This window comes from Streptomyces lanatus (assembly GCF_014655715.1).
Taxonomy (GTDB): Bacteria; Actinomycetota; Actinomycetes; order Streptomycetales; family Streptomycetaceae; genus Streptomyces; species Streptomyces lanatus.
Genome location: NZ_BNBM01000027.1, coordinates 1 through 57,671 on the forward strand (window position 1 = coordinate 1; position 57,671 = coordinate 57,671).

Below are 57,671 nucleotides of genomic sequence, written 5' to 3' on the forward strand. Positions count from 1 at the left end.
CAGAAGACCGCGATCACACGCCCTGACCTGCCCGAACACAGCCTTGTGCAACACCCTTTAAGGGCTGTCCCGCAATCGGCCTTTGGTTTCGGTTGGGCAGCTGGTGTCTCAGGCGCCGTGGGACCCCGGCGCGCCGTATCGGGCGAGCATGGTCAGCACCGCTTGGTCGACCGCGTTGGTGATGGCGGAGTCGTCGGGCTCCCAGCGTGCGAGCAGCATCCGGGGCCAGAACACGTAGTTGGAGATCATCCCGAGGAATTGGGTCGCTGCCATCTCCGCATCGTCAAGCCGGGCTGTACCGGCGGCGTTCTCCGCCGCCAGGTAGCGGCGGACCGATTCGAAGTAGGGCATCTTGCCGAGCTTGAACTGGGTCTCGCCGAGCTCCGGGAAGCGCGGTATCTCGGCGATGACGATGCGGAACAGGGCAGCCATGCCGGGCTGGGTGAGAAGCGCCACGTATCGGCGTCCGATGGCCTTGAGCCCTGCGCGGAGGTCCCCCGGCTCGGGGAGGGGGGCCTCCTCCTCGTCGACCTTCCAGTATTCGGTGACGATCGCCTCGAACAGTGCCGCCTTGGTGGTGAACTGCTTGAACAGTGTCGCCCTCGACACTCCGGCCGCCTCGGCGATACGGGCCAGCGAGGTGCCGTCGTAGCCGGAGTCGAGGAACAGCTTGGTGGCTGCCTCGATGATGGACGTCCGCTTCTGCGCTGCCACGCGCCGGTGGTATTCCGAAGGCTGTGCCGTCATGCCCTCAGTATGCCTCTCGCTACGAGGTGAGTCACTTGACTCGCCTCCTGTCCAGCTCTTAGCTTGAGAGAGGAGGTGAGTCACTCGGCTCACCATTAATGCAAGCCTGGGAAGGATGCACCATGGGACGCTTTGAGGGCCAGACCGTCATCGTCACGGGCGGCAGTGGGGGCATGGGCAGCAGTCATGTGCAGGGCTACCACGCCGAGGGGGCGAACATCGTCATTGCCGGCCGCGACGACGACGCCGGCCGCGATCTCGCTGCTCAGCTCGGTCCTCGGGCTCTGTCCGTTCACCTGGATGTCGCCAGCGAGGACGACTGGGCGGCGGTGGTGCGAGATGTCGAAGCCCACTTCGGGCCGATCGCCATCCTGGTGAACAACGCGGGCGTCCAGAACCCGGCGGCCCTTATCGAGCACACCGAACTCCGCACCTGGGAGCACACCTTCAGCGTCAACGTCACCGGCCAGTTCCTCGGCATCAAGGCCGTGGCTCCGTCGATGCGCAGGGGCGGTGGCGGAACCATCGTCAACATCGCCTCGACCATGGCCCACCTCGGCACGGCCTTCTACGCCCCCTACACCGCCAGCAAGTGGGCCGTGCGCGGGCTGACCAAGACGGCCGCGCTGGAACTGGGGCGGGACAACATCCGGGTCAACTCCATCCACCCCGGCGTCGTCTCCACACCGCTGATCAACGAACCCACCGTCGCAGGCCAGCCGGCCATCGCCGACTTCTACTCGCCCGATCCCTTCGCCATCCCCCGCCTCGCCGAACCCTCCGACATCACCCGCCTGTTGCTCTTCATCACCTCCCAGGACGCATCTTTCGCTACGGGCTCGGAATTCGTCCTGGACGGGGGCCTGCTGCTCGGCCCCGCACTCCAACCCGAAGCCGACATCGCAGCTTGAGTCGGCATTGCGGTACGGAGCGCGCAGTCGCGGGTGCCCATCTTGTTCAAGGCGAAGCGATCTTGCCTTGCGATGATGATGCGCTGTGGCAGTTGTGATCACGGCATCCGGGCCGTCCTGGATAGCTCCATTCACTGGGCTGAGCCTGCGCTGCTTCGGCAGGTTGGTGGCCGCGTTGCGACGGGAGGGCAGCGGATGTGGTGCGGCGGGGCCGTCCGTGGAGTCTGCCGCTGGAGGACCGCGTGCTGCTCGTGACAGCGTTCTGGCGCACAAACTTGACGATGCGCCGGCTTGCCCCACTCTTCGGCATCTCGAAGTCCGCGGCCGACCGCATCATTGACCACCTCGGCCCCCGGCTCGCGCTCCAGCCCCGTCGGCGGTTCCGCAAGGACACCGTGCTCATGGTGGACGGCACCCTGGTGCCCACTGGCGACCATTCGATCGCCGAACAGTCCTAGAACTACCGCTACTCGATCGCCCATCAGGTCGTGATCGACGCCGTCACCCGCTTGGTCGTCGTGGTCGGCCGACCGCTGCCCGGCAATCGCCATGATTCACGCGTCCGGGAGGAATCCGGGGCCAGGGCCGGCGTGGGCACCACCACGCTCGCCGATGGCGGCTACCGGGGCACCGGACTGGTGACCCCCCACCGGCGAGCGGCCGGGCAAGCTGAACTCCCGGCCTGGAAAGAAGAAACACAACCGGTACCACGAACAGGTTCGCGCCCGCTTCGAGCACACCTTCGCCCGCATGAAGACCCGGAAGATCCTGCGCGACTGCCGCCTCAAGGCGAAGGCATCCACCACGCCATGCTCGGCATCGCCCGCCTGCACAACCTCACCTCCGCCAGATGGACGTTCCCGACGAGCAATCCGAGCAGACATGGCCCATCAAAGATCATTAACGGGACATCCCTGAGTTAGGTGTGCCTGAAGTGCCTGATCCGGCTTGTCCGGTGCCCGCTCCGTTGTGATCAGTCGGCGAACCGGAAGAGGTTGAAGCGGTACGCCTCCATGTCGCGGCGGCGTAGTAGTGAGGCGGCGCGCAGCATCAGGCGATAGGCCGGGTTGAGCCGGCGGGCCACGGGGGCGGGGAGGCGGGCGAAGCTGCAGGAGTCGGTCAGGTGAACGCCCGGGCGCCAGCGCTCCAGGGCCGTCGGGTCGTCGCAGCGCCAGCGCATCCGGGCCGCCACCTTGCCCAGGACGTCGTGACTGTCCTGGCTGTCCACCATTCGCCCGGCGGCGGTCTCCAGGGCGAGCAGCGCGCCTGGCAGCCGCTCGGCGATCAGGTCGAACACCGAGTGGACCTGCTGCTCCTCCAGGTAGATGAGCACGGCCTCCGCGGCCAGGAAGTACGGCCCGGGGCTCTTGCGCACCTCGTCGGTCCAGGCAGGGTCGGTGACCGAGAGGGCGAGCATGCGCCTGCGGTCGGTGTCCTGGAAGAACGTGCGCCGCAGTTCGATGACGTCGGGGAGGTCCAGGTCGATCCAGTGCACCGTGCCGTTGTCGAGCCGTTCGAACCGGGTGTTGAGGCCGGTGCCGATCTCCACGACCGTGCCCTTGGGGTGCCGCTGGAGGAAGTCTGCGACCCAGGCGTCGAACAGCAGGGTCCGCAGGTTCGCGCCGAGGAGGCTCTTGGCACCGTCGAACCGGGTGAAGTCGTAGTCGATCGCGTCGACCATCTCCACCGCACGCGGGTCGCTGAGCATGCCGTGCCGCTTGCTGGTCTCCACCGCACGGGCGTACAGCGGGATGAGCAACGTCTCCTGGATGTCGCCGAGTTCGGGTGGCCGCCTGGGCTCGGTCACGGGATGCACCTCCTGGGCTATGCCTTGAGCTTCTTCGTCTTCTCCACGGCGGCGGCGAGGCGTTCGACGACTGGGGCCCAACCCGCGTAGCTGAAGCGCTCTTCCATCGACCAGGGAGTGGTCTGGCCGGCCTTGACCGCGGGCAGCTGGCGCCAGGTGGCCTTGTCGTTGAGCTGCTTCAGGGACATGGAGGCGGAGCGGTTGTCGACCATGATGAGGTCGGCGTGGTACTTGTCGGCGTTCTCCCAGCTGAGGAACTCCCAGAAGCCCCACTCGTCGGAATTCTTTCCCTCGACGAACTCCACTCCCAGGTCCTTGAAGTAGTTCAGGTCGCAGTAGGAGTCGGGGACGGCGACATAGAAGTTGTCCTTGTCGCCGGTGATGGCCATGACCTTCAGCCCGCCGTTGCCCTTCGCCGTCGTACGCAGCGTCTCGATGGCCTTCTCGAAGCGGGCCTTGGCGTCCGTGACCTTCTTCGCGCTCAGGTCCGCGCCGAGTGACTCGGCGAGTTCAGCGGTGCGCTTGAGCGGGTTGAGCAGGGAGGTGCGGGCGACGCTGATGCCGACCGTGGGAGCCAGGGCCTCGACCTTCTTCTTGCTCTCCTCAGGGACGAACCACAATTCCGGCGGCGGGAACATGTTGCTGACCAGCAGGTCCGGCTGGAGTGCTGCGTACTTCTCGACGTTGAACTGGCCCCATGCGGTGCCCAGGCTGGTCAGTTCGGACACGTTCATGTCGCCGGCCTGCGGATTGGGCTTGCCGTCCACCGGTTCGCTGGGGCCGAAGATTCCGGTGCAGTCGATACCGTAGTCGTACAGGGCTGCGGCGGTGCTGACGAACGCGACGATTCGCTCCGGCTTGTTTTCGGTCTTCGCTGCGCGGCCTCGGTCGTCCTTGAAAGACCATGGCCCGCCGCTCCTGGTCGTCTCGGCCTGCGAGCCGGTCGTGTCCTTGTCATCGCTGCCGCAGGCGGCGAGCAGCGGGCCGAGCGCGAGCGCGCCACCCGCGGTGAGGAAGCGTCGACGAGACGTTGCGGAGCTGCGGGAGTTCGTTGGGGACATGGGAGCTTCTTCCGTGCACAAGGCAGACACAGGCGGCGGACGAGTTCCGAACAGTTACCGGACAGGCATCGAAGGTGAGGGAAGGCTAACCTAACTGTTCGTGGGGTGGTAGTCCCTGCAGGGAGGACGCGGCGCGCCGTCGGGGCCATTCGGGATGTCCTCGTACTCGGTCTCAGGCCCGCTGTGGTCCCCGCGGAGGGGCGGATCGGTGGGTGGTGTGCTCCGCACTGGCGCGGTGGTGTCCGGCCGGTTGGACGAACGGGTCTGTGGAGCGTGGAACTGCATGCGCAGCATGCCTCAAAGGTGCATGACGCTGCGGCCGAGCTGGACGAGCAGGGCTGGGGAGCCCTTTTGATCCCCGGCTTGGCTGGCGGAGACATCATCGGCGACGCAGAGCGGCTGTTGAGAGCCACCAAGAACGCGGCTGTCGCCATCGGGGTACTCGGCATCTGGGGCTGCTCGGCCACGGAACTGGCTGCCGAGCATCCGCATGCCGGAAGCATGAAGGTCATCTCGAGCAGCTGACAAGACTGAGCGAACCGCCGGCACCGCGGATCGCTGGTGGGCCCGCATCATGGGCGTGAACCCTCTCGCCCCCGGCCTCCTGCTGGACCTCCCGCCGCTGATGGACGTAGACCCCAACTGCAAGCCGATGGGGGTGCGCCTGTGGCTGCCGGACGCCGACTCGGTGCAGTCCTGCATCGACAAAGCCGCCTTCCACCAGTCACTGACCAGGCACAGCATCCCCACCCCGCGCACGTGGCTCCCCGAGGAGATCGACCAGGTCCCCGACAACACGCCGCTCGTCGTCAAACCACGGCGCGGCCACGGCGCTCAGAATGTCCACTTCGTCGACCGACGAGACCACCCCCGCTTCCTCTCGGTATCGGCGGAACACCGATGAGACCAATCCCGCAGGCGCGGCAAGCACATGAGGCTGGGAATCTGCGGCAAACGTGCCACGGGACCAACGGGGAGCACGCCGGGGGCAGAACGGCCAGGGCCTCGCGGAGGGACAACCTCTTCAGGCGCAGGGATGATCCCCGGATCGCCTCGCTTCCCGAAGCCCGCGAGGGCTGTTCCCCGCGCTGGCGGAGATGGTCCCACCCTCGCGATCGACTTCCACCGCGCCTGGAACCTGCCCTGCGAGTACACCGACCTGGCCACCTGCCCGCTGCCGCCGACGGAGAACCGGCTGCCGGTCGCGATCGAGGCGGGCGAGAAGATCCCCCTGGAGCGCGCGGCAGCCGGCCGGGACCTTCCCGGGCGGATCCTCGCGCCCATGTACCTGCAGATCCGCGACGCACAGCCGCGATGGCGCGTTCCCGGCGCAGCCACGGCGAACTCGGCGGCATACGCCAATGAGCAGTCAGTCGGGGGAGTCCCACAGCACATGCAGGCTGGGCGGCTTGCGGAAGACCAGGCCGTACGGAGCGGTGGGCCGGTCGGGGTCCAGGCGCAGGGCGGGGAGGCGTTCGAGGAGTCGCTGGAGGGCGATGCGGGCCTCCAGGCGGGCGAGGTGCGCGGCGAGGCAGTAGTGCGGCCCCTGTGCGAAGGCCAGTTGGAGTCGCGCGTTCTCGCGGCGGACGTCGAATCGGTCGGGGTCGGGGAAGTCGGCCGGGTCGCGATTGGCTCCCGTGAGGGAGACGGTGACCAGGTCGCCCCGATGGATCGTGGCCGGGCCGAGCACCGTGTCCCGTGTGGCGTACCGGTCTACGACCGCCGCGCCGGGTTCGAGGCGCAGTGATTCCTCGATCGCACCGTCCAGGTGGTCGAAGTCGGCTCGGACCAAGGCAAGTTGGCGGGGATAGCTCAGGAGGTGCAGCAGCGCGTTCGTGATCATCGCCTCGGTGGTCTCGATGCCGCCGAACATCAGGACGGCCGCGTTCGAGGCCACTTCGGGCGGCGTCAGCCTGTCGGCGGCGGAGCCGAGGAGCGAGGACGCGCCCCGGGAGGTGATGGTGGTCTCCACGGCGGTCCGTAGCTGGGCGTAGGCCGCGGCGCCGGCGGGTCCCGCCGCCCGTCCGGCCGTGATGTCCGAGACGGACCGCACGATGTCGTCGTACCAGCGCAGCACCGTGTCCGTGGTGGTGCCGACCAGCCCGAGCGCCTCGGTGACGACGGCGACAGCGAGCGGTCCGGCGAAGGCGCGTCGCAGCTCGACGGCGCCCGCGGGTTCCAGTGCGGTGATGAGCCGGTCGGTCTCCCGCTCGATGAACGAGGCGAAGCCGCCGCGCACTTCGCGGGGGCGGAAGGGGGCGGCGAAGGCCTCACGGTGGCGGGTGTGCCGGTCGCCGTCGAGGGACAGCATGCTCGGCCCGACGACCTGTGCGGTGGAGAACCGGGGGTCGTCGACGGTGAAGGTCGCGGCGTCCCGCATCACGCTCAGCGCGAGGTCGCGACGGGTGACCAGCCAGCCGTCCAGCTCGGGCAGCCAGGACACCGGCTCGTGCGCGCGCAGCTGCGCGAGGCGTGGATGGGGGTCCCGGGCGAGTTCGGCGAGGGTGGTCGCGGCGCCGAGCGGGGAGCAGCCGGCCGTTCTCATCGCGCACCTCGGCCGTTCGCTGGGAAACCGTTCATGGTCAAGGCTAACAACCGTGCTGAGAGCCACAGAGAGCGAAGCACCTGCTGCAAGTCCCGGCTGAGAGGGGCCGGTTACACGACGTTAACGCCCGTGACTCGGACGTGAGACCGCTCCACCCCACCATCGCAATACCTGTCAGCCGATAGGTAATCCTCGTTCGGAGGTGCGGTGATGAACGGATCTGAGCTCACCCCTGCGTCACATCCCGTCGAAGGCGCCGCAATGTCCGGCGCCGCGTCCGTGGGCTATCAGCAGGAGTTGCGTCGCGGGATGGGCGGCTTCGCGTCGTTCGCGGCGGGCTTCTCCTTCGTGTCGATCCTCACCACCGTCTTCCAGCTCTTCGGACTCGGATTCGGCCTCGGCGGGGCGGCGTTCTTCTGGACCTGGCCGCTGGTCTTCGCGGGCCAGCTCCTGGTTGCCCTGTGCTTCGCCGAACTCGCCGCGCGCTGGCCGATCTCCGGGGCGATCTACCAGTGGTCGAGCCGGCTGGCGGGCACCACGGTCGGCTGGTTCACCGGCTGGATCATGATCATCGGGCAGATCCTCACCGTCGCGGCGGCCGCGATCGCCGCGCAGGTGGTGCTGCCCGGCATCTGGTCCGGCTTCCAGTTCGTCGGCGGACCGGGCGCGGACCCGTCGGTGGCCTCGTCGACCGGCGCGCAGAACGCGGTCCTCCTGGGCTGCGTCCTGCTGGTCGTCACGACCGTCGTGAACATCCTCGGCATCCGTCAGATGGCTGCCGCCACCAGCGTCGGCGTCATGATCGAGATCGTCGGCGTGATCGCACTGGTGCTGGTGCTGTTCTTCCTGCCCGAGCGGGGCCCGCAGGTGGTGGTCCACAACACCGGCTGGGCCGGGGAGGGCAGTTATCTCGGGGCGTTCCTCGCCTCCTCGCTGATGGCGGCGTACGTCATGGTCGGCTTCGACTCGGCGGGCGAGCTGGCGGAGGAGACGCACAGCCCACGCCGGACCACGCCCCGGACCATCCTGCGGGCGCTGGTCATCTCGGGCGTCGGCGGCGCGCTGCTGATCATCGCGGGGTTGCTCGCGGCGAGGAGCCTGACCGACGGCAATCTGGCGGCCGGCGGCCTTTCCTGGGTGCTCACCGACCGGCTCGGAGAGGTGCTGGGCCGGCTGCTGCTGTGCTGTGTCGCGGTCGCGGTGTTCGCCTGCACCCTCGCCGTGCAGACCTCCGGCGCACGCATGATTTACTCCATGGCGCGCGAGGGCGCCCTGCCCTTCCACCGGTACCTCGGGAAGGTCTCGTCCCGCACCGGTACGCCGATCATCACCTCGATCGTGGTGGGTGTGGGCGCCGCGATCGCGCTCCTGGTGAACGTCCGCCAATCGGCGATCTTCACCGCGCTCTCCAGTCTCTGCATCGCCATGCTCTACCTGGCCTACCTGGGCGTGACACTCCCGCTGCTGGTCGCCAGGATCCGGCGCCGGGGCACCGACCGGCTCCCGGACGGCGTCGACGAGACGGGCCGGCCGCTGTTCTCACTGGGCCGCTGGGGCACCGTCGTCAACACGCTCGCGGTGCTCTTCCAGATCGGCATGGCGGTCAACCTGCTGTGGCCGCGCGCGGAGATCTACGACCTCACCGAGGGCACCTGGTGGCTCCAGTGGAGCGCGCTGCTGTTCATCGGGCTCAGCCTCGCCATCGGCGCCGGTTACTTCCTCGCCCGCCGGCTGCACCTCCGGATCGAGCTGCGGCACGTCCCCCACACGCATGTCGAGCCGCCGGCCGAGGCAGTTCCGGAGCCCGCCTGACGGCTCGGCGACAGAACCCCGGCCAGCACGCATCACGGGACGCGCCTGACGGCGTACCGACGAAGGGACGACGGCACCCCCATGACGAAGACCGAAGGGCCGACGGCCGCCACGCCGCACGGCCGGCACCCCACCGCGAACCCCCTCCAGCCCACCGGCGTCAGAGACCTGCACCTGACCGACAGTGTCCGCAGCGCCCGCGACGACGCCCGCGCCCAGGGCGGCCAGGCCGGCGAGTGGATGCCGTATCTTCCGGCGTCCACCACCCCGCACTGCCCGCCGGGAGTGGACCCGGCCGACCTGGTGTGGGCGGAGACGGTGGCGCCCGGCGGCTACACCCACAAGGTCCTCGCCCGCGGCAGCCGGCTGCGCTTCGACGACCCGACCGGTGACGCCTGCGCCCATCTGCTGCTCTTCAACGCGCTGGAACCGGTCGAGCGGCTCAACGTCGCCGACACCCAGAAGATCCCCTGGCAGGCGTACCTGGGCGTGAACCACCCGTTGTTGTCCGGCGACGGCCGGGTCATGGCCGTCGTCCCCGGCGACTCCTCCGGCCGGCACGACGCCTTCTGCGGCACGACCACCGATGCCTGGAACGAACGCAAGTACGGGGACGCCCGCCCCGAGGGACCGTCGCCGTCCGGCCGGGGTCTCTTCGTCAAGGCGGCCGCCAAGCACGGTCTGAGCAGGCGTGATCTGCCGCCCGGGGTGTCCTTCTTCCAGGGGGTACGGGTCGAGGCGGACGGCGCGCTCACCTGGCGGGGCAGCGCGGGCCCGGGCACACATGTCGAACTCGTCGCGGAGATGCCGCTCCTGGTGCTGGTCGCCAACGTCGCGCATCCGCTGGACCCGCGCTCCGCCTACGTCGTCGGACCCCTGCGGGTGCACGCCTGGCGTGGTCTGGCGACCGGTCCCGGCGAGGAGCGGTTCAGCGCGACGCCCGAATTGCACCGGGCGTATCTCAACACCGTCGACTACTGCGAAGCCCGGGGGCTGTGACATGGCGACCAGTCGGACCGAGGAAACCGTGCCCACCGCGAAGGTCCTGAACAACTACCCCACCACGTCGGGCGGCACCGTCGCCACCGCCGTCCCGGTCGGTGCCGTGTATGCCGAGGGCTCCCCCTTGGACTGGGGGGCGAGCCTGGTCGACGGCGCCGTCGTCCTGGACGAGAGGGTGGCGCCCAACGCGCCCTGGTCGGCGGTGGTAGCGAAGGGGCACGTCCTGACGATCGTCGACGTCGGCGGCAACCAGTCCGCCGACTGCATCATCTACGACGCTCACGACCCGCAGGAGCGCTACAGCGTTCCCGACACGCTGGCCTGGCAGGGCAACGCCTATGTGCGCACCGGCACCGTCCTGCGCAGCAACGAGGGCCGACCGCTGATGACGGTCGTCGCCAACGAGATCGACCGTCAGGACACCATCGGCGGCGCCTGCGGCAAGGAGTCCAACACCCTGCGCTACGGCCACCATGTGATGTTCCATCACGGCTGCCGCGAGAACTTCCTCGCCGAGGCCGCCCGGCGCGGCCTGGGCGTGCGGGACCTCGTCTCCAACCTCAACTGGTTCATGAACGTGCCCGTCGAGGCGGACGGCTCGCTGGGCATCGTCGACGGCATGTCGGCGCCCGGCCGCCGGGTCGCGGTGCGCGCCGAGACGGACGTCCTGGTGCTGGTGTCCAACTGCCCGCAGATGAACAACCCGTGCAACGACTTCAACCCGACGCCGCTGCGGATGATCGTCGTGGATCCGGGCCGTCCCGCGGGCGCCGGCGAGGCGACCTCGCAGAGCACCCCGGAGGACGTCGCGTGACCCGCCCCACCACTGTCCTGGTCGCCAACCGCGGTGAGATAGCGCGTCGCGTCATCCGCACGGCGCGGCGGATGGGGCTGGCCACCGTCGCCGTCTTCTCCGACGCCGACCGGGCCGCGCCGCACGTCCGCGAGGCCGACCACGCGGTGCGCCTCGGTCCCGCGCCCGCCCGTGACTCGTATCTGCGCGCCGACGCGATCGTCGGGGCCGCGCTCGACCACGGTGCCGGCATCATCCACCCGGGCTACGGCTTCCTCTCCGAGAACGCCGCCTTCGCCCGCGCCGTCGAGGAGGCCGGCCTGTGTTTCGCGGGCCCGACCGTCGACCAGATCACCGCGTTCGGCGAGAAGCACACCGCCCGTGCCCTGGCCAAGGCGGCCGGGGTACCGCTGCTGGCCGGGACCGAACTCCTCGCGAGCGCCGAGGAGGCCGCCACCGCGGCCGAGTCGATCGGGCTGCCCGTGATGGTCAAGGCCACCGGCGGTGGCGGCGGCATCGGCATGCAGTCCTGCGCCACCGCCGACGAGGTGCGGGCCGCGTTCGCCCGGGTGGCCGCGCTCGCCGAGTCCAACTTCGCCTCGGCGGGCGTGTTCCTGGAGCGTCTGGTGCGCCCGGCCCGGCACGTCGAAGTACAGGTCTTCGGCGACGGCACCGGCCGTATCGCGGTCATCGGCGACCGTGACTGCTCGCTCCAGCGCCGCAACCAGAAGGTGGTGGAGGAGGCTCCGGCCCCGGCACTGCCCGACCGGGTCCGGGCACTGCTGCACGACTCCTCGCGCCGGCTGCTGGCTTCGGTCGGCTACCGCGGCGCGGGGACCGTGGAGTTCGTCTACGACCCGGTGCGCGGGGAGGCCGCCTTCCTGGAGGTCAACACGCGGCTCCAGGTCGAACACCCGGTGACCGAGGAGGCGTACGGCGTCGATCTCGTCGCGCTCATGCTGGAACTGGCCCGGGACGGCCGGGTCGACGACGGGGTGTTCGAGCGGGACTGGACGCCCACCGGACATGCCGTGCAGGCCCGGGTCTACGCGGAGGACCCCGGCAGGGACTCGCTGCCCTCCTCCGGCCTGATCACCCGGGCGGTCTTCCCCGGGCAGGACGCCGATCCGATACCCGGTGTCCGGGTCGACGGCTTCGCCGAGACCGGCCTGGACGTCTCGCCGTACTACGACCCCATGCTTGCCAAGGTCATCGTGTACGGCGCCGACCGTGACGCCGCCTTCGACGTGCTCGGCGAGGCCCTGGGCGCGAGCCGTGTCGACGGCATCGTCACCAACCTGGGCCTGCTGCGTTCGCTGGCCGTGCGCGACGAGGTGCGCGCGGCCGTGCACAGCACGAGCACGCTCGCCGCGACCGCCGACCCCGAGCCGCGCATCGACGTCCTGGTGCCCGGGGCGATGACCACCGTGCAGGACCTGCCCGGCCGGCTCGGCTACTGGCATGTCGGTGTGCCGCCGAGCGGCCCTTTCGACCCGGTCTCCTTCGCCGAGGCCAATCTGGCCGTGGGCAATCCGGCCGGGGTGCCCGCGCTCGAAGTGACCGCGGGCGGCCTGTCCGTGCGCTTCTCCGACGCCACGGTCGTCGCCGTCACCGGCGCTCCCGTTCCCGTCACCGTCGACGGCACGGCGGCGGCCCTGTGGGAGCCGGTGCCGGTGCCGGCCGGCGCCACCCTGGTGGTCGGCACCGCGCAAGGGCCCGGTCTGCGCACCTACGTGGCCGTCCGGGGCGGCATCGACGTGCCCGAATACCTGGGCAGCGCCTCGACGTTCACCCTCGGAGGCTTCGGCGGCCACGGCGGGCGGGCGCTGTTCGCCGGAGACGTGCTGCGGCCCGCGGCCGCCCCTGCCGCCACCGGCCGCCCAACCCCGCCCGAGCGACGTCCCGCGATCACCTCGCACTGGCGGATCGGCGTCACCGAAGGGCCGCACGCGGCACCGGAGTTCTTCACCCGCGAGGACATCGACACGCTCTACGCCACCGACTACAAGGTGCACCACAACTCGGCCCGTACCGGCATCCGCCTGATCGGGCCCAGACCGCGCTGGGCCCGCCAGGACGGCGGCGAGGCGGGACTGCACCCCTCGAACATCCACGACACGCCGTACGCGGTGGGTGCTCTGGACTTCACCGGCGACACGCCGATCATCCTCGGCCCCGACGGGCCGTCCCTCGGCGGGTTCGTCTGCCCCGCGGTCGTCGCCAGCGGCGAACTGTGGAAGCTCGGCCAGCTCCGCCCCGGAGACACCGTCCGGTTCGTACCGGTCAAGGAGGCCGAGGCCGCCGCCCTCGACTCCCGCCGTGCCTCGCCCACGCTCGTCAGCACGGGCGGGGACGGCGACGACGGCATACTGGGCCGCCTGCAGGCCACCGACACCCGCCCCGCCGTGACCTACCGCCGTGACGGCGACGACAACGTCCTCGTCGAGTACGGCCCCATGACGCTCGACCTCAGTCTGCGGATGCGGGTGCACGCCCTTCAGGAGACCCTGGCCGCGCACGCGCCCGAGGGCATCGTCGACGTCACCCCCGGCATCCGTTCCCTCCAGATCCACACCGACGCCCGCCGGCTCAGGGCCCGCGATCTCACCGCCCTGCTGCGCGAGTTGGAGGACGAGGTCCCGCCCACAGGCGAGCTGGTGGTGCCCTCCCGCACGGTACGGCTGCCGCTCAGCTGGGACGACCCGGCGACCCGTCTCGCCATCGAGCGGTACATGGCGGGGGTGCGCGACGACGCCCCGTGGTGCCCGTGGAACATCGAGTTCATCCGCCGTATCAACGGCCTGGAGAGCGCCGACGACGTCTACCGCACGGTCTTCGACGCCTCCTACCTGGTGCTCGGCCTCGGCGACGTCTATCTCGGCGCCCCCGTCGCCACCCCGCTGGACCCCCGGCACCGCCTGGTCACCACCAAGTACAACCCGGCCCGCACCTGGACCGCGGAGAACTCCGTCGGTATCGGCGGCGCCTACCTGTGCGTCTACGGCATGGAGGGCCCGGGCGGTTATCAGTTCGTCGGCCGCACGGTGCAGATCTGGAACCGGTTCCGCAGGGGCGGCCTGTTCCAGGACTCGCCGTGGGCCCTGCGCTTCTTCGACCGCATCGAGTGGTATCCCGTCACCGCTGAGGAACTTCTAGAACTGCGCGCCGAGACCGACGCCGGCCGCGGTCACTTCGACACCCGGGAGGGCACGTTCTCGATCGCCGAGTACAACGCCTTCCTGACCGCCGAGGCCGATTCGATCGCCTCCTTCCGGCGTCGGCAGGGTGCCGCGTTCGAGGCCGAGAAGGAACGCTGGCGGGCCGCCGGCGAGTTCGACCGCGACGACGATCCCGAGCCCCCGGCCGCCGACACCGTCGTCGTCCCGGAGGGCGCCATCCCGGTCACCGCGCCGTTCACCGCCACCGTCTGGCAGACCGTCGCCCAGGCCGGCACCACCGTCGCCGAGGGCGACCCGATCCTCTCGCTGGAGGCGATGAAAATGGAGTCCGAAGTGAGCGCCCCCGCCAGCGGAACGCTTCTGGAGATCTACGTCAAGCCCGGTGAGCAGGTCGCCCCGGGTCAGGTACTCGCGGCGGTGAGGGCATGAGCGCCATGACCCCGGCCGAACGAGCCGAGGCCGCCTACGACCGCGTCGAGGCCGCCGACCGGCCCGAGATCTGGATCCACCTCAGGCCGCGCGAGGAGGTGCTCGCCGAGGCCGCCGGGATCGATCCGGGGCTTCCGCTGGCGGGGCTGGTCGTAGCCGTCAAGGACAACATCGACGTGGCCGGCCTGCCCACGACCGCCGGCGCGCCGTCCTACGCCTACCGGCCGGACGCCGACGCGCCCGCGGTGGCACGGCTGCGCGCGGCCGGCGCGCTGGTGCTCGGCAAGACCAACCTGGACCAGTTCGCCACCGGCCTGGTCGGCACCCGCAGCCCCTACGGCGCCGTGCGCAACGCCTGGGATCCGGCCCGCATCTCGGGCGGTTCGTCCTCGGGCTCGGCCGTCGCCGTGGCGCTGGGCATCGCCGACCTCGCGCTGGGTACCGACACGGCCGGCTCCGGGCGGGTGCCCGCCGCCCTGAACGGCGTCGTCGGGGTCAAGCCCACCAAGGGCCTGGTGCCCGTGTCCGGGGTGGTTCCCGCCTGCTACACCCTCGACTGCGTGACCGTCCTCGCCCGCGACCTACGGCTCGCCCGCGCGGCCGCGGAGATCATCGAGGGCCCCGACCCCGCCGACCCGCTCTCCCGCACCGGCACCCAGCTGCCACCACCGCCCGCGCGCCCCAGGGTCGCCGTCCCGGCCGAGGAGAACCTGCACGGTATGGCCGACGGCTGGCGGGAGGCATTCGCGGCAGCGGTCACCTGCCTGGCGAGCACCGGAGTGGAGATCGTGGAGGTCGATGTCACTCCGCTGCTGGAGGCCGCGCAACTGCTGTACGGCGGTGCCTTCGTGGCCGAGCGGTACGCCGCCGTCGGCGATCACCTGGACAAGCACCGCGACCTGATCGGTACGGACCTCGACCCCACCGTCGCCGCCATCATCCTGGCCGGCCGGGAGAAGACTGCCGTCGACTGGGCCGCCGACACCGCCCGCCTCGCCGCCCTCGGCGCCGCCGCCCGCACGGCCCTGGACGGCTGCGCGGCGCTGCTCACCCCGACCACCACCTGGCACCCCACCCTCGAAGAGGTGGCCGCCGACCCGGTCGGCGCCAACGCCCGCATGGGCCGCTTCACCAACTTCGCCAACCTGCTGGACTACGCCTCGCTCGCCGTCCCCGCCGGGTTCGTGGACGGTCTGCCGTTCGGCGTGATGCTCACCGGCCCGGCCTTCTCCGACCGCGCCCTGGCGGCGTTGGCCGAGCGGTTCGCGAATCCGGGGCTCGAACTGTTCGTGGTGGGCGCCCACCTCACCGGGCAGCCCCTCAACGCCCAGTTGGTCCAGGCGGGCGGCACGCTCGTGGGCCCGGCCCGCACCGCCGCCCGCTACCGGCTGCACGCCCTGGCCACCCGGCCGCTCAAGCCGGGTCTGGTGCGGACGGCGGAGGGCGGCGCGGGCATCGAGGGCGAGATCTGGCGGCTGCCCGCCGCCGGGTTCGGGGCGCTGACCGCGGCCGTGCCCGCGCCGATGGCCATCGGCACCGTCGAACTGGCCGACGGAGGCCGGATCAGCGGCTTCCTGGTCGAGCCGTACGCGGTCGAGAACGCGCCCGACATCACGGGCTTCGGAGGCTGGCGGGCCTATCTGGCGTCCCTCTGACGGGGCGCGATACCGGCAGGCACCCGAAGCCCACGGGCGCCGGGTGCCCGCCACCGGGGTGGCAGGATGGGGTTATGAAGACCACGCGGCCGCGCCAAGGAAGACCCCGGCACACGCCGCCGTCCGATCCCAACGCCTCGGGTCGGGAACAGATCCTCGACGCCGCCGGTGCGCTCTTCGTCGAACACGGCATCGCCGCCACCAGCACCCGCATGATCGCCGAGCGGGTGGGCATCAGACAGGCCTCGCTGTACTACCACTTCGCCACCAAGGACGAGATCCTCGCCGAGCTGCTGGCCACCTCGGTCCGGCCGAGCCTTCAGATGGTGGACCGCGTCCAGGCATGGGTGCCGGAGCGGGCGAGCGCGGCCGCGGCGCTCTACGCGGTCGCCGCGACAGACGTACGCACCCTGTCCCGCACCCCGTACAACATCGGCACGCTGTATCTGCTGCCGGAAGTGCTGGCCGAACGGTTCGACACCTTCCGCGCCGACCGGGACCGACTCCAGCGCAGCTACGGGGCTCTCGGTGCGTCGGCGGCGACCGAGGACGTCACCGGGAGGATGCCGCCCGACAGGCTCGGGGAACTGCTGATCCAGTTGGTGGAGGTCGTCATCCAGATCCGGCGTACCCGGGATCCGGAAGCGGCCGACACGGACGCGATCGCGTCGTCGTGTCTGCGGCTGTGCGGGCTGGGCGAGCCGGGGGTGGTGGCCGCGAGGGACGAGGCGGGTGTGCTGCTGAGCCGCCTGGCGTGATCGACGGCCGCCCGACGCGCGGTTCAGGGCGGGGTGAGGTCGCCCAGTTGTGCCGCGATGTCGGGATGGGCATCCGTCAGGTGAGGGCGAATGGCGTCGAGGGGCCGACGAGCTCGGCGGGGTCGTCGTGGGCGAGCGCCGCGCGGAGTTGGCTGAGCGGGAAGTGGGCCCCGGCGGCCAGATCGGTGAGCGCGGAGAAACGTCCCGCGATGCCGCACAGGTCGGCGGCATTGTGCCGGGCCCAGGAGGCGGTGGAGCGTTCGGCGGCGCGGCGTTCCCGGGTGGACTACGCGTTGCTCGCTGACGGATCCTGCCGGGCCCGGCAGGTTACGCAGGTAACGGCGTTCGGCGGCCTGGCGGCTGGCGACGCCGAGGGGGTGCGCGAGGTCGGCCCAGCTGGCACCCGCTTTCGCGGGCGCTCTCGATCAGACCGGTTTACCGTCCGGCCAGTTGCTCGCGCATGTGCGGCAGCAGCAGAAGCGAGGCCAGGGCCTGTTCCGGGCCGACGTCCTGAGTCTCGGCAGCGTCGGGGGCGTCCTCGTGTGCGGCAGGACGGCGTTGGGTGCTCCACGGTGTCCTCTCCCCACAGCGACTGTCCGACTGTGTGGGCACGGTGCCCCCCGGATGACCGGCCAGCCGGCGACCGGGAGGTGCTGGTGGTGATCGTGTTCGTTGCGACCGGGCCGCCACCAGTGGAGTAACGGCCGCACCCTTGCCTGGCGCATCGGCTGTTACCGACTCAGCCGACGCTATGAACTCGAAGTCGCCCACTTCCGCGCTGCACTCTCATCTGCTGCCGCAGACTCACCAAATGAGATGACGTCTTACCTAGTGCGCTATCTGTGAGGTTCACCGGCTTGGTCGACACGTCTAGCGTGCTCCCATGAACGATCATGGTGTTGCTCACGGTTTCACGTCGGTGGACACGCAGCCCCGGCCCGCCGAGTGGGTTGAGGTCCTGGATCGGTTGAGCGCGGAGCCGTTCTACGCCGCTTACAAGCAGCGGTTGCAGGAGTTCCTGCGTGCCGAGCCCGGCGGACTGTTCCTTGAGGTCGGAGCAGGTACTGGGAACGCCGCTGTGGCCCTGCGCTCGCGCTGGGGGCCGAGGTCGTGGCGGTCGACAGCTCCTTGACGATGATCGCGCAGGCACGGGACCGAGGAGTGCCACGTGGGGTTGTCGCGGACGGGCACCGGCTGCCGTTCGCGGCGGGTCAGTTCGACGGCGCCTGGGCTGATCGGGTCCTGCAGCATGTCGTCGAACCGGGCCGGGTGCTGGACGACTTGCTGCGAGTGGTCCGTCCCGGCGGCCGGGTCGCCTTGGCGGACCCGGACTACGACACCCAGGTGCTCGACATCAACGATCAGGAGCTTGCCCGCCGGGTGTTGCGCTTCCGGGCCGATGCGGGCCTGCGCAACGGTGCGCTGGCCCACCGGCACGCCGGACTGCTCGCTGCCCGTGGCCTCCATGACATCACTGCGGAAGCTCGGACTCTCGTCGTGCGCGACCCGCTGGCGGCCGACCATGTCATGGGCCTGCGCACCTGAGCGCATGCCGCCGCTGCTCGGGGCTACCTCGACCCCATGGACGCAGACCGGTTCGTGGCACAGTTCGATGATGCCGTGCGCGCAGGTCGCTTCACCCACGTCGTCACGGGGTTGGTGACACCGGCGTGACACCTGAGGTGCTTCTGCCGCCGTGCACCGACGGGGAGTCTGCGTGGACGGGGACCTGATGCGACGGGCATCGCGGGGCTGCTCCGGCGATGCCCGTCGTGCAGATGGACAAGGTGCCCCGGCAGGACCCGCCTGTGCAGCTCGTGCCGATCAATGCCGTTTCCTGGCTCGCATGCCCTGGATGTGCCCTTGGGGCCCGCTCACCAGAGGGCGCCCTGCTCGGCTGACGGGCTGGGCGTCGGAGGTGTCGCGGCCAGGTGCACGCGCGTCTTGGTGTTGATGGCACGAGGTTCCGTCGTTACGGCACCCGAGTTGCGTAGCTGTCGGACGGCATCGATCACCTTGCCGGGCTGGTAGACGGTTTCCAAGAGGGCGTATCGCTTGAGTTCTGGATGGTTCGCCCGTCGGGAGCTACGGAGATGAAGTCGCGCAGGATGCGTCGCAGCGGACCCGTATCGGGTTCGAATACGAGATTCAGCATCTGCTGTCGGGTGTCCCTGGGGTCGCGGTAGCGGACGCCGCAGGAAGGGGCCACCTTCCACATCGCGGCTTTCATCTTCTCCAGTCCCAGCCCGTGCTGGGCTGGTCACTCCTCGCGGCGGGCGATCACCCGGAAGGCGTTGGAGAAGCGGCTGCGGCGGATCAGCGGGGCGAGGAGCCGGTCCAGGGCGTACATCGGGAAGCAGAACGGTATGCCCGCCCAGAAGACCGTCTTGGTGACCGCGGCGCCGAGACGGCCCGGGGGCCGGGGCAGCCAGGGCTCGTCGCGGAACGGCAGCAGCCGCAGCACGTACAGCCCTACGAGCGCGGTGAAGTCCACGGGGATATGGGACTCCTCGCGGTCCGTCGCCACCACCGTGAAGCCCAGCTCGGTGAGGGCCCGGCGCAGGTTCCTCATGGTCACGAAGTGCTGGTGCTGAGGCTGGAACCACGGCAGCCAGTACCGGCCGAAGAGGCGGCCGAAGGGCGACTCCGGGTTGGGTACCTCGATGATCAGGTGGCCGCCGGGGCGGAGCACGGTGTGCACCGCGGCCAGTTGGGCCTTCGGGTCCGTGGTGTGCTCCAGGCAGTGGAACATGCTCACCGCGTCGTACTGGCCGGCGAGTTCGTCCGCGAGGTCGGGCAGAAAGCCCTGGTAGGCCCGCTCGATGCGCCCCGACTGCTGCGCCCCGAGCACATGGGCGCCGATGTCGAGCCCGTCGAAGGCGGTGCCGGGCAGTGCTTCCTTGGCCGCCAGGCAGAAGTCACCGCCCGCCGTGCCGACGTCCAGCCAGCGCTTCGGCCGGGCATGCCGCCGCATGGCCGCGGCCCGGTCGCGGTTGCGTTTCCTCGCGGCGTCGCTGTCCAGGGCGCCGCCGATCTTCTCGGCGTACAGGCCGTCGTAGAAGTCCCGGTAGTAGAAGTCCAGTCCGGCCGCGCTGAGCTGCGGGTTCTGGAAGGTGTGTCCGCAGTCGCGGCACTGGTCCAGGGTGAAGGTGCCGGGCTTTCGCTGCAGGTGGTCCTTGGTGCGCAGGCGGCGACGCAGCTGCCGCGCGCCGCACCAGGGGCAGTCGGTGCGGCGCGGCTCGAAGAACCGGGCGATGCCGTCGGCCAGCTCTGCCTGGTACGCGGGGCGCAGGCGGGCGACGCGTTCGGCGTCGGAAGCAGGGGGCGGTGGGGCGGGTGTGTCGGGGGTGTCAGGGGGCTGGTTCGTGGTGGCCATGTCCGTGGTCTCCTCTCGTTCCACTCTTCGGCACGGCGGTCGCCCTGCCGGTCGGTCGCTCACCGCTCCCGTGACTCCTGCGGCTCCCGTGGCTTCTGTGCCGCGAACTTCTCCAGGTACGCTGCCGCGGCAGCCGCCCCGCCCGCCGCACGGAAGGAGTCCCCGACGCGCCGGGCCGCCGCGCGGTAGGCGGGCCCGTCGAGTACGGCGTCGAGGGCGGCACCGATCCGTCGGCGGTCGGCGCGCCCGAAGCGCACCCGCACTCCGGCGCCGGCGCCGGTGACCTGGCCGGCGATCAGTGGCTGGTCGTCCCGGATGGGCGCGACCACCAGCGGTACGCCGTGCCACAGGCACTCGGCGACGGTGTTCTGCCCGGCGTGGCTGACCATCGCGGACGCCCGGCGCAGGAGCGGCAATTGGGGGATCCGGGGCAGCACCAGGAGGTCGGCGTCGGACTCTCCGTCGAGTACCCCCCCGGGGTCGGCGAGTACCGCCTGCAGCCGCCGCCCGCGCTCCCGCGCGGCGGCCGCGCACTCGGCGAGGAAACGCGCCCCCAGGCCGGTGTTGGCAGTGCCGAGTGAGACCAGGACGGTGGCCCGGTGCTCGTCGAGCCACTCCCAGGGGAAGTCGGCGGCCGGGCGCCGGGTGAACGCCGGACCGACGTACCGCAGCTGCGGCAGCTGAGGGCCCGGGCCCGCGAGTTCGGGGGTGGTGAAGGAGAGCACCAGGTCGGGGGAGAAGCGCGGATCGTGGGTGCACCCCGGGTCGCCGAGGCGGGCGCGCAGCTCCGCGACGAGCCCGGCGGTCCACTGAGCCACCTTCGGCATGCCGTCCAGGGCGTCGCTGAACTCCGCCGGGGTGGTCGACGCGGTGGCGTACGGCACCCCGAGGCGCTCGGCGACGAGGGCACCGGCGAGGGTCTGCTGGTCGGCGACGACGACATCGGGCCGGAACCCTTCGACCGCGCGGCGCACACCGGGCGCCATCGCCCCGGCGAGCGGCACGAGGAACTCCTCCCACAGGAAGCGCAAGGCTGCGGCACCGCGCAGGGCAGCGGGACGTTCCGGGAGCGTGGGCACGTCGCACGGGTACACCTCGGCGTCGGGCCCGGCCAGTTCCCCGACGAACCCGGGCAGTCCGGCCCAGGCGGCCCGGTGCCCGCATCTGGTCAGCTCGGCGGCCACGCTGACCGCCGGGTTGACGTGCCCGACCAGGGGCGGCACGACGAACAGAAAGCGGCTCACGGCGCGACCAGCTCCCGGTGGCCGTCCCGTAGCCAGTCGAGCACCAGCGGGACGACCGTCTCGGGGGTGCCGACGAGCACGGAGTGCCCGTGCCCGGGCACCGTCAGGGTGCGGCAGCGGGGCAGCAGCGATTCCAGCCAGGGCGCCGTGTCGGCCAGGTCGGAGGTAGCGCCGTACACCGCGCAGACCGGCACGTGCAGGCTCTGCCAGGACTCCTCGGCGGGGACGGGGCAGGACCCGATGTCCTCGGCGATGGAGGTGCCGTGCAGCAGCCGGGTGGCCCAGCGCACCAGGCGGGCCTCGTGGCGGCCGTAGGTCTCCTCGATCCACGGCAGGGTGCGCTCGTCGTGGAGCTGGTGGGCGGAGCCGGCCAGGATGCCGCTCATCTTCTTGGCCCAGGCGGCGGTCGGCGGCTCGGACTCGAGCATCAGGATGCCGGCGACCCGCTCCGGTCGGCGCAGTGCGTAGGCGAGGGCGACGGTGCCGCCGAAGGAGTTGCCGATCAGGTGGACGGGCCCTTCCAGGGCTAGGGCGTCGAGTAGCGCGTCCAGGTCGCCGCTGAAGTCCTCGACGCCGTAGCCGCGCGGCGGGCGGGAGCTGCGGCCGTGGCCGCGCTGGTCGTACATCACGACGTCGTGTCCGGCTGCGGCGAGCGCGGGCGCGATGGTGAAGTAGTAGCTGGTCAGGTTGTCGGTGGCGATGCCGTGCACGAGGACGACCGTCTGGGGCGGGCCCGGTGCCGGGGTGGGTGCGCCGCTCAGCCGCTCCACGTTCAGCCGGATCCCGCCCGCCTCGATCGTGGTCACCGCAGGCACCCCGCGATGTACTGGACGAGTTGTCCGACGGTCAGTCCGATGATGTCGGAGAGTTCGAGCGAGGCGAACCAGGCGGGGAAGTCGACCCGGTCGCCGTAGCGCCCGCCCAGCTCGGCGGTGAGCGTGACCAGGTCGATGGACTCCAGGTCGAGGTCCTCCACGAAGCGGGTGTCGGGGGTGATCGGGGTGTCGTCCAGTTCGAGGTCGTCGAGGACCGTGTGCAGAGCGTCGGTGACCTCGGCGAGGACGGCGGCGTACGCGGGGCCGGTGGTGGCGGGGCTGGTCATGATGGGCTCTCCTCGGTCCAAGCGACGGCGTAGGTACGGGTGGGCAGCCCCGGCGGGTTGGTCACATCGGCGAGCCGGATGCGCCGCAGCCGGCCGGAGGGTGCCCGGACCGTGAGGGCGCGGGCGCCGTCTTCGAATTCGACCGCCGTGAAGTCCCGCGGTCGGCCGCCCAGTCCGGTGCCCTCGGCCTTGGCCGCGGCTTCCTTGGCGGCCCAGAACCGGGTCAGCCAACCGGGGCCGCCGCCGAGCCCGGTGAAGGGCGCCCGCTCGTCCGGGGCGAGGATGGCGTCGTAGGTCGTTTCGGGGCGCTCGACGATCTCCTCGATGTCGATGCCGGTGCCGGTGCCGGGGCTGTCGGCGGCGGGGTGGACGAGTGCGACGGCGGCCTCCCGGCAGTGCGCCAGCGACAGTTCCAGAGGCGGGAGTTCTCTGCCGTGTACGCCCTCGGGGCGCGGTCTGCCGCCAGGGTCGTTGGCGACCCGTATCTCGGCGGGGAAGACGGGGCCGGCGCCGTGCGCCCACAGGTGGCGGCGTACGGCGTCCTTGGCGGCGATCCGGCCGAGCAGCCACTGGCGCCGGCCGCGCGGGGGGTGCCCGGCGTACTGCTCGCGCTCAGGGCCCGCGAGCTGGCTGCGCATGTATATCTCGCGGGATGCGGGGTCGGGCCAGCGTTCGAAGACCAGCTGCCAGCCGCCCTCCTGGGTTTCCGACAGAGTGTTGTGCTCGGGCCGTCGTTTGACCGGATCGACCTCGGGCGGCGAGTCGAAGCGCCGGTCCCGCCAGCCGCGGATCTCGGCCCAGACCTCGCCGTCGCGGGCGAGCTGCGCGTCAGCCACCAGGGCGGTGTCCGTCACGGTGGTGACCCTGATGTGGCAGTCGAGTGCGGTGCCCTGTTCCGGGGGCGGGCCGTGGAAACGGATCTCCTCGACGCCCGTCGGGAAGACGATGGTGCGGTCGGGGTGCGTGGCCATCAGCCAGTAGCCGAGCAGCTGACCGACGTTGTCGAGGAGCGCGCCGGGCGCGGACGGGGTGGTCAGGACACCGCGGACGTGCCGCTCGCCGAGCGCGCCGATCTCGGTGACGCCGCGGAACCGCGGCCCGTGGAACATCCAGCGGTCGTCGTACATCTGCCGCGCCGACGCAGCCGGACGGCTTTCCGGGGCGTCCGCCCGCCACGGCCGTGGGCGGGGCGCGGTGTCGTGCCCGTGGGCGGTCTCGACCGTGGCGCGGGCGTGGCGCCCGAACTCCACGGCGTACCGCCCCTGTCCCTCGGGCCGGGCCGTGACCGTGGCCTCGGTGGGCGGGGCGGCGACGGTCCACTGCAGAAACCGGGCGTCGTGCACGGCCACGGCCCTCCCTGGGCCGGGCACGGCGTCGATCATGTGCTGCACCAGGGTGGTGGCGGGCACCACGGGCCAGCGGTCGGCGATCTCGGGCCAGTGCGCGGGCTGCCGGAAGAAACAGTGGTCGGCGAGGTACGGCATGGTGTCGAGTGAGATGCGCAGGGTGGTGGCGCGGGAGGTGGCGGCAGGCGGCGGCACCGCCCCGGTCGCCGAGGGCTCGGGGGGCGGCGCCGCGGGCGCGGTGCGGCGCGGGGCCGCTGCCGCGGCGAACAGTTCCGCCACTTCCGCTGCCGTGTCCGCCGTCTCGCCGAGCAGCGAGCGCAGTTCGGCCGCCACGGGGCTCCGCGCGGCCACGGCCGCGAGCCGGTCCAGCCCGGGTGCGGGTGCCTCACGCAGGGTGCTGCGGAGCCGGTCCCGGGTGGCGGCGTCGAGCGAGACGAGCCCGGAGCCGAGGGTGAGGGGGACGGTGACGGGGGCGGGGACGGCTCGCGGGCTCTCCGTGGCCGTACGGACGGTCTCCGCCGTAGGGCCGGTCTCCGCCGTGCGGGCAGGTGCCGCCGTCGACCGAGGCGCGGCCCCCGCCCGCAGCGCCGCGAAGTCCGGCTCGGCACCGTGCGACCAGAGTCCGGCCGCCACCCGGTACAGCTGCGAAAGCCCGCTGTGCCGGGGCGTGTTGGCGCTGAGCGTCAGGCACGCGCGGCTGGTGAGGGTGTCGTCCACGAGAGCCGGCAGCTGGCCCTGGCCCAGCTGTACGAAGGCCCGGAACCCGGCGTCGTACAGGGCCGTGGTGAGCTGCCGGAAGCGGACCGGTTCGAGCAGGTGGCGCAGGAAGAGCGCGCGCGCCGCGGCCTCGTCGGTCGGGAAGGGCGCGGCGGTCGTGGCGGACCAGACGGGCACCCGGGGCGGGTGCAGCGTGAAGCCGCGCGCGGCCTTCTCGATGGAGGTGAGGTACGGGGCGAGCATCGGAGTGTGGAAGCCGGACTCGAAGGGCAGCAGCCGACCGAGCACTCCCGCGCCGCGCAGCCACCCGGTGAGCGCCTCGACCTGGTCGTGAGGCCCGCAGACGACGGTCTGGTGGGGCGCGTTGTCGTGCGAGACGACGACGTCCGGGTACGCCGCGAGCTCGGCATCCACCTGGTCCGCACCGGTGCCGAACGCGGCGAAGGCGAGCCCTGGGACGCGCAGCGTGGCCGGGTCGAAGTCCCGCAGGAAGGCGTCGACCTCGGCGTCCGCGTACATCCCGCCGACCGCCATCGCCGTCCATTCCCCCACACTGTGCCCGGCCAGCGCGTCCGGCCGGACGCCGATCCGGGCGAGCGTTCCGGCGAGCAGCCGGCCGAGGCCGACGACGGCTGCGCCGTGCCGGGCGACGTCGCCCACGCGGGCGTCCGGCCAGTGCGGCGCCGGCAGGCCGAAGTGGCGGGCGACGTCCTTTGCCCGCGGCTCGAACTCGGCCTCCAGCCCTGGGCAGAGGAAGGCGATCTTCCCGCCGCCCGTGCCGAGCACCGGCCGCGGCGCGCACCAGACGTCGCTCCGGCCGCCCCATGTCCGGGCGCGGGCGACTGCCTTGCGGGCCAGGGCGAGGCGGCGGTCGGTGGGGTCCAGGACGGCGACGCGGGCGCCCCCGGCTCCCCTCGCTCCGCCCTCAGCGGCGGCCGCGCGCAGCTCGGTGTCGTCGGCGTCGAGCAGTTCGGCGAGGTCCTGCGGGGTCGCGGCGGCGAGCCGCAACAGCCGGGGCGGCTCGGCCACTTCGGCACGGTCCGCGCAGGCAGCAGGCCCAGCGCCCGGGCCGCCGGGTGCCGGGGCCGCAGGCGCGACGGCCGGGGTCGATGCCGGTGCGGGAGCCGACGCCGGGGCAGGCGGCCATGCGGGGGCAGGTACGGGCTCCGGTACCGACTCCAGGACGACGTGGGCGTTGATCCCGCCGAAGCCGAAGGCGCTGACCGCGGCACGTCGGACGTCCCCGTCCCAGTGCCGGGCCTGCTGGGCCGGAGCGAAGCGGGTGACGCGGAGCGCCGGGTGCGGGTCGTCGCAGTGCAGGGTCGGCAGGAGCGTGCCGTGGTGCACCGCCAGGGCCGCCTTGACGAGGCCCGCCACACCTGCCGCCGGCATCGTGTGGCCGATCATCGACTTCACGGAGCCGATCACGGCGTCGGGCCCGGCGTCCGGGTCCGGCGGCCCGAACACCTCGGCCAGCGCGGCCAGTTCGGCCCGGTCGCCGCCGGGGGTTCCGGTGCCGTGCGCCTCCAGGAGGCCGAGCGACCCCGGTGCCGCCGGGTCGAGCCCCGCCGCCGCCCAGGCGAGCCGGACGGCGCGGGCCTGGCCGCCGGGGTCCGGGTTGACCAGGGAGCCGGCCCGGCCGTCGCCGGCCACGCCGACGCCGCGGACGACGGCGTAGATCCGGTCGCCGTCGCGCCGCGCGTCCGCGAGCCGTTTGAGTACGACCACGCCGGTGCCCTCGCCCATCAGCACGCCGTCCGCGTCCCGGTGGAACGGGCGGATCCGCTGGGACGGCGACAGCGCCCGCAGCCGGCTGAAGACGGACCAGAGCGTGATGTCGTGGCAGTGGTGTACGCCGCCCGCGAGCATCACGTCGCAGCTGCCCGCGGCGAGCGCGCCGACGGCCTGATCGAGTGCGACGAGCGAGGAGGCGCAGGCCGCGTCCACGGTGTAGGCGGGGCCACGCAGATCGAGCCGGTTGGCGACCCGGGACGCCGCGAAGTTGGGCACGAGGCCGATCACCGACTCGGGGCTCTGCTCCCCGCCGAGCGCGGCCGTGAACGCCATCCGTACCGCGTCGAGCCGCTCGCCGTCCAGCTCGGGCAGTAACTCGTGGAGGGTACGCACCAGTTGGGCGGACGTACGCATCCGCTGGTCGAGTCGGGCGAGCCCGTCGCTCAGATAACCGCCGCGGCCGAGCACGACACCGACCCGGGAGCGGTCTTCGGGCAGTGCGGCCTTCCCCGCGTCGGCGAGCGCGGCCGCGGCGGTGCGCAGTGCGATCAGCTGGTCGGGTTCGGTGCCGGGCACGGAGTCCGGCATGAGTCCGAAGACGGTCGGGTCGAAGGCGGCGAGCGCGTCGAGCCCGTCGACGAAGCCGCCGCGGCGGCAGTAGACGCCATCGAGGCCGCGCCGTCCGTCCGGGTCGTAGTAGGTGTCCGCGTCCCAGCGGGCCTTGGGCACCTCGGAGATGGCGTCAGCGCCGGTGACGAGGTTGTGCCAGAACGCGGCCAGGTCACAGGCGCCGGGCAGGGTCACCGCCATGCCGACGATGGCGACGGGCTGCCGGTGCTGCGGGGCGGTCGGTCGCATCGTGGGGCTCACCGGCCCGACGCCGTCAGGACGACCTCGTCGGTCTCCGGCTCGCCCCAGGCCAGCTCCCGCAGCAGCGCGAGCACGCCTTCCTCCGGGTCGATCAGCTCGATGCCGCGGCGCGCGTACTCCCGGCCCAGCTCAGGGCCGACCATGCCGCCGTGTGCCCCGGCCGGTGCCCACGGGCCCCAGTGCACGGTGACGGTACGGCTGCCGGTGTCGGCGCGCCAGAGGCGGCCGAGGCGGGCGAGTGCGTCGTTGGCGGCGGCGTAGTCGGCCTGGCCGCGGTTGCCGTACACCGCCGCGACGGAGCCGAACATGACGGTGAAGGCGGGCAGTTGGGGAAGTCGCCGGAGAGCCGAGAGCAGTGCGCGGGCGCCGTCCACCTTGGTGCCGTAGACCCGTTCGAAGGAGACGGGGTCCTTCTCGGCGAGCAGCCGGTCCTCGATCACTCCGGCGGCGTGTACGACCCCGTCGATCCGGCCGTACGTCGCGTACGTCTCCTTGACCGCCTGCTGCACGGCCTCCGCGTCCCGCAGGTCGAGTGCCCGGTATCTGGCCCGGCCGCCCGCGTCGTGTACCTCGGCCAGGGTCGTGGCGATCTCGCGGCGGGCCAGGACGCGGCCCGCTTCGCGGTCGATCTCGGCGGTGCTCAGACCGCCCCGGGCGGCGAGCGCTGCACGCAGCGCGGGCAGGTCGGTGGCGTGGGCCAGCTCGTGGTGCCCGCCCGTGCCGTCGTCGAGCGGCGTACGCCCGAGCAGTTCGACCCGGCAGCGTGCGGCGGCGGCAAGGGCGAGGGTGAACCGGGCTGTGATGCCGCGTGCGCCGCCCGCGAGGACGACGACCGACTCCGGGCCGAGCCCGAGTGCCGCGGCTGCGGCGGCGCCGGAGGAGGCGGGCCCGGCGCCGGAGGAGACGGGCGGGCCCAGAGGGCTCTCGTACGGTACCGGGGCGCGGCGGACGCCGCAGGTGCGCAGCACGACGGGCTCCCGGTCGGGCGCCAGCAGTTCCCCGACGAGTGCCTCGGCCTGCTCGGTGGCGGGCTCGTCGGGGTCGAGCTCCACGGTGCGGACCACGGTGTCGGGGTATTCGCGGGCCGCGGTGCGCACGAAGCCGTCGAGGCCGCTGGTGTCGTCGGGGAGGCGCGGGCAGAGCAGCCGGCGCGGGCCGCGCAGCAGCAGTTGCTGGAGCACGGTGAGCTTGGCGGGCAGCAGTTGCTGTTCCGTGCCCGCGAGAGCGCCCAGGTGCAGCACTCCGTCGACCGGGCCGGTGTGCCCGGCGAGCTGTGCGGTGTCCGGGCCGCCACGGGCGGCGAGCGCGCCGAGTGTGGTGAGCCGGGTGACAAGTGCCCGTGCGAGTGGCGTGTCGTCCGCGACGATCAGGAACCGCTTCCCGCGCAGCTGTGCCGCGCCTTCGGCGCCGGGCACGGGCGGCGGGTCGAGCGGGGCGGGCCGCAGCAGATAGCGGTGGGGAGCCTGGCCGGTGAGCGGGGCGGGGGACTCCTCGGCTACGGGGGCCGAGGTGGCGAGGGCGGGTGCCGGGTCCGGGTCGGCGAGCGCCTTCGCGCGGGCCCGCAGCCAGTCGGCGATCCCGGCGGCGGTGCGCTCCCGGGTCAGCTCCTCCAGGTCCGCGTCCGGCAACGACCGCAGATCCGCACCCGAGCCCAGCAGCCGCCGTCCCAGCTCCCCGGCGATCTCCGTCCGCTTGATCGAATCCACACTCAGATCCGCCTCCAGATCCGACTCCGCCCCCACCATCTCCACCGGATATCCCGTACGTTCAGCGATCACCGCCAGCACCTCGGCCAGCACATCCACCCCCACCGGAGCGGGAGCGGGGGCCGGAGCCGCAGCGAGAGCGGCCGGAGCCGGGGCCGGAAGGGGTTCGAGGGCCGGCGGAGCCGCCTGCGGCGCGGGCGGAGCCCCGAAGTAGCCGAGGAGCACGTCCCGTTGTGCGGCCAGCATCTCCCGGCTGTTGCGCAGGAACTCCCGGAGCAGTTCTTCCCGTTCGCCCATCGTCGTCGCCTCACTGGTCCGCTTTTCGGTCCGCTGGATGCCCGAGATGCGCCGGGCCGGGCGCAGCGCTCCCGGCACCGGCCGGCCGTCCGCCGTGCGTACGAGGTGGCCGTCGACCGTCCAGCCGGGCCGCTCCGGCACGGCGGCCGGGTCGGCGAGTGCCGTGTCGCGTCCGCTGAAGAGCCGTGCGGGCGCCACCGGGACACCGGCCGCGGCGAGCCGGGCCAGGGCTTCGAGGTGGCCGCGCAGGCCCGCGTCGGGGCGGGGTTCGAACGGGACGGCGACGTGCGGCCGGTCGCCGAGGATCTGGCCGACCAGACCGGTGAGCACGGTGCCGGGCCCGCACTCGACGAAGATCCGCGCCCCGGCGTCGTACATCGCCTCGATCTGGTCGGCGAAACGGACGGGGGCGGCGATCTGCTCGGCGAGGTCGGCTCGTATCTGGGCGGGGTCCCCGGCATAGCGGGTGCCGGTGAGATTGGCCCAGACCGGGAACTCGGGGCCGCGCACGGCGTACGCCGTCAGGATCTCGGCGAAGCGGGACACGGCCCCGGCGACCAGCGGGCTGTGGAAGGCGCAGGCGACGGGCAGCGGGCGGACGGCGAACCCGGCGTCGGTGAGCGCGTCGACGGCTTCGGCGGCGGCGTCCGTCGGGCCCGAGAGCACGCTCTGCGCGGGCGCGTTGTGGTTGGCGACGACGACCCGCTCGGCCAGGCCTGCCCCGGCGAGCACCCGGGTCACCTGTTCGGCGGAGGCCACGGCGGCGGCCATGGTGCCGGGATCGGACCCCTGTGCGCCGGTCGCGGCGAGGATCGCCTCGGCCCGCTCCCGGCTGAGGTCACCGAGCGTGTCGGGGTCGAGGGCGCCCGCGGCGCAGAGCGCGACGAGTTCGCCGTAGGAGTGCCCTGCGGCCATGTCGGGGCGGACACCGACCGCGGTGAGGGTGTCGTACGCGGCGAGGCCGACCGCCCCGAGCGCGGGCTGGGCGTGGCGGGTGTCGGTGAGCCGGGCGACCTGTGCGGCGCGTTCGGCGGCGTCGAAGGCGGCGGGCGGGAAGAGGGCGGCGGCCGGGGCGTGGTACAGGTGGCGGCCGAGTTCGGGGAAGGCGGTGAACAGCTCGGCGAACATGCCGGGGCGCTGGCTGCCCTGGCCGGGGAAGAGGAACGCCACCTTGCCACCGTCGTTGCTTTCGCCGTCGCCGTCGGCCGCCCCGGCGGGGGCGCCTGTGGCCGGGAACACTCCGCTTCTCCCGGGCGTGCCGTCGAGTAGGTCCCGTATCAGGTGCGGGAGTTCGGTGACGGACTCGGCGACCACGGCACCGAGGAGCGGGCCCGGTCCGGTCTCCGCGCGCTGTGCGGCGGTACGCGCCAGGTCCCGCAGCCGCCAGTGGCCGCTCGCCGCGAGGGCGGCGAGTTCCTCGGCCGTTGCGCGGGTGCGGAAGACGAACAGCTCGGCGGGCCAGACGTCGTGGCTCTGGCGCGGCGGCGCTCCGGCGTCGGCGTGGGCCCGCAGCACCACATGGAAGTTGGTGCCGCCGAATCCGAAGGCGCTCACCCCGGCGACGCGGCGGGCGGCGGGCTCGGCCCAGGGCCGGGCCTCGCTGTGGAAGACGAATGGGCTGTCGGGGCCGGTCCAGACGGGGTTGGGCACGTCGATGTGCAGGGTGGGCGGGCGCACCCCGGTATGCAGGGCGAGCGCGGTCTTGATCAGTCCGGCGAGACCGGCGGCGCACTTGGTGTGCCCGATCTGGGACTTGACGGAGCCCACGACGCAGCCGCCGGGCGCGGCCCCGGCGTCCTCGAACAGCCGGGTGAGCGTGCCGAGTTCGGTGCGGTCGCCGACGACGGTGCCGGTGCCGTGGGCCTCGATCAGGCCGACCTCGGCGGGCGAGACGCGGGCCTGCGCGTAGGCGCGTTCCAGGGCGGCGCGCTGGCCCTCGGGGCGGGGCGCGGTCAGGCCGAGGGAGCGGCCGTCGCTGGCGCTGCCGACGCCCTCGATGACGGCGTAGATCCGGTCGCCGTCCCGCTCGGCGTCGGCGCGGCGCTTGAGTACGAGACAGGCGACGCCCTCGCCGAGTGCGATGCCGTCGGCGGCCGCGTCGAACGTGCGGCAGCGGCCGGTGGGCGACAGCGCGTGCGCGGAGGAGAAGAGCAGGTAGTCGTTGATGCCGTTGTGCAGGTCGGCGCCGCCGCACAGGGCCACGTCGGCGGCACCGCAGGCCAGTTCCTTGCAGGCGGCGTCGACGGCGGCCAGGGAGGAGGCGCAGGCGGCGTCGACGGTGTAGTTGGCGCCGCCGAGGTCGAGCCGGTTGGCGATCCGGCCGGCGATGACGTTGGCGAGCATGCCGGGGAAGGAGTCCTCGGTGAGCTTCGGGAGCTGCTCCTCCAGGTCCTCGGGAAGGCGGCCGACGTACGAGGGCAGGACGCTGCGCAGCGTCGCGGCGCCGGAGATGTCGCTGCCCGCCTCGGCACCGAAGACGACGCAGGTGCGCTCGCGCGGGAAGGCCCGGCGGTCGAGCCCGGCGTCGGCGAGTGCCCGCCTGGCCGCCTCCAGGGCGAGGAGCTGGACGGGTTCGATGGCGGCCAGGGAGGCGGGCGGGATTCCGTAGGCCAGCGGGTCGAAGGGGATCGGAGGCAGGAAACCGCCCCACTTGGACGCGGACACGTCGTCCGCCTCGGCGTCCGCGCCGAAGTGCAGCGCGGGATCCCAGCGGGTGTCCGGGACCTCGGTGATCGCGTCGGCGCCGGCGAGCACCTGGGCCCAGTAGGCGGGCAGGTCGGCGGCGCCGGGGAACATGCCGGCCATGCCGACGACGGCGATGTCGAGCGGTTCGGGAGTGGGGGCCGGGTTCCGCGCGGGTACCGTACCGCCCGCGTCGCGGACGTCAGCGGCGAGTTCGGCGGTGCGGCGTCCGTAGAAGTCGGCGGCCCCGTCGGTGACCGCGTGGTGCAGGGCGGCGACGGTGGTGACGGCGGAGCGGAGCACGGCGACCTCGCCGGCCATGAACATGCCCGCTTCGCGCTGGCGCTCCTCGTCGACGTCGAGTAGCTCGTCGCCGACCCGCTCGACGCCCTTGCTGGCGATGCGCAGGCGGCCGACGTTGAGCCGCTCCAGCTCCTGCCAGACCTGCCGCTCGGGTATCCCCTGAGTCCGCAGCTCGTCCTTGACCTCCTGGTACGTGTCGCTGAACGCGCTGGGCAGGCAGCGGGTGGTGTGGCCGGGCGCGGTGTGCAGGAGCGTGGTCGACCTGGCGTCCAAGGCCGCGCGCTGGAACAGCGGCCGGATGGCGCCGCACTCGACGGCCTCCTCGGTGAAGAGGTAGCCGGTGCCCATCAGAACGCCGACGGCGGCACCGCGGGTGGTGAGCGGGGCGGCGAGCGCGGCGACCATGGCGGCGGAGCGCTCGTCGTGGATGCCGCCCGCGAACAGCACCTGTACGTCCTGTGGGTCGGCGGCGTCACCGCCATCGGTGTGACCGTCGTCGGCCGCCGCGTCGAGGAAGTCCTCCAGGACGGCCAGTTGCGCCTCCCAGAGCGGGAAGCTGTTGCGCGGCCCGATGTGCCCGCCGCACTCGGCGCCCTCGAAGACGAAGCGCCGGACGCCGGCCGCCAGGAACTGGCCGAGCAGCCCGGGCGACGGCACGTGCAGAAAGGTACGGATGCCCTCGGCCTCCAGAGCGGCCGCCTGGGAGGGACGGCCGCCCGCGATGACGGCGTGGCTGGGGCGCAGCTCACGGACGGCCTCCAGTTGGGCGGTGCGTATCTCTTCCGGAACGAAGCCGAGGATGCCGACGCCCCAGGAGCGGTCGCCGAGCGCGGACTTGGTCTGCTCGAGCAGGGTGCGGGTCTGCTCGGGCCCGGCCAGGGCGAGCGCGACGAACGGCAGTCCGCCGCCGTCCGCGACGGCCGCCGCGAACCGCGCCTGGTCGCTGACCCGGGTCATCGGGCCCTGGACGACCGGCAGCGCGGTGCCGAGCGCCCGGCACATCGGCGAGCCGCCGCGCAGCACGGCGCCGTCGTCCGCCACGGCGGCGTCGATGCCCTCCGTGACGGCGGCGAGGGCGCGGTCCACGGTGCCGTACCGCTCGGCGAACCGGGCGGCGAGAAAGGCATCCTGGCCCAGCGGCAGGGGCCGGTCGCGCAGGACGGCCGGGAGGCCGGGGCGGCTCCGGTCGAGTACCCGGCAGCCGTCGACGACGACGGTCTCGGTGCCGTCGGCGGCGCGCAGCAGACCGGCGGCCGCGGGGGCCGTACCGGCCTCGTCGAGGAGTGCGAGCTGGATGTCCAGTACGACTCCTCGGGCGCCCGCGAGGACGGCGGCGGCCGCGGTGTGCGGCCCGATGCCCCCGCAGGCCCACACGGGCAGGTCGGCCGGTACGGCGCCGAGTACGCGCTGGAGCAGCACGAAGGTGGAGTGTTCGCCGCAGGGGTCGCCGGACTCCTCGCCGCGCACGACGAGCCCGGTGACACCGTCGGCCACGGCCCGGACGGCCTCGTCGGTGCCGCGGACCTCGGCGAGCACGGCGGGGTCCGCGGCGGCGGCGCGGGCGGCGGCCCGGACCCCGGCGACGGTCCAGGGCGCGTCGGGGGCGAGGAGCACGGTGCACGGTCCGGCTGCGGCCGGGTCCGCGGTGCGACGCGTTCCGGTGGGCGCCGGGGCCCACAGCTCTCCGGGGCGCAGCGCACAGTCGGCGGGGACCCGCACGCCGTGGCTGCCGGGGGCCCACTGCCGCAAGAGGGCCAGGGCCTCGCGGGTGGCGCGGGCGCCCGGGCCGAGGTCGAGGACACCGGACCCACCGGCCCGGCAGACGGCGGCGACGAGGCGGGGGTCCGGTGCACCCAACGGGCTGACGCCGATAACGGTGTGCGTCATGGGGGGAGGCTCCTCTGTGCGATCGAGGGGGGTGTGCGATCGGGACGAGCGGATTCGGCGCACTCCGCGCGCTTTGGAGCTGATGACCCGTCAGATACTAATGGGTAGTCAGTTATCTGGCTGCACCCCCGACACCGATCGGTGAACAGGAACCGCAACGAGCCGGCCCCGGTCGCCGCAGAGCTCGGCCATGTCGTTGATGTCGGAAATCGGCATGACCACCGGCCGTGACCGCACGCCTGTCCGCGCGGCCTCTTAGCCTTGATCCACCGATCAATAGCCGGTCCAGAGCCTGGACATGAGGGTGCGGATGCCCTCTAACGTGTACATGCGAACCGGTGTGGGCAAAACCGCAGGTAGCTGACCTCGCCTCCTGCGTTGCCTGCCCGCGGCGCGGTGTTGATCAAGGGCTACGGGGCGTTCGCCTTGCCCATTTACCCGCCCCACCGCGGGCGGTGAAGCCGCCCTGGGTCGCTGACCTGGGATGATTGGACTTCTTCAAGGTTCCATGTCACAGATCGAGAGAACACCCGCGAGAGACCACGGACCCCTGCCGGGGCCGTGTCCGATTCGCTCCTGCCCGCCGCCGTCCTGGTCGCGTTCGCGGCAGGCGCGGATGACCGTGGGGGCCCGTGCCTGCCGCGCTTCCGCTGGGTTGCATCCGCTCGGGTTACAGCGGGCAGGTGATCTGGAAGACGACCGTGTTGGGGTCGTTGGGGGTTGGGCAGAGGAACTGGTCGTAGCGGGTGTCGTTGTCGACGAAGCGCTTCAGCCAGGAGACGCTGTACTGGGCGATCGTGGTGTTCGGGTCGGTGAAGGTGAAGTGGTCGGTGTCCTTGAGCACGATGAGTGACTTGTCGGGGGCGCTGACCAGCCCGTTGTAGAAGGGCAGGGCGAAGTCGTCGACGGAGGCGACGGTGTCACCGTCGGCGCCGAAGATCATGGTGGGGACCGTGATCCGGCTGGAGACGTCGCTGAGGTCCCAGGGTGCCAGCGGGATGGCCGCCTTGAGCGACGGGGTGCTCGCCGCGCTCTGCAGCGAGCCGCCGCCCATCGACCAGCCCATCAGCGCCAGCCGGCCGGGGTCGATCCGGTTCTTCACCGTGCTCTGGGCCGTCAGATAGGTGAGTGCGGCGAGTTGCTGCCTACTGCGGTCTGCGGGAAAGTCCCACAGCGCATTGGTGTTCAGGGTCATCACCACGAAGCCCTGGGAAGCCAGCCGGGGTCATCAACTGCTCGCCTGCAAGGTCGATTGAGTGAGTGTAAGGCTGATCAGGGTTGTTACGTTCATGGCGTGAATCTGACCGAGTGGGCACGGGTGCAGGGCGTTCATCCTCAGACCGCGTACAAGTGGTTTCGTGAGGGGACGCTGCCGGTGCCTGCTCAGCGGGTCGGGCCGCGCACGATCCTGGTGAACATCGCGGCGAATGCGGCGCCTGAGGTTGTCGGTGGCGTCGGGTTGTATGCCCGTGTGTCCTCGCATGACCAGAAGCCTGATCTTGAGCGGCAGACGGCCAGGCTTGTCGGGTGGGCGGCCGAGGCCGGTCACCGCGTGGTGCGGGTGGAGTCAGAGGTCGGTTCCGGGATGAACGGGGCCCGCTCGAAGGCCCGTCGGTTGCTGGCCGATCCGGACGTGACCACTGTGGTGGTGGAGCACAAGGACCGGCTCGGCCGGATGAACGTGGAGCTTGTTGAGGCTGCCCTGGCCGCGGCCGGCCGTCGCCTCGTTGTTCTGGATGACGGTGAAGTCGAAGACGATCTGGTGCGGGACATGGTGGAGGTGCTGACGTCGTTCTGTGCCCGCCTGTACGGGCGCAGGTCGGCGAGGAACCGGGCGAAGGCCGCTCTTGAGGCGGCTGAGCATGGCTGAACCGAAGAAGAAGTTGCGGCAGATTTCGCGGCCGTTCGTCGCCGACGGCCCCACCGGCGTGAGTATCCGTGACCGTCTCAAGGGCCTGACCGGCGAGGATGAGAGGATCCTGCGTCTGGTCAGTGAGCACATGGGACGGCTGGCGTCGCTGGATCTGGCCCGCAGGTGCCGTGACGGACTGGAGCACTCCGCGGACACGTGGGCGGCCCGCAAGCGGGATCTGACCGTCCTGTCGTCGTCGCGGTGGGCCGGCTCGGTCACCTCCAATACCCACGACCAGTGGGGCCTTTCCCGGCGTGCCCAGCACGCCCACCTGCAATCTCTGGGCGCAGGGATCAGCATGGTCCGGCACCGGCTGTCCCTCCCGGTCGGGGAGAAGGGCTCCCGGGGCAAGCCGGGCGGCTACCGGTCGAAACACGAGTGGTTTACGAAGACGCGTCGTCTGGCGATCCTGGAGGGCGAGTTCGAACGTGTCACCGCCGCCCGGGAGGCCGGGAAGGTCTCCATCGTGCGGGGCGGCCGGAAGCTGCTCAACAACCGGCACAACCTGGCCGCCGCGCACCTGACCGCCGAACAGTGGCGGGACCGCTGGGACGCTGCCCGCTGGTTCCTCACGGCCGACGGAGAGTCCGGCAAACGCTTGGGGAACGAGACGATCCGCGTCACCCTCGACGGCGAGATCAGCATCAAACTCCCGGCCCCGCTCGCCGAGTACGCGAACGCCCCACGCGGCCGCTACGTCCTGGCCGCGAAGGTGACCTTCCCGCACCGGGGCGACGAATGGCGCGACCGGATCGAGGGCAACCGGGCCGTCGCCTACCGCATCCACTACGACGTGGAGCGCGGACGCTGGTACCTGGACGCCTCCTGGACCCGCAAAGAACTTCCGGTCGTCCCCCTGGACGCACTTCGGGCCGGCGGTGTGATCGGCGTCGACATGAACGCCGACCACCTCGCCGCGTGGCGGCTGGACACCCACGGAAACCCGACCGGCAACCCGCGCCGCTTCGACTACGACCTCACCGGCACCGCACCCCACCGCGACGCCCAGCTCCGCCACGCCCTCACCCGGCTCCTGCACTGGGCCAAGGCCACCGGCGCTGCGGCCATCGCGATCGAAGACCTCGACTTCACCGACTCCACAACCCGGGAGAAACACGGCCGCAAGAAACGGTTCCGGCAGCTCATCTCCGGCGTCCCCACCAGCAAACTCCGCGCACGCCTGCTGTCGATGTGCGCGGAGACCGGGATCGGCGTGATCGCTGTCGATCCCGCCTACACCAGCCTCTGGGGCGGCCAGCACTGGCAAAAGCCCCTGACCACACCGAAGCGCCCCGTCACCCGCCACCAGGCGGCAGGCGTGGCGATCGCGCGACGCGCCCTCGGACACCGGATCAGGCGACGGACGGCACCGCCCCGCCAGCACCAGAGCGATGCTGGCGGGCATCGGACCGCCCAGGCCCGACCCGGCGACCGGAGGCGTGAGGGAAACCGCCCCCGCGTACCCGGACCACGGACACGATCCGACGGAGCCGAACGCGGCAGGAACGCGGCAACCCAGAACACCCAAAACCGTTCGGGGTGTTCGGCTGAGTACGAGTTCTGGCAACAGGACTCACTCCCACTCAGTCGGTAGGAACGGTACGCCGATGGCTTCCTGGGTCCAGTGGTGCAGTCCGCGTAGTGCGCGGCGGGCTGCCGGGTGGTGCGCGAAGAAACGGTGGAGACCCGGAGGGAGGAGGTAGTCAGGTTTCAGAAGCACCCACTGCGGTGTGCTCTGGAAGACGTCGACATGGGTCGCCTTCGGCTGGATCTCGGGCAGGAACTGCACGGTGGAAGCTCCGGTGCCCACCACTGCGACACGCTGTCCGGTCAAGTCGACCTCGTGGTTCCAACGGGCGGAGTGGAAGGCGGTGCCGGGGAAGGTGTCAAGGCCGGGGATGTCAGGATGGCGTACCTGCATGCTAATCGCGGCGGCTTGTGCGAACATCCGCAAGCAGGACGCCACTGAGACGTCGCTCCCACGGCGCGGCCTGCACCGCGCCTTCGCCCGCGCGATGCTGCGCACCGCCGTCAGCAAGGTCCATCAGGACCTGAGGATCTGGAGCACCAAAGGCTACGAGCCCCGACCCCTGCGTCACCCCCGCCTGCTGCGGCCCTTGGAGGCCCTGGCCCGCTTCTACCTGCGTACCTCGGTACGGGACCGCGCCCTGCGGCGGGCTCTTACTCCCGACTACCGCTTGGGCGGCCGCCGCCTGATCACCTCCGGCACCTACTCCGCCGCCCTCACCCGGCCCAACGTGCGGCTGCATCCCACCCGCGTGACCGCCGTGGAGGGCTCCGACGTCATCGGCGCCGACGGCACCCGTACTCGCGCCGACATCATCGTCCTGGCGACCGGATTCCGCATCGGTGACCTCCCCTTGGCCCCCCAACTGCACGGCATCGACGGCACGTTGGCCCAGACGTGGGCCGACAGCCGTCGCGCCTACCTGGGTACCAGCGTCAGCGGATACCCCAACCCTTTCCTGCTCATCGGCCCGAATCTGCTTACCGGGACCACCGCCGTCCCCACCATCCTCGAAGCCCAACTCCGCTCCATCACCACCGCCCTCAACCACCTGCGTACCAGCAGGGCGTCCGCACTGGATGTCAAGCCCGAGGCAGCCCGCCAGCAGGCCCTGCATGAGGCGCTGCGCAACACCGTCTACAACACCACCGGTGGCACCGCCTACTACTTCGGCCTCCCGGGCATCAACACCTTCTGCTGGCCTTGGTCGACCGCCGGGCTCGTCAAGCGCCTGCACTCCTTCGACCCGGACGTCTACACCTGGAGGCTGCCACTCCCGACCCAGGCCGGCGCCGAGCGGGATGGTCTGCCCGCCCACCGGTCGGGCTGACGCTGGTGGGCGTCACGGTCGATGCGCTCCTAGGTGGCCACCGAGGAATTTCCTCGGCGAAGCCGGTGAGGAAGTCGGAGTTCTTCAGCACATCAAGCAGCTCCAGGGCGCCCCAACCCCGTACGACTTCGTCCTTGAGGGCCCGCAGGCCGCTGGGCTCAGCCAGAGGCTCCAGCTTCGGGAGGTGGTCCACGGCTCGCCCTTGCGAGGCGAGATCCCTGGCTTGGCGCGGGGCGCGGAGGCCCGGGACTGGCCTGCCGATGTGGTCCGCCGCCCGGTTAACGGCAGGCCGTCCGCGCTACTGTCCGAGGGCGTGTGTGAGGGCTTCGTCGAGCAGTTCCCGCAGGGTCGAGGACGTTGGTGCGACGGCGGTGGCGAGCAGGGCCGGGCCGCCGGCCAGTGGTGCGAGGACGGCGCACCCCTCCCGGGAGCGTGGGCGGAGCAGGATGGGGCTGCGCCGCATGCTCATCTGCGGGTCGACGAGCAGGAGTTGGCCGACGGCACGGTGTCCGTGCAGGATGGCCGGGCCGTCCCAGCCGGGCTCCGGGTCCCCGTACGCCGTTTGCTGGTCGAGCAGCGGTCTTCCGGCACGGTGGACAAGGAGTCGGCTGACGAGGTGGCCGGGATCCTCGTTGGCCCGGCCCAGAAGCTGTTCTTCCCGCAGCAACAGGCGTGCAGTGGAGGCGAGTTCGACCGTGCAGGTCTGCCGGAGGTTGCTGTCGGCAGCGCTGATCAGCGGCTGGGGCAGCCAGCGCAGGCTGGCGTGTTCCCCGACGGTGAGCCGTACGTCGTAGGTGGCCGGGGCGGTGGTAGGGCCGCGCAGGGCGAGTGTGGCGGCGGCCGTCGTGACCTCCAGGGCGGCCCGGTCTCCGGCGGTGACGTCGATGGTGAGCCGGTCGCCGCCGAGGGGGCGCTCATCGCGCCGATGATCCCGACCTTGGCGTGGTTTTTGTCGGTGCGCAGGCGTCGGAGGTGGAACGGGCCGTCGCTGAGTAGCCGCGGGAGCGTGGTGACGCGTCCGTTGTGGCTGGCGTGGATGCGGGCTGTGGCGCATACCCCGTGCGGGTGCCCGGCGGGTTCCTCGGTGGCGGAGGGGGCTCCGGTCACCGCTGCCCCAGCGGCTGGCCCCGGTGAAGGTGGCGGTGCTGCCGCTGTCCGGTCCGCGATGAGTTGTGCGGTGGGGCTCATGCGGCCGCCTTGTGGTGCCACTCGGTGAGGTGGGCGGTGATCCAGTCGGCGACGTCGCGGATGCCGTCGTCCGAGGTGAGGCTGGTGAAGATGACGGGGAGGTCGCCGCGTTGCCGTTTGGCGTCGGTGGCCATGGTGGCGAGGTCGGCGCCGACGTGCGGGGCGAGGTCGGTTTTGTTGATGAGGAGGAGGTCGGCGGTGGTGATGCCGGGGCCGCCCTTGCGGGGGATGTCGTCGCCGCTGGAGACGTCGATGACGAAGATCTGCTGGTCGACGAGGCCCTTGGAGAAGGTTGCGGTGAGGTTGTCGCCACCGGACTCGATGAGCACGAGGTCGAGGGGGCGGAGGGTCTCTTCCAGGTGTTCGACGGCTTCGAGGTTGGCGGAGATGTCGTCGCGGATCGCGGTGTGCGGGCAGGCGCCGGTCTCCACCGCGGTGATCCGTTCGGGTGGCAGTACGGCCTCGCGCAGGAGGTACTCGGCGTCCTCGCGGGTGTAGATGTCGTTGGTGACGACGGCGATGGACCAGCCCTCGCGCAGGGTGCGGCACAGCGCGGCGACGCTGGCGGTCTTGCCGGAGCCGACGGGCCCGCCCAGGCCGACTCGGAGGGCTCGGCGGGTGCCGTCGGCGCGGAGCGGTTCGGCGCTGTGGGTGTGGCGCTGCGGCATGGTCTCGGGGTGGTCGAGGTGCATGCAGGACTCCAGGTGGGCAGGGAGGGGTGTCAGGAGGCGAAGAGCCGGACGGTCCAGGCGGCGTGCTGTTCGCCGGTGATGTCCAGCAGTGGTGAGGACGCCGACGGCAGGGCGTCGACGCCCTCGGCGGTGGCGCGGTCCGCGGCCCGGGCGGCGGCCGTGGCGACGGCGTCGAGGTCGGTGCTGAGGTGGGCCAGCAGGCTCGAGGCGTCGAGCGGGTCGAGGCTGAGCAGGCGCACTGCCGCGGTGGCTGGGCCGCTGGCGTTCTCGTATGCGGCGGCGTAGGCGGCGTCCAGTGGGGTGAGCCCGGCGGCCCGGGCGGCCAGGCCCAGCACGATCGGCTGGTGGGCGCCCTGGGGACGTGCGGCGGCCAGCCGTTCCAGGTCTTTGGAGGGGAAGGTGGCACGAGCTGCGCGCATCATCTGCCGGCCGAGTCGGCGGGCGACGGCGCGCAGCGCGGGGGCGGGGGTGCGGGCGTCTGCTGCGTCGTCGAGCAGCAGCGGGTTGACTCCGGCGGCGGCTGCGGCGGCCAGGCCGGCCGTGGTCAGGCCGGTGGTGTGTAGACGGCCGCGGCAGAATGTCTGAAGGCTGTCGGTGTCGTGTACGGCTTGGTGGGCGATGGCGGCCTCGATGCCGCCGGAGTGGGCGTGGCCTCCGGCGGGGAAGCGGCCGTCGGCCAGCAGGAGCAGGGCTGCACGGCTCATGGGTGAGCGGCTGCCTTTCGCAGGGTCGGAAGCGATGCCGAGCGTCGGCGGGCGCGGCCTGCCCGCCTCGGGTGCCCGGCCGCGGAGCTGGTGCTCCGGCGGCCGGGCAGAGAGCGGCTTTTAGAACAGGAAGTACCGCTGTGCCAGGGGTACTTCGGTGACGTAGGAGCGCGGCACCGTCGCACCATTGAGTTCGGTGCGGGTGTCAGTCGTGGTCGCACCGCCGATCGTGACCTCGAAGCTGTTGTGGTCGACTTCGAGGCTGTCGGGCACGGTGTCGTTCAGTTTCATGTCGGCCTTCGTGACGTGCCGGGTGCTGGTGATGTCCACGAAGTCCTTGTCGAGACCGAGACCCGGATTGCTGCTGGTGCCGTCTCCGTTGAGTTTGTCGGCCACGCCCAGAGCGACGAAGTTCACCGAGTTGCGTCCCGGGGAGCGGCCGGTGGAGCCCCAGACCGGGCGCGGCTGGTAGGGCTGCGGCGTGGGGATCGAAGCGTTGGCGTCGCCGACCTGTGCGTACGCGAGCTGGCCGCCCTTGAGGAGCATGTGCGGTTTGACGCCGAAGAACTTCGGCTCCCACAGCACCAGGTCGGCGAGCTTCCCCGTCTGCACGGAGCCGACGTAGCCGTCGATGCCATGCGTGATCGCCGGGTTGATCGTGTACTTGGCGACGTACCGGCGCGCCCGGAAGTTGTCGTTCGGCTGCTTCTGCTGGTCGTTGAAGGAGTGGTTGGTGTCGTCGGTGATCGGGCGGACCTTGGCGGCGTCGAGGTCTTCCTTCAGCGGCCCGTAGCGGCTCTTCATGACGTGCGCGGTCTGCCAGGTACGCGTGATCATCTCGCCGATGCGGCCCATCGCCTGGGCGTCGGAGGACATCATGGAGATGGCGCCCATGTCGTGCAGGAGGTCCTCCGCGGCCATCGTGGACGGCCTGATCCGGGAGTCGGCGAAGGCAATGTCCGCCGGAATATCCGGGTTGAGGTGATGGCACACGATCATCATGTCGACGTGCTCCTTGACGGTGTTGACCGTCAAAGGACGCGTCGGGTTGGTCGAGGCGGGCAGTACATTCGGTTCCTTGACCAGCTCGATCATGTCCGGCGCGTGACCGCCGCCGGCACCCTCGACATGGAAGACGTGGATGGCGCGTGCCTTCTTCGGCGTGAACTTGCCCCCGGCGTCCCGGCCGTCGCCGGTGAAGGCGGCCCGCGTGCTCTCCAGAAACCCTGACTCGTTCAGCGAGTCGGCGTGCAGAGCGAGCTGGACACCGCGCTCTTCACACACGTCCAGGGCCCGGTCGATCACCGCGGGCGTAGCGCCCCAGTCCTCGTGGATCTTGAGGCCGCAGACACCGGCGTCCACCTGTGCGTTGAGCTCGTGCTCGTTCATCGTGCTGCCCTTGCCGAGCAGACCGATATTGACCGGGAACTCATCCAGCGCCTCGAAGACCCGCCTGATGTGCCACGCGCCCGGGGTCACGGTGGTGGCCTTACTGCCCTCGGCCGGTCCCGTGCCGCCGCCGATCAGGGTGGTCACACCCGAGGCCAGAGCCTCGTGGATCTCCCCGGGGCAGATGAAGTGGACATGGGTGTCCACACCACCCGCGGTGAGGATTCGCCCATTGCCGGAGATGACCTCGGTGCTCGGCCCGATGACGAAGTTCGTCGGCGTCACCGGCGGGACTTGCTTCGCGGGCCCACGATCCGGCATCTCGAAGCTCGTGATCTTGTCCATCGTCTCGGGGTTGTATGCCTTGCCGATGGCGGTGATCCGGCCGTCGCGGATGCCGATGTCGGCCTTGACCACGCCCCACCAGTCGAGGATCAGCGCGCCCGTGATGACTGTGTCCACCGGCTCGTGGCCCGTGGCCGTGCCCGTGCCGTCCTTCCCGTCCCGGGCGAGATGCGACATCCCCATCGACTCGCGGATCACCTTGCCGCCGCCGAAGACCATCTCATTGCCGCTGTACGAAGGACCGCCGCTCCAGTCGGCCTCGATCTCCAGCGTGAGATCGGTGTCGGCGAGACGGACCCGGTCCCGCGTGGTCGGCCCGTACAGCGTGGTGTAATCCGCCCGCGTCAGTTCGTTACTCGGCTTCGGCGGTCGGCCCTCCACGGGCTTCGGCGCCTGGCTGGGGACCTGTCCCTGCGGAGTACTCATCGCACCATGCCTTCGCGTAGTCCCTGGATCTTGGTCAGGTCGCTGGTGTTGCCGCCGCCGGCCGTGACTGCACCCTGGATCTGCACCAGCTCCACACAGCACTCGTCGCCCGGTTCGAAGCGCACGGACGTGCCCGCGGCGATGTTGAGCCGTCGGCCCTTCGCCGCCTCGCAGTTCCACAGACTGCGGTCATCCGGGACTGTCTGACCGGCAGGGACCTCGATGCTGACGACCTTGAGCCCCGGGTTGACCTCGGCGAAGTGATAGTGGGAGGCGACCTGAATAGGACGGTCCGACTCGTTCTTCACCTTGATCTTCGTCCTGCCCGGCCCCGGCAAAGCGGTGGCATCCCCCTGCAGGCTGACGCCCTGCGCGTCCCCGTCGAGGTGCACATTGAAGTAGATCGCGTCGTACCGGGCAGCTGTGTCGTCCTCGTCGCAGCACACAGGCGAGGTGCCGCTGTCATCGCAGTCGACCGGGGAGCCTGGCTTGCGGAGCGGCTGGGGGTGCTCGACCTTGCCCGGGGAGACCTCGCTCTCCTCTGTGCCCTCCGGGATGGGGTCGTGGATGGTGACCAGCTTGGTGCCGTCCGGGAAGGTGGCCTCCACCTGGACGTTCTTGATCATCTCCGTAACGCCGTCCATCACCTCGTCACGGGTGAACAACTGCCGGCCCGAGTCCATGATGTCGCTGACCGTCTTGCCGTCGCGCGCCGCCTCAAAGACGTGCACGGTCAGCAGGGCCATCACTTCGGGGTAGTTCAGGCGCAGCCCGCGGTCGCGGCGCCTTTGTGCAACGTCGGCCGCGACATGGATCAACAGGCGCTCCCGCTCATGCGGAGTCAAATGCACGATGAGCCACTTCTCTTGGTCGGACAGTGCATGCGGCCAGGCATGCCGGAGATCACGAACAGGTTCCCCCAGGCCGGCAACCGGGCGCCCTTCGATCATCAGCGGGCAAGATCAGCTAAAGCGACCAAACAGCAGATAAACCACACCACCTGATGAAACCGCGCAACATGACACTCATCCGGCCCTCGACGTGCCGCTCAGTGAGCTGGACGAGGAGCGGTCACTGGCAGCAGCGGAGACCACAGACCCCAAGCCGACTCGCCCATCACGGCCCTTGAACCTCGGCCATGGCCTTGAGCTCGGCGACCATTCCATCGACATCCTTTCCCGCGTCTGCTCTGAGGCAGCCGGGCGGGTGGTTCGGGTCGACTCGTCCAACAGGACGGCGTGCAGCTGGCGCCAGGCCGTCGCCCCGGAGCGGCCCACGGTCTCCGCGGGGACATCTCGATCGCGCCGCTCGCCTTCGTGTGCTGTTGTGCTCGGCTGGGATCAGGTTCGGGGTGTTGCGTGAAGGGGATTCAGCATCCCCGCCTCGACGCCCACTTCCTGCTCCTGGACGAGGCACAGGACACCAATCCCGTCGTCGAACAGATCTTCCTCGCCCATCGCGACCACGCCCAGCTCGTCATGGTCGGTGACTCCGCCCAGGCCATCTACCAATGGCGCGGCGCCAAAGACATCATGACCGGCTTCGACGGCACCCAGCTGCCCCTGTCCCAGTCCTTCCGCTTCGGACCCGACCTCGCAGCCGAAGCCAACCGCTGGCTGCACCTTGCCGACGCCCCGATATCCGCCTCACCGGCACCCCCGCCGTGCTCACGTCGCCCAGCCGGACGCCGTGCTCTGCCGCACCAACGTCGGCGCCATGGCCCAGGTCATGATCCTCATGGCGGCCGGATACCGGGTCGCCCTGGCCGGGGGAGGAGACAGCCTGCAGGCCCTGGCCCTCGCGGCCCGTGATCTGAAGGAAGGCCGCCGTACCCACCACCCCGAACTCATCCTTTTCCCCCACTGGGGAGACCTGCAGGACTACGCCGCCCACGACCCGGCCGGCCGCGACCTGCAGCCGCTGGTCAACCTCGTCGACACCCACGGCACCGATACCATCCTCGCCGCCGTCGCCCGCCTCGCCCCCGAACCGCACGCCCAGGTCACCGTCTCCACCGCCCACAAGGCCAAGGGACGCGAATGGTCCCGCGTGCTCATCGCAGACGACTTCGCCCGCCCCGAGAACAACATCCCTGAAGAGCCCACCGGCACCGTGACACCACCACCTGATCTCATCGACGACGCCGAAGCCCGCTTGGCCTACGCAGCCGTCACCCGCACCCGCCAACGCCTCGACCTCGGTGGCCTGTCCTGGATCCACGACCACCCTGACGGCGGCGCCCCGCCCCTCTAGGGCGTTTCGTTTGGATCAATGGGTGGGCCGGAGGAGGATGCCTTCGATGTGCAGTGAGGCTGTACCTGGCCGGTCGAGCGGGGGAGGAGTCGTGCGATGAGTTTTCCCCTCGCTCGGGTCTGCATGGTCAGCTGCCTCCGTCACGAGGAGAGAGTCATGTTGTTGGCTGACAGGACGGCAATCGTCCATGGCGGTTCTGGAGCGGTGGGGGCAGCCATCGCCCGCGGCTTCGCGCGTGAGGGCGCCGTTGTCCATCTCACGGGAAGGACGGTTCCGCCGCTCGAAGACGTCGCGCGGCGCATTCGGGACGACGGTGGGGCTGCGCATGTCGCTGGGCTGGATGCGACGGACCGCGACGCCGTTGATCGCCACGCCGACATGGTGGCTGCGCAGGGCGGCGGAATCGATATCTGCTTCAACGCCACGTCCAACGACGACCTGCAGGGGATCCCGCTCCTCGACATGGCCGTGGCGGATGTGCTCCGCCCGGTCACGAAGGCGGTGACGACCACCCTCACCACAGCTACGGCAGCGGCGCGGCACATGGTCCGAGGAGGCAGCGGCGTCATCCTGGTCATGGGCGGCGGGCGCGAGGCCATCTCCAACCTGGGCGGTTCACACATCGCCTGGTCCGCCCTTGCCGGTGTCTGCCGGCAGCTTGCATCAGAGCTCGGCCCGCAGGGCGTGCGCGTCGCCTGGCTGCTCTCACCCGGTTCTCCTGCGCCTGGTGAGGAGGACCGGGCCGCTGAAGGAGCGCTGCTGACCAAGCGTCCGCGCTACGACGATGTCGCCAACGCCGCGGTCTTCGCCGCATCCGACTGGGCCCGAACGATGACAGCCTTTGAGCTCAACCTCACCGGCGGCCTCGTGGTCGACTAGGCTGCTTCTTCTGGATCACCGAGCGGGCCGGATGAAGATGCGGTGGAGCAGGGCGAAGGTCTGCTCGACGACGTAACGGAGTTTGCCCAGGCCCTTGATGTTCGGGGCGCCCTTGCGGGAGATGACCGGCAGGATCCTGCGCTTGTGCAGCTCCTGGCGGTTGGGGTTGGAGTCGTAGCCCTTGTCGCCGAGTAGCGAGTTGGGGCGGCGGCGTGGCCGGCCGGGCCGTCCGGCCACAGGCGGGATGCCGTGGACCAGAGCGAGGGTCTGGATGACGTCGTTGACGTTGGCCGCGGTGACGACCTTGAGCGGAGTGCCGCGTCCGTCGCAGATCAAGTGATGCTTGCTGCCCGTCTTCCGCCGGTCTACCGGTGACGGACCGGTGTCGGCTCCCCCCCTTTTTTGCATGGATGTGGGAGCCGTCCACACACGCGCGGGATCAGTCGAGTTCGCCGGCCGCGTTCAACTCGGCGAGCAGAACGCGGTGCATCTGCTCGAAGACGCCGGCCTGCTGCCAGCGATCCAGGCGGCGCCAGCAGGTCTGCCCCGAGCCGAACCCCAGCTCCGGTGGCAGGAGTTGCCAGGCTATGTCGTTGTGGAGCTCGTACAGAATGCCTTGCAGACACAGCCGGTCCGCCACCGGCCGCGGACCTGGCGCCTTCTCCGGCCACGGCGGCAGCAACGGCTCGATCAGCACCCACAATTCGTCGTCCACGATCCACGGCCGAGTACTCACACATGACGAATGGCCGCATCATCACACCAGTCACGGCCCACCACGACACTTCAGCAAGATCGTGTTACGAGCTCTACGGCTCCGTCCGCCACTACATCAGCTACGCACGATGCCGAAGGCGCCTGGCATCAGGAGATCACCAGGACACTGGAAATGAAGCAGCCGCGTATCTGTGGTGAAGCTAGGGCAAATGAGCGTCGCGGTTTCGACGATATCGTCCTGGCGCGTAATCGATCCTCAGAGCGATTGGGTCTTGACCTTCAATCTTCAGTGAGGCTTCAGTGATGCGCGCACCTACGCGTGTTGCGTGTCATCTGAAGGGAACTGTCATGCAGCAGTACCGAAAGAGACGCTGGTTTGTGATCGCAGCGACAGCCGCGACATTCGCTGCGTTCGCTGGTGCGGCACCGGCTGGCGCCGTAACCGACAGCCAGGGAAGTAAGAGTGGAGCCGCTGTTGTTTCGGAATTAACCCCTCTCATCCCGGAAACTACACCGGGCTCCGACGAACCCGCGAGGGAAAACGACACGAGCCGACTCTCGGCCACGGGCGAGATCTGCACAGCGCCCGATGAGAACGGCCGGGGTTCGTGCATTGAGTACAAGAATCCCGACACCATACCGGGCCTGCCCAGCGGCGAAGCCAATTCGAAACTCGCGGCAGTTGCCCCGCCTCAATGGTGCGAGGACGCCCAGGGAGTCGTGTATGCCACGCGCACTCAAGCCTGCCGCATCGACGGGGTCCTCTACGAGACGTATGTCGTGCGCAACGGCGTCCGGACTACTACAGGTGAGGTCAATCTCCTCCTCATCAACTACAGCTACGGCAGCACCAGCGAGTCCCGCATAGCCCATCAGCTCGACGTCACGGCATTCAATGGCTGGGGCGACGCGCTCAAGGGCTCCTACAGCGGCAACGCGCGAGTCGGCTACTCCTGCACCAAGTAGAGCGGTTCGTTCCCCGCAAAGCCGATCCAGCCGCTGAGCCAATGGCACACAGGCGAGGCGTTCTTCGACTCGACGGCAACTGCCGCCGGCGCCGTCGGTGAGTGCGGCACAGGGTGGAACCTGACTTTCACGAACCCGGGCTATACCTCGTCGACGTACGTCGCCCCCGTCTTCCGCCAGTTCCGGTGCGACAACAACACCGCCGGCAGGACCGGCCCCGGCTGCGTGGTGCCTTGGTATGCCTCGGCCGTCTACTACAGCCGTGCCGCCAACCCTGAACTGGCCTCGCACGTCTCCCGTGCCCAAGCCTCCGGTCTGCCCGGTGCGACCTTCGAGGCTCCTCTGACTCGCACCACGGATCCGGCCGTCAACCAGGACAACCGTGACAAAGCATGCGGTGACGCGCCCAGCGTGACCGGCAAATCATGCGACGAGTACCCTGTCGCCAGTTCCTACCAGGGCCTCTCAGCCGGCGGCACACGCCGCACCTTCGATGGATGCGGGTTCCCTGGTATCCCGGCCGGGCAGGGCCCCACAGGGGTCAGCGTTTGCATGATCAACGCCACGGAGAACAGCTCACAGGGCGGACTCCACTCGGCCATGTACCGGTCTGAACGGGTCCTTGACAAGGACCCGTTCCGTGTCGAGGTGATCCCCTAACTCCGCAGGCGGAACATCATGTGACGCACCCAGGGCGCCGGGAGCGGAGCGGGTCTATCCCGGCCGTCCCGGCGCCACATACGGGCACAACCGGCTTCGGCGAAGCTAGCCTGAAGCGGGAGGAGGATCCATGAACGCCCTATGGCACGACGTCTTCGTATCGGAAGGCACCTTCGGGCTGCTCGATAGCGGAGAGATCCCCATCCACTCCGCTGACTGGTCCAACGGCCTGGTCGCGCCGATGCTGCAAGGCGGTGCCCTAGTTCGCACAGGTATCCAGACGGGATACGTCCGCGTATGTGCCCGCACCCAGGGGGAACCAGCCGGGGACATCGACGAATCACGCCCCTGGGAAGAGATCGTAGAGGCGAGCGTCACCGCTCCCCACAATCTTCTCCGGCTCGAATCACTCGACTACGGGCCCTCTGCCCCAGACACTTTCCTGACAACTGCGGACAGTCCCCAGTACCGCGTCCGAGTCCACGCCCTAGGAAGAGACGTCGCCCGGAGCAAGACCACTCAGGTACCCCCGGAGGAGTATCTGCTGCTGGTATGGCCCTCCGAGCCGGCTCCCACTCACAGCCTGCGCACGAGTAGCCGCCTCGAAGAGGAGAAACAAGCCGAGGCTGCCAGTCCCCATCCTCCACGCATGGCGCCAGCCGAACCGCCTGAGGCGACAGCGGAGCGAGAGATCCGTGCCCAACTCAACGACGCACTGCGTAGGATCCACAAGAAGCAGTAGCGGTGTACGAGGCGGCTTCGCCCAGACTGCCCCGGGCCCCGTCGTCCGCTCCCGAACGTCATACGTTCATCCCCAATCTCTGCTCGACAAGCGCCTCCCTCCGCGTAAATGGGCAGCAGCGCGTCAGCGCCGACTTCACCGCTGAGCGAGCGACTTCCGCGCCCACCCCGGCAGCAACGCCACCGCGTTCGCCCTCTACTACTCGACTGCCTACAACGCCTGGGTGTTCAACCGAACCGACCAGGACAAGGCCAGCCCGCTGTTCATCCGCTCCACGGCCGATCAGAAACCTCAGTTGAAGGTCTGGACGCACCTGGCCGGCGTGTTCAAAACCGAAGGCGATGACGGCCTTCCGGACACTGATCCGACCAACGACACCATTCATGGATGTTCCTCAACCACCCCCGGCCGCGGCGGCCGACCTGGTCCCGGGAGACGGCGTAGTGGCCGGTGACCAGCTTGGTCGCGGTCGTGATCGCGGCCAGTGCGAGTGCGGCTGGCAGGAGCGGCAGGAGGTCGTCGGGGCTGACGGTCAGGCCGATGGCGAGGAAGAACACGGCGGCGAACAGGTCCCGCAGTGGGCTGAGCACGGCTCGGGCCCGGTCGGCTGTTTCGCCGGTGAGGGTGAGTCCGACAAGGAAGGCTCCGACTGGCGCGGAGGCGTGGATGAGTTCGGCCAGCGCGGCGACGATCAGGGTCAGGCCGAGGATTTCAGCATGAGTTGTTCGGCGTCGGGGTGGGCGAGCAGTCGGCCGAGGTGGTGGCCCCACCGGTCGGAGGCGGTGAATGCGGCGAGGACCGCGCCGACAGCGATCAGGACGCCGAGGACGGCCTGCCACCAGGGGCCGCCGGAGGCGAGGACGGCCAGCAGGGGCAGGTGGGAGGCCATGGCGAAGTCCTCCATGACCAGCACGGACAGGATGGCCGGTGTCTCGCGGTTGCTCAGACGGCGAAGGTCGGCCAGGAGCCGGGCGACGATGCCCGAGGAGGAGATGTACGTGGCGTCGGCCAGGGCCAGGATGCCGATGCCGTCCAGGCCGAGGAGCCACCCGGCCACCGCACCCGGCACGGCGTTCAGCACCAAGTCGACCATGGCGGAGGGCACGTGCCGCCGCAGGCTGGCGGTGAACTCGGTGAGGGAGAACTTGCAGGCCGAGTGTGAGCAAGAGCAGGACGACTCCGATGCCCGCTCCGATCTCCACGAACTCTCCGGCCGCGGGCACGGGGGCGATGCCTCCCTCACCGATGGCCAGACCGGCGAGCAGGGACGGGGGAGAGGGTGAAGCGCCGCGCGACTGCACAGAGCACACTGAGGGCGGCAAGGATGATCCCGAGCTCGAGCAGCAGGGTGGCGGGCGTGCGCACGCTCAGCCCTGGACGATCTGTTCCACGCCGGTGATTCCCTCGTGGGTTCCGATCACGACCAGGACATCACCGGCCTGGAGTACGTGGTCCGGCGTCGGTGATGCGATCACGTCCTCGCCGCGGACGATCGCCACGATCGAGGCTCCTGTCCGGCTGCGCGCCCGGGTCTGGCCGAGAGGCTGATCGGCGAACGGGCTGCTGGTGCGCACCTCGACCTGCCCCGACACCAGCCCGGGCACCTCCTTGGTGAGGTCGGCGAACCGTTCGGTGATGCGCGGCGCTCCCAGGATCTCGGCGACCGTGTCGGCTTCCTCGTTGTTGAGCCGGACCACGGGCCGTGCCTCGTCGGGGTCACCGCCCGCGTAGACGACCAGGTCGAAATCGCCCGTCCATGCGGCGACGATGCCGACCCGGTCGCCCTCATGGTTGGTGAACTCGTACCCCAGCCCGAGAGGGTGAGAGATCAGGCATGTCGGCAAGGCACACCCCTGCTGACCACGCCCTTGCCGCACAGAAGTGCACCACCGCTCGCCCTCCGGCGGGGACACCGTGCTCCGGCGGCGACGCACGGCTGCTCATCGCCATGCCCCCAGCCGAGCCTGTGGGCGAGGCAAGTGTGGCGGCCCTGAGGCGCTGGGCCGCCAGACGCCCCTGCCGCGGGCGGAAACTGAAGGTCCGCCAGAATCGTCGCCGCGCACGACCAGACGCGCCCTGACCGAGCCCCGTACGCCCACCATCTTGACCACTCACACAGGGGGCCCCTGGCCGCAGGTCTGTCCCGGCTTACGGCTTGATGTCGTACAGGACGTTGAAAGGGTCGTCCGCCGTGGAGCGGGCCACGTCGCGGAAGCCTGCCTCGGCGCACAGACTGCGTACGACCGCCTCGGGCATACCGCATGTGCCGAGGGCGGCTCCGTCGTTCGCGAGGGACGTGGTCATGCAGTAGAACATGCTGAACCCGTAGAACATCGTGGCAACGGGGCCGACGTTGTCCTCGGGACGGTCCGCGCAGTTGATCTCGAGCATCAGGTAGTCGCCGTCGTCCTTGACCGCCGCCCTGATGGCGGAGAGAAGCTGCTTGGGTTCAGCCGCGTCGTGGATGACGTCGAAGGTGGTGATGAGGTCGTAGCGCCCGGGAAGTCCCTGGGTGGCATCGATCGTCTCGAAGGTGACGCGGTCGGCGACACCGGCCTTCTCCGCGTTCTGGCGGGCGCGTTCCACCTGGGCGGGGAAGTTGTCGAACCCGGTGAAACGCGAGTGGGGAAACGCCTTGGCGAGCACGATCAGAGCGCGCCCCGCGCCGCATCCCACGTCCGCGACGTCGATGCCCCGTTGCAGCCTCTCGACGACGTGGGGAAAGGTGCTCAGCCAGTCGTCTACCATCACGCTCTCGAACCAGCTGCCGGTGAAGCGGCTCATGCCGTCCCACAGGATGTCCGGGTACTCGCTCTGCGGTACGCCTCCTCCGCCCCGGAACGCCTCGCACAATCTTTCGTAAGGCGTCAGGGCGGCGGGCATCATCTGGTAGACGCCGCCGAGGAACATGGGCCCCGATTCGTCGGCCAGGGCGGGGGCGTGCTCGGCGGGTAGGATGAAGCGCCCGGGCTCCGGTTCCTCCAGATAGCCCGCGCCGGTCAGCCCTCGCAGCCACTCGCGTACGTAACGCTCATTCAGGTCCAGACGGTCCGCAAGCTCCCGGCTGCCCGCGGGGCCACTGGTGGCGAGGCCTTTGAACAGGCCCAGTCGGTCGCCCAGGTGGCACAGACCGATGGTCATCGTCCCGCTGAGGTCCCCGAGCGCCTTCTCCATGAAGGCTTCGACCTTTGCCTCGTCCAACTCGCGTGGTGCCGCCATGATGTCCTTCCTGGCCGTCGAGCACGATCGCGCAGAGCGACCGGCCCGGCAAGCCAAACACCGGGCTGCTCCCTCGTCCGTCCGCCACGACGGGCGGGGGTGCGAACTCCACCCCCGCGGGCGGCGCCGGCGAACGGCCCCCGCGCCCATGCGAAGGCGCGGCATCCGCACGGGTACTTCATCGGAGAGTTGCGAGCGGAGTACGACGCTGTTCCCGACCCGCTGGGCGACCCGGCGGAGTCCACGCCCGCGCACGAACTCCTCCTGACCCGGGACGCAAGGGGGTGTACGACCGGCAGTTCATCAACAACCAGCACATCGCGTACCTGTTACGGGTGTAGCCAGCTGTGGGAGGAGTGGTAGGTGCCGGGTGAAGCAGTAACGACCCGTTCTGAGGCGGAGTGACATCCCGGTTTCAGTGAATCTGCACATCGACTGCGCAACCGCGGCGCAGGGCTCGATGGATCTGCACAAGTGTCTGCCGCATGGTGCTCCGTTGGTGCGGAGTGTCCCGTTCGTGAACGTCGTGGCAATACCGGTCGGGTCCCGATCCCGCGCGGCATGTGGAGAGGCTGTCCCCAAGGCGTGTGCACATTTGCACGGATGAGTGGCCTGCTCGTTCAACATCTCGGGTGTGTACGCCGGTCGGTTGGATGCCCGGCGTGCTCCGTGCTTTGATCCCTTGCGCCGCGGGGCCTGCACGAAAGTCTCCGGAAACGGGGGCCGCATGTGTCTCTGCGGCCGAGGCCCGCTATCTGTCCCCAGCGGGGCCGCCCCCCTTGTGGATGATCCATACGAAGGGAAGTTTCCTCATGAACTCCGCTCCCCAGGTTGAGACTGTCGAGATCGCCGACGCCGAGCTCGACAACGTCTCCGGCGGCCTGCACGCCAACGTCTGCGCCGGCCCCACGGCCGTCAGCGACGCTGACCTCCTGGCCCAGGTCGACGCCGTCAAGAACCAGGTCCTGGGCGCCGCCGCCCAGTACAACCACGTCAGCGTCAGCGCCTCCCTCTGATCGGCAGCCTGAGCGCCAGTCAGTGAGCCCCGCCCAACCTGACGGTGGTTGGGCTGTTGACGGACGCAGGCTGTAAGGAACCGCGAAGCTCCTGGCAAGAACGGGCTCCCCTAGATCGCCCGTGTCTGCCAGGAGCTTCGCGTGCTTGTGTCCTCCGATCTTCGGTGATCTGTCCAGCCCCACCGTGCTGCCTGAAGGGCACCACGCATCGCACTGCACGAGAACGCACGCGGGGAGAGCGCCAGTCGGCCGTGAGGCCCGCAGCTGCCGGGGCCGGGTCGGGTCAGGGGGTACCCGAGTGATGAGGTGCACGACGATCTGTGAGCGGAGAGGTTTGAGGGGGCTGTGACACCTCTGTGAGGTCTGGGCTTGTTCCCTGTGGGGGCGTGGGGGCGTGGGGGCGTGGGGGCGTGGGGACCAGCCTGTCGATCCCCCTGCGGTGCGGGTGCGTCTACGCTCGCTGCGCACTCGGTACGAACGAGGATGGTGTTGGGTATTCGAGGGCAACTCCGCCTGCAGGCGTACGACGGGGAGTTGGGCGCGGCCGTCGCGCGGGCTCAGGAAGGTGACGAGGTTGCCTTCGCGGTCGTGCACCGGCGGGTGCAGCCCGGGCTGCTCGGATATCTGCGTGGACTGGTCGGGGACGACGCCGAGGACGTGGCGTCCGACGCCTGGCTGGAGATCGCCCGGGACCTGGGGCGGTTCAAGGGAGACGGGGCCGGCTTCCGCGGCTGGACCGCAACCATCGCCCGGCACCGGGCCTACGACCATCTGCGCCGCCAGAAGGTACGGCCACGGTTGGCGCTCGAGCACGACGCGCTCGATCTGCCCCGCCCGCACCACACCCGCGACCATGCCCCGGATCCCATCTCCACCGAGGCCGCCCTTCAACTGGTCCGCGGGCTGCCGCGCGACCAGGCCGAGGCCGTGCTGTTGCGCGTCGTCGTCGGCCTCGACGAGCCCGTCGCCGCCCGCGTCCTCGGCAAGCGCCCCGGTGCGGTGCGCGCCGCCGGGTGCCGGGGGCTGAAACGCCTTGCCCGCCGGCTCGGCGGCGGAGGAGTGGCACACGAGGTTCCCCGGACGCTGGGGGAATCGACATGAACGGCAACGGCGGCCGACCGTCGGACAGGGATGGATGCGGGCATGGGTGAGCCGCACAGCGACGGCAGTGCCCCGGGCCGCCGGCGCGTGCACCGCAGCGATGCCGTGTCCGGCCCGGAGGGCTCCGCACTGGAGGCGCTTCTCGCCGCGCTGCCCGAGGCCGGTGCCGACAGAAAGGGTGAGCAGCAGGCGGTGGCCGCGTTCCGGGCCGCCCGGGACGTCGGGGCACACCGGGTGCGAACTCGGCGCCGGGACGACTGGCGGCCGCGCGGGCAGCGGCGGGCATGGCACTCGGTGCGGGCCGCCGTCGCGCTGTCCCTGGCCAGCCTCACCCTGAGCGGCGTCGCGTTGGCGGCGATCGGCGTAGTCCGCTCGTCGGACGACGGCCACGGGGACCGGCGGCGGTCGCAGCCATCGGCCACTGCCTCCAGCCAGGCCGGCGCGGGGACGCCTGCGGCCGAGTCCCACACCCCCGGCGCCTCCGCCGCGCTCGATCACCAGGCCACCGCTCAGGACACCGACGCCCACTGCCGGGCCTATGAGGCTGTCAAAGGCCGGGGCAAGGCGCTGGACGCGACGGCCTGGCGGCGGCTCGTCGAGGCCGCGGGCGGCACGAGGGACGTCGCTGCGTACTGTGCTGAGCAGTTGACGCACACCGCAGGAGACGAGCAGGGCAGGGCCGAGAAGACCGAGAACGCCAAGAAGGCCGAGAAGGCTGCCAAGCCGACCAAGCCCGCTAAAACGACCAAGCCCGAGAAGCCCGAGAAACGGTAACCGCCTCCACACTGCGGTATGGCCCATGGCCCGGCTGCGATCTCACGTGTGACACATCAGATCCGTGGTTCGCTGTAGGAGGCGACCCGATCAAGAGGGTCAAGGGGCCCGCCCTCTGTGGAGGGGGCAGCGGGCTCCGACGTGTGGGGCAGGCTCGATTACCCCCGTGACGGGTCTGCCCTGCTCGAAGATGAAGGCCGGCCCTGGGGGCCCAACCGCGCTGCGGCATCCAGGGCCTTCTTAGTGGGCGGGGTGGCAGAGCCGCACTTCAGTTTGCGGCAGCCGTGCCGAGTGGCGTACGCGTGGGCGACGGTGACGCCTGTTCATCGATTCACGCGCCCGTGGTGCCGTCGGGTTCGGGTCAGCGGCCCCAACTGCGGAGGCGCGGACAGGTGAGTGTCTTGACATGGATGCCGGACCTGTCAGGGGCGGGTATCAGCAGGACTCTTCGAACTTCACCGCGTTGAGCGTCACCGGCTGGCCTTCGAGCCTGGTGCCGGCGGCGGGTTCTTGGGAACAGACCTTCCAGTTGGACTCGATGATGATGACGCGGCCTTCGCCCAAGGCGTCGTTGACGGTGATGCTGGTGATGGGGGCGAGGGCCTCTCGGGCGACCTTGACGGACTTGCCCTTGAAGTCCGGCATCGTCGATCCGGGGGTCTCCGTCGCGGCGCCTTGGTCCGTGGCCGGGCAGGTCCCTTCGAGTTTGACGGTGGCGAAGTCGACCTGGGTACTGGTGGGGTGCGCGCCGGCTTTGGGGGTCTGGAAGCAGACTTTCCAGTTGCGGTCCAGGGCCTGGTTGCGGCCGCGGCCGAGAGCGTCGTGCGAGGTCAGGTTGTAGAACCCTGCTTCTTGTGCCTGGTCCTGTGCAAACTGCAGCCCTTTACCGATCATGTTCGGAAGGGAGCCGGTCTCGGCCCTGGTCGTGGTGTCCTGCGTAGCCGTGGGCTGGTCGGTGGGGGTGCTTTGCCGGGGGGTCGCGGGCTTGTCGGCTGGAGTGCCGTTCGTGGGGCCGTTGCCGCCGCAGGCGGTGAGGCCGGTCAGCGCGGCGAGCAAGGCAGCGGCGAGTGCGGTGCGTGCGTGGCTGTGCATGATCCCCTCTGGGGTCGTGCGTTGGCGAGGGACTGACATGCATGGTCTGCGGGATTTATGGATCATATATGCAAAACTCTGGCAAATTGTCTAATTTGCGCAATAGCTTGCTGCCCAGAGGGTGCGCGCACACCAAGGGATCTAACGCTGGCGGAGTCGTCTCCTGCTTCGTTCTTGTCGATGTCGGGGCCACCCGAGGGGGGCATCTGCTCCTTCAGGTAATCACCTCGCGTCCCAGCCGATTCGCTCCGCGATCACCGTCGCCGGCATGGTCGATGTCTCCCGGAGAAACTCATCGGCCAGTTGCGGTCTGCGGATCTCCGTCCAGCCCTGCGCACATGTCACCTCCTCCCCTTTCCGTCCTTGGTCGCCGTGGCCAGAGTCAGACGAAGATCACCAAGTGGGACAGTGTTTGATCCGCGCCGGCAGAGGGGCATGGTTCGCTGTCGTCGAGAGATGTGGTTGTGACGCTTCGAAGGTCCTGTGCGCTGAGAGGAGTGGATTCGCTGCCCTGCTGTTGTGCCCCTGAGCGGGCGGGCGTCGCGGTTGGTGTGGTGGTTTTTCAGGGACGTGGTGCCGTAGTGCTGGTTGCGCAGCGATATCGCCTCGACGGGCGCATCGGCCGAGGCGGCATGGGCGAGGTGTGGCGCGCCACTGACGAGTTGCTGGGCCGGACGGTGGCCGTCAAGCTGCTCGCCGCCGAGGCGGACGAGGCCGCGACGCGGCGTTTCCGCCGCGAGGCGGAAATCGCCGCTCGCGTCACTGATCCCCATGT

General features: G+C 70.6%; 44 protein-coding genes and 5 pseudogenes (1 of these 49 running past the window's edge). 23 read left to right on the forward strand and 26 right to left on the reverse strand.

The annotated features are described in order from the left end of the window. Positions 1-108 precede the first annotated feature (108 nt). Complete coding sequence (locus IE325_RS43100) at positions 109-747, reverse strand: TetR/AcrR family transcriptional regulator (protein WP_190075680.1); 639 nt, start codon at positions 745-747, stop codon at positions 109-111. Between the two features lie 122 nt (positions 748-869). Here IE325_RS43100 and IE325_RS43105 point away from each other — a divergent pair, with 122 nt between their 5' ends. Both IE325_RS43105 and IE325_RS43110 read left to right on the forward strand, forming a co-directional pair. Further along, entirely contained in the window at positions 870-1,658 is a 789-nt protein-coding gene (locus IE325_RS43105; RefSeq protein ID WP_190075681.1) for an SDR family oxidoreductase, read from the forward strand. A gap of 85 nt (positions 1,659-1,743) precedes the next feature. Next, positions 1,744-2,581 (forward strand): annotated as a pseudogene (locus IE325_RS43110) (transposase). Positions 2,582-2,631: 50 nt separating this feature from the next. Here the strand turns inward: IE325_RS43110 and IE325_RS43115 are convergent. Together IE325_RS43115 and IE325_RS43120 are read right to left on the reverse strand one after the other, a co-directional pair. Next, complete coding sequence (locus IE325_RS43115) at positions 2,632-3,465, reverse strand: class I SAM-dependent methyltransferase (protein ID WP_229912467.1); 834 nt, start codon at positions 3,463-3,465, stop codon at positions 2,632-2,634. A 17-nt stretch (positions 3,466-3,482) separates the two neighbouring features. Beyond that, the gene (locus IE325_RS43120) at positions 3,483-4,526 is read right to left on the reverse strand and encodes an ABC transporter substrate-binding protein (RefSeq protein ID WP_190075682.1); all 1,044 of its coding nucleotides are present in this window, start codon (positions 4,524-4,526) and stop codon (positions 3,483-3,485) included. A 273-nt stretch (positions 4,527-4,799) separates the two neighbouring features. Between IE325_RS43120 and IE325_RS43125 the strand changes: the two genes are divergently transcribed. The 3 genes and pseudogenes from IE325_RS43125 to IE325_RS43135 all read left to right on the forward strand — a co-directional run. Beyond that, positions 4,800-5,051 (forward strand): hypothetical protein, encoded by a 252-nt coding sequence (locus IE325_RS43125; protein ID WP_190075683.1) that lies wholly within the window; start codon positions 4,800-4,802, stop codon positions 5,049-5,051. Between the two features lie 49 nt (positions 5,052-5,100). Next, positions 5,101-5,430 carry an ATP-grasp domain-containing protein gene (locus tag IE325_RS43130; protein ID WP_190075684.1) on the forward strand — a complete coding sequence of 110 codons (330 nt, stop codon included), beginning with the start codon at positions 5,101-5,103 and terminating at the stop codon, positions 5,428-5,430. A 177-nt stretch (positions 5,431-5,607) separates the two neighbouring features. Further along, positions 5,608-5,775 (forward strand): annotated as a pseudogene (locus tag IE325_RS43135) (DUF1684 domain-containing protein); the annotation flags it as partial. 120 nt (positions 5,776-5,895) lie between these two features. On the opposite strand, the gene IE325_RS43140 reads toward IE325_RS43135, so the two are convergent. Beyond that, complete coding sequence (locus IE325_RS43140; protein ID WP_190075685.1) at positions 5,896-7,071, reverse strand: cytochrome P450; 1,176 nt, start codon at positions 7,069-7,071, stop codon at positions 5,896-5,898. Positions 7,072-7,332: 261 nt separating this feature from the next. Between IE325_RS43140 and IE325_RS43145 the strand changes: the two genes are divergently transcribed. From IE325_RS43145 to IE325_RS43170, 6 genes are all read left to right on the forward strand, one after another. Then, positions 7,333-8,883 (forward strand): amino acid permease, encoded by a 1,551-nt coding sequence (locus tag IE325_RS43145; protein ID WP_190075686.1) that lies wholly within the window; start codon positions 7,333-7,335, stop codon positions 8,881-8,883. Between the two features lie 81 nt (positions 8,884-8,964). Next, a complete protein-coding gene (locus IE325_RS43150) occupies positions 8,965-9,882 on the forward strand; it encodes an urea amidolyase associated protein UAAP1 (RefSeq protein ID WP_190075687.1) in 918 nt (305 codons plus the stop codon). 1 nt (position 9,883) lies between these two features. Beyond that, positions 9,884-10,699, forward strand: a complete 816-nt coding sequence (locus IE325_RS43155; RefSeq protein ID WP_190075688.1) for an urea amidolyase associated protein UAAP2 — start codon at positions 9,884-9,886, stop codon at positions 10,697-10,699. Beyond that, entirely contained in the window at positions 10,696-14,286 is a 3,591-nt protein-coding gene (gene uca, locus IE325_RS43160) for an urea carboxylase (RefSeq protein ID WP_190075689.1), read from the forward strand. The genes IE325_RS43155 and uca overlap by 4 nt, the downstream gene beginning before the upstream one ends. Positions 14,287-14,291: 5 nt before the next feature. Continuing rightward, a complete protein-coding gene (atzF, locus tag IE325_RS43165) occupies positions 14,292-15,941 on the forward strand; it encodes an allophanate hydrolase (RefSeq protein ID WP_190075739.1) in 1,650 nt (549 codons plus the stop codon). 74 nt (positions 15,942-16,015) lie between these two features. Next, positions 16,016-16,699, forward strand: a complete 684-nt coding sequence (locus tag IE325_RS43170; protein WP_190075690.1) for a TetR/AcrR family transcriptional regulator — start codon at positions 16,016-16,018, stop codon at positions 16,697-16,699. Between the two features lie 23 nt (positions 16,700-16,722). Here IE325_RS43170 and IE325_RS46485 read toward each other — a convergent pair. After that, positions 16,723-17,230, reverse strand: a pseudogene (locus IE325_RS46485) (type III effector protein); the annotation flags it as partial. Between the two features lie 579 nt (positions 17,231-17,809). Between IE325_RS46485 and IE325_RS46495 the strand changes: the two are divergent. After that, entirely contained in the window at positions 17,810-18,244 is a 435-nt protein-coding gene (locus tag IE325_RS46495) for a methyltransferase domain-containing protein (protein WP_229912468.1), read from the forward strand. Between the two features lie 715 nt (positions 18,245-18,959). Here IE325_RS46495 and IE325_RS43180 read toward each other — a convergent pair. From IE325_RS43180 to IE325_RS43210, 7 genes are all read right to left on the reverse strand, one after another. Next, complete coding sequence (locus tag IE325_RS43180) at positions 18,960-20,075, reverse strand: class I SAM-dependent methyltransferase (protein ID WP_190075691.1); 1,116 nt, start codon at positions 20,073-20,075, stop codon at positions 18,960-18,962. Positions 20,076-20,134: 59 nt separating this feature from the next. Next, a complete protein-coding gene (locus IE325_RS43185; protein WP_190075692.1) occupies positions 20,135-21,319 on the reverse strand; it encodes a glycosyltransferase in 1,185 nt (394 codons plus the stop codon). Then, positions 21,316-22,125, reverse strand: a complete 810-nt coding sequence (locus IE325_RS43190; protein WP_229912469.1) for an alpha/beta fold hydrolase — start codon at positions 22,123-22,125, stop codon at positions 21,316-21,318. Before IE325_RS43190 ends, IE325_RS43185 begins: the two co-directional genes overlap by 4 nt. Continuing rightward, positions 22,122-22,421 carry an acyl carrier protein gene (locus tag IE325_RS43195; protein WP_190075693.1) on the reverse strand — a complete coding sequence of 100 codons (300 nt, stop codon included), beginning with the start codon at positions 22,419-22,421 and terminating at the stop codon, positions 22,122-22,124. The genes IE325_RS43190 and IE325_RS43195 overlap by 4 nt, the downstream gene beginning before the upstream one ends. Beyond that, a complete protein-coding gene (locus tag IE325_RS43200; RefSeq protein ID WP_190075694.1) occupies positions 22,418-27,076 on the reverse strand; it encodes a type I polyketide synthase in 4,659 nt (1,552 codons plus the stop codon). Before IE325_RS43200 ends, IE325_RS43195 begins: the two co-directional genes overlap by 4 nt. 8 nt (positions 27,077-27,084) lie before the next feature. Next, on the reverse strand, positions 27,085-33,963 hold the full coding sequence (locus IE325_RS43205) for a type I polyketide synthase (RefSeq protein WP_190075695.1): 6,879 nt from the start codon (positions 33,961-33,963) through the stop codon (positions 27,085-27,087). Between the two features lie 670 nt (positions 33,964-34,633). Beyond that, positions 34,634-35,182 (reverse strand): dienelactone hydrolase family protein, encoded by a 549-nt coding sequence (locus tag IE325_RS43210; RefSeq protein ID WP_434095400.1) that lies wholly within the window; start codon positions 35,180-35,182, stop codon positions 34,634-34,636. Between the two features lie 75 nt (positions 35,183-35,257). Between IE325_RS43210 and IE325_RS43215 the strand changes: the two genes are divergently transcribed. Beyond that, positions 35,258-35,833, forward strand: coding sequence for an IS607 family transposase (locus IE325_RS43215; protein WP_190075697.1), 576 nt, complete (start codon positions 35,258-35,260; stop codon positions 35,831-35,833). Next, the gene (locus IE325_RS43220; RefSeq protein WP_190075698.1) at positions 35,826-37,469 is read left to right on the forward strand and encodes an IS200/IS605 family accessory protein TnpB-related protein; all 1,644 of its coding nucleotides are present in this window, start codon (positions 35,826-35,828) and stop codon (positions 37,467-37,469) included. Before IE325_RS43215 ends, IE325_RS43220 begins: the two co-directional genes overlap by 8 nt. On the opposite strand, the gene IE325_RS43225 is transcribed toward IE325_RS43220, so the two are convergent. Next, the gene (locus IE325_RS43225; protein WP_229912470.1) at positions 37,449-37,796 is read right to left on the reverse strand and encodes an NAD(P)/FAD-dependent oxidoreductase; all 348 of its coding nucleotides are present in this window, start codon (positions 37,794-37,796) and stop codon (positions 37,449-37,451) included. The genes IE325_RS43220 and IE325_RS43225 overlap by 21 nt on opposite strands. Here IE325_RS43225 and IE325_RS43230 point away from each other — a divergent pair. After that, a complete protein-coding gene (locus IE325_RS43230; protein WP_190075700.1) occupies positions 37,795-38,733 on the forward strand; it encodes an NAD(P)/FAD-dependent oxidoreductase in 939 nt (312 codons plus the stop codon). The two genes, IE325_RS43225 and IE325_RS43230, sit on opposite strands and share 2 nt — an antisense overlap. 298 nt (positions 38,734-39,031) lie before the next feature. Here IE325_RS43230 and IE325_RS43235 read toward each other — a convergent pair whose 3' ends face one another. The 6 genes and pseudogenes from IE325_RS43235 to IE325_RS46890 form a co-directional block, all read right to left on the reverse strand. Then, entirely contained in the window at positions 39,032-39,787 is a 756-nt protein-coding gene (locus IE325_RS43235) for an urease accessory protein UreD (protein ID WP_229912472.1), read from the reverse strand. Between the two features lie 130 nt (positions 39,788-39,917). After that, on the reverse strand, positions 39,918-40,613 hold the full coding sequence (gene ureG / locus IE325_RS43240) for an urease accessory protein UreG (RefSeq protein WP_190075701.1): 696 nt from the start codon (positions 40,611-40,613) through the stop codon (positions 39,918-39,920). A gap of 29 nt (positions 40,614-40,642) precedes the next feature. Further along, positions 40,643-41,317, reverse strand: a complete 675-nt coding sequence (locus tag IE325_RS43245; protein ID WP_190075702.1) for an urease accessory protein UreF — start codon at positions 41,315-41,317, stop codon at positions 40,643-40,645. Positions 41,318-41,437: 120 nt separating this feature from the next. After that, on the reverse strand, positions 41,438-43,477 hold the full coding sequence (gene ureC, locus IE325_RS43250; protein WP_190075703.1) for an urease subunit alpha: 2,040 nt from the start codon (positions 43,475-43,477) through the stop codon (positions 41,438-41,440). Continuing rightward, entirely contained in the window at positions 43,474-43,923 is a 450-nt protein-coding gene (locus tag IE325_RS46885) for an urease subunit beta (protein WP_308437718.1), read from the reverse strand. The genes ureC and IE325_RS46885 overlap by 4 nt, the downstream gene beginning before the upstream one ends. Before the next feature lie 108 nt (positions 43,924-44,031). Next, positions 44,032-44,328: pseudogene (locus tag IE325_RS46890) on the reverse strand (urease subunit gamma); the annotation flags it as partial. Positions 44,329-44,853: 525 nt separating this feature from the next. Between IE325_RS46890 and IE325_RS43260 the strand changes: the two are divergent. After that, positions 44,854-45,730: pseudogene (locus tag IE325_RS43260) on the forward strand (UvrD-helicase domain-containing protein); the annotation flags it as partial. A gap of 156 nt (positions 45,731-45,886) precedes the next feature. After that, positions 45,887-46,609: an SDR family NAD(P)-dependent oxidoreductase gene (locus tag IE325_RS43265; protein ID WP_190075704.1), complete on the forward strand. Its 723-nt coding sequence runs from the start codon at positions 45,887-45,889 to the stop codon at positions 46,607-46,609. Between the two features lie 15 nt (positions 46,610-46,624). Here IE325_RS43265 and IE325_RS43270 read toward each other — a convergent pair whose 3' ends face one another. Both IE325_RS43270 and IE325_RS43275 read right to left on the reverse strand, forming a co-directional pair. Continuing rightward, positions 46,625-47,017, reverse strand: a complete 393-nt coding sequence (locus IE325_RS43270) for a transposase (RefSeq protein ID WP_268256398.1) — start codon at positions 47,015-47,017, stop codon at positions 46,625-46,627. Positions 47,018-47,048: 31 nt separating this feature from the next. Then, a complete protein-coding gene (locus IE325_RS43275) occupies positions 47,049-47,345 on the reverse strand; it encodes a transposase (protein ID WP_190075706.1) in 297 nt (98 codons plus the stop codon). Between the two features lie 701 nt (positions 47,346-48,046). On the opposite strand from IE325_RS43275, the gene IE325_RS43280 reads away from it, so the two are divergent. Together IE325_RS43280 and IE325_RS47260 are read left to right on the forward strand one after the other, a co-directional pair. Continuing rightward, a complete protein-coding gene (locus tag IE325_RS43280; protein ID WP_190075707.1) occupies positions 48,047-48,292 on the forward strand; it encodes a hypothetical protein in 246 nt (81 codons plus the stop codon). A 228-nt stretch (positions 48,293-48,520) separates the two neighbouring features. Beyond that, the gene (locus IE325_RS47260) at positions 48,521-48,952 is read left to right on the forward strand and encodes a NucA/NucB deoxyribonuclease domain-containing protein (RefSeq protein ID WP_434095401.1); all 432 of its coding nucleotides are present in this window, start codon (positions 48,521-48,523) and stop codon (positions 48,950-48,952) included. A gap of 1,068 nt (positions 48,953-50,020) precedes the next feature. On the opposite strand, the gene IE325_RS46780 is transcribed toward IE325_RS47260, so the two are convergent. From IE325_RS46780 to IE325_RS43300, 4 genes are all read right to left on the reverse strand, one after another. Continuing rightward, the gene (locus IE325_RS46780; protein WP_268256399.1) at positions 50,021-50,464 is read right to left on the reverse strand and encodes a cation:proton antiporter domain-containing protein; all 444 of its coding nucleotides are present in this window, start codon (positions 50,462-50,464) and stop codon (positions 50,021-50,023) included. Continuing rightward, on the reverse strand, positions 50,392-50,799 hold the full coding sequence (locus IE325_RS46785; protein ID WP_268256400.1) for a cation:proton antiporter domain-containing protein: 408 nt from the start codon (positions 50,797-50,799) through the stop codon (positions 50,392-50,394). The genes IE325_RS46780 and IE325_RS46785 overlap by 73 nt, the downstream gene beginning before the upstream one ends. 262 nt (positions 50,800-51,061) lie before the next feature. Further along, on the reverse strand, positions 51,062-51,538 hold the full coding sequence (locus IE325_RS43295) for a cation:proton antiporter regulatory subunit (protein ID WP_190075709.1): 477 nt from the start codon (positions 51,536-51,538) through the stop codon (positions 51,062-51,064). Between the two features lie 304 nt (positions 51,539-51,842). Next, on the reverse strand, positions 51,843-52,913 hold the full coding sequence (locus tag IE325_RS43300; protein WP_190075710.1) for a class I SAM-dependent methyltransferase: 1,071 nt from the start codon (positions 52,911-52,913) through the stop codon (positions 51,843-51,845). 812 nt (positions 52,914-53,725) lie between these two features. Here IE325_RS43300 and IE325_RS43305 point away from each other — a divergent pair. The 3 genes from IE325_RS43305 to IE325_RS43315 all read left to right on the forward strand — a co-directional run bounded on the left by IE325_RS43305 (position 53,726) and on the right by IE325_RS43315 (position 55,804). Continuing rightward, entirely contained in the window at positions 53,726-53,929 is a 204-nt protein-coding gene (locus IE325_RS43305) for a hypothetical protein (protein ID WP_190075711.1), read from the forward strand. Between the two features lie 483 nt (positions 53,930-54,412). Further along, positions 54,413-55,030, forward strand: a complete 618-nt coding sequence (locus IE325_RS43310; RefSeq protein WP_190075712.1) for an RNA polymerase sigma factor — start codon at positions 54,413-54,415, stop codon at positions 55,028-55,030. A gap of 42 nt (positions 55,031-55,072) precedes the next feature. Continuing rightward, on the forward strand, positions 55,073-55,804 hold the full coding sequence (locus tag IE325_RS43315; protein ID WP_190075713.1) for a hypothetical protein: 732 nt from the start codon (positions 55,073-55,075) through the stop codon (positions 55,802-55,804). A gap of 435 nt (positions 55,805-56,239) precedes the next feature. Here the strand turns inward: IE325_RS43315 and IE325_RS43320 are convergent, their stop codons facing one another. Then, on the reverse strand, positions 56,240-56,860 hold the full coding sequence (locus IE325_RS43320; RefSeq protein WP_229912476.1) for a Stk1 family PASTA domain-containing Ser/Thr kinase: 621 nt from the start codon (positions 56,858-56,860) through the stop codon (positions 56,240-56,242). Between the two features lie 617 nt (positions 56,861-57,477). On the opposite strand from IE325_RS43320, the gene IE325_RS46790 reads away from it, so the two are divergent. Then, a protein-coding gene (locus IE325_RS46790) for a serine/threonine-protein kinase (RefSeq protein ID WP_190075715.1) crosses the window boundary here: on the forward strand, positions 57,478-57,671 show its start. It continues 1,078 nt past the right edge of the window; 194 of the gene's 1,272 nt are visible here — the first part of the coding sequence; the start codon lies at positions 57,478-57,480; its stop codon lies off the right edge, out of view.

Coding starts and splice junctions, on each gene's coding strand:
- IE325_RS43245 (WP_190075702.1), bottom strand. CDS start 41,317: ATGAGCCGTGCAGCCCTGCTCCTGCTGGCCGACGGCCGCTTCCCCGCC.
- IE325_RS43120 (WP_190075682.1), bottom strand. CDS start 4,526: ATGTCCCCAACGAACTCCCGCAGCTCCGCAACGTCTCGTCGACGCTTC.
- IE325_RS43205 (WP_190075695.1), bottom strand. CDS start 33,963: ATGACGCACACCGTTATCGGCGTCAGCCCGTTGGGTGCACCGGACCCC.
- IE325_RS43315 (WP_190075713.1), top strand. CDS start 55,073: ATGGGTGAGCCGCACAGCGACGGCAGTGCCCCGGGCCGCCGGCGCGTG.
- IE325_RS43235 (WP_229912472.1), bottom strand. CDS start 39,787: ATGCGCCACAGCCCGCATCCACGCCAGCCACAACGGACGCGTCACCAC.
- ureC (WP_190075703.1), bottom strand. CDS start 43,477: ATGAGTACTCCGCAGGGACAGGTCCCCAGCCAGGCGCCGAAGCCCGTG.
- IE325_RS43310 (WP_190075712.1), top strand. CDS start 54,413: ATGGTGTTGGGTATTCGAGGGCAACTCCGCCTGCAGGCGTACGACGGG.
- IE325_RS43225 (WP_229912470.1), bottom strand. CDS start 37,796: ATGCAGGTACGCCATCCTGACATCCCCGGCCTTGACACCTTCCCCGGC.
- IE325_RS43170 (WP_190075690.1), top strand. CDS start 16,016: ATGAAGACCACGCGGCCGCGCCAAGGAAGACCCCGGCACACGCCGCCG.
- IE325_RS43100 (WP_190075680.1), bottom strand. CDS start 747: ATGACGGCACAGCCTTCGGAATACCACCGGCGCGTGGCAGCGCAGAAG.
- IE325_RS43230 (WP_190075700.1), top strand. CDS start 37,795: ATGCTAATCGCGGCGGCTTGTGCGAACATCCGCAAGCAGGACGCCACT.
- IE325_RS43155 (WP_190075688.1), top strand. CDS start 9,884: ATGGCGACCAGTCGGACCGAGGAAACCGTGCCCACCGCGAAGGTCCTG.
- IE325_RS43140 (WP_190075685.1), bottom strand. CDS start 7,071: ATGAGAACGGCCGGCTGCTCCCCGCTCGGCGCCGCGACCACCCTCGCC.
- IE325_RS43105 (WP_190075681.1), top strand. CDS start 870: ATGGGACGCTTTGAGGGCCAGACCGTCATCGTCACGGGCGGCAGTGGG.
- IE325_RS43145 (WP_190075686.1), top strand. CDS start 7,333: ATGTCCGGCGCCGCGTCCGTGGGCTATCAGCAGGAGTTGCGTCGCGGG.
- IE325_RS43130 (WP_190075684.1), top strand. CDS start 5,101: ATGGGCGTGAACCCTCTCGCCCCCGGCCTCCTGCTGGACCTCCCGCCG.
- IE325_RS43270 (WP_268256398.1), bottom strand. CDS start 47,017: ATGCAAAAAAGGGGGGGAGCCGACACCGGTCCGTCACCGGTAGACCGG.
- IE325_RS43150 (WP_190075687.1), top strand. CDS start 8,965: ATGACGAAGACCGAAGGGCCGACGGCCGCCACGCCGCACGGCCGGCAC.
- IE325_RS43305 (WP_190075711.1), top strand. CDS start 53,726: ATGAACTCCGCTCCCCAGGTTGAGACTGTCGAGATCGCCGACGCCGAG.
- IE325_RS43220 (WP_190075698.1), top strand. CDS start 35,826: ATGGCTGAACCGAAGAAGAAGTTGCGGCAGATTTCGCGGCCGTTCGTC.
- IE325_RS43195 (WP_190075693.1), bottom strand. CDS start 22,421: ATGACCAGCCCCGCCACCACCGGCCCCGCGTACGCCGCCGTCCTCGCC.
- IE325_RS43300 (WP_190075710.1), bottom strand. CDS start 52,913: ATGGCGGCACCACGCGAGTTGGACGAGGCAAAGGTCGAAGCCTTCATG.
- IE325_RS43180 (WP_190075691.1), bottom strand. CDS start 20,075: ATGGCCACCACGAACCAGCCCCCTGACACCCCCGACACACCCGCCCCA.
- ureG (WP_190075701.1), bottom strand. CDS start 40,613: ATGCACCTCGACCACCCCGAGACCATGCCGCAGCGCCACACCCACAGC.
- IE325_RS43265 (WP_190075704.1), top strand. CDS start 45,887: ATGTTGTTGGCTGACAGGACGGCAATCGTCCATGGCGGTTCTGGAGCG.
- atzF (WP_190075739.1), top strand. CDS start 14,292: ATGACCCCGGCCGAACGAGCCGAGGCCGCCTACGACCGCGTCGAGGCC.
- IE325_RS43200 (WP_190075694.1), bottom strand. CDS start 27,076: ATGCGACCGACCGCCCCGCAGCACCGGCAGCCCGTCGCCATCGTCGGC.